This is a genomic window from Kitasatospora sp. NPDC057015 (assembly GCF_042673745.1).
Taxonomy (GTDB): Bacteria; Actinomycetota; Actinomycetes; order Streptomycetales; family Streptomycetaceae; genus Kitasatospora.
The window spans coordinates 1-49,447 of sequence record NZ_JBHUSG010000022.1 but is presented as its reverse complement, the minus strand read 5'-3'; the positions used below and the strand labels follow the sequence as shown (position 1 = coordinate 49,447).

General features: G+C 74.5%; 43 protein-coding genes, 1 tRNA gene and 1 pseudogene. 33 read left to right on the top strand and 12 right to left on the bottom strand.

Annotated features, from left to right (window positions below; genetic code table 11):
• The first annotated feature begins 170 nt into the window (after positions 1–170).
• From ACFTWP_RS21420 to ACFTWP_RS21400, 5 genes are all read left to right on the top strand, one after another.
• Positions 171–374 carry an aroma-sacti cluster domain-containing protein gene (locus ACFTWP_RS21420; RefSeq protein ID WP_380266221.1) on the top strand — a complete coding sequence of 68 codons (204 nt, stop codon included), beginning with the start codon at positions 171–173 and terminating at the stop codon, positions 372–374.
• 90 nt (positions 375–464) lie between these two features.
• Positions 465–3,725 (top strand): adenylate/guanylate cyclase domain-containing protein, encoded by a 3,261-nt coding sequence (locus tag ACFTWP_RS21415; protein WP_380266219.1) that lies wholly within the window; start codon positions 465–467, stop codon positions 3,723–3,725.
• Positions 3,722–4,570 (top strand): S8 family serine peptidase, encoded by an 849-nt coding sequence (locus tag ACFTWP_RS21410; protein WP_380266218.1) that lies wholly within the window; start codon positions 3,722–3,724, stop codon positions 4,568–4,570. The genes ACFTWP_RS21415 and ACFTWP_RS21410 overlap by 4 nt, the downstream gene beginning before the upstream one ends.
• Entirely contained in the window at positions 4,567–5,214 is a 648-nt protein-coding gene (locus tag ACFTWP_RS21405) for a GAF domain-containing protein (RefSeq protein ID WP_380266217.1), read from the top strand. The genes ACFTWP_RS21410 and ACFTWP_RS21405 overlap by 4 nt, the downstream gene beginning before the upstream one ends.
• Before the next feature lie 237 nt (positions 5,215–5,451).
• Complete coding sequence (locus tag ACFTWP_RS21400) at positions 5,452–7,320, top strand: BTAD domain-containing putative transcriptional regulator (protein WP_380266216.1); 1,869 nt, start codon at positions 5,452–5,454, stop codon at positions 7,318–7,320.
• A 78-nt stretch (positions 7,321–7,398) separates the two neighbouring features.
• Here ACFTWP_RS21400 and ACFTWP_RS21395 read toward each other — a convergent pair whose 3' ends face one another.
• Complete coding sequence (locus ACFTWP_RS21395; RefSeq protein ID WP_380266215.1) at positions 7,399–7,848, bottom strand: SRPBCC family protein; 450 nt, start codon at positions 7,846–7,848, stop codon at positions 7,399–7,401.
• A 139-nt stretch (positions 7,849–7,987) separates the two neighbouring features.
• On the opposite strand from ACFTWP_RS21395, the gene ACFTWP_RS21390 reads away from it, so the two are divergent.
• From ACFTWP_RS21390 to ACFTWP_RS21380, 3 genes are all read left to right on the top strand, one after another.
• Entirely contained in the window at positions 7,988–8,254 is a 267-nt protein-coding gene (locus tag ACFTWP_RS21390; protein WP_380266214.1) for a hypothetical protein, read from the top strand.
• A gap of 155 nt (positions 8,255–8,409) precedes the next feature.
• Positions 8,410–8,736: a hypothetical protein gene (locus tag ACFTWP_RS21385; protein ID WP_380266213.1), complete on the top strand. Its 327-nt coding sequence runs from the start codon at positions 8,410–8,412 to the stop codon at positions 8,734–8,736.
• A gap of 231 nt (positions 8,737–8,967) precedes the next feature.
• Positions 8,968–9,816 (top strand): SDR family NAD(P)-dependent oxidoreductase, encoded by an 849-nt coding sequence (locus ACFTWP_RS21380; protein WP_380266212.1) that lies wholly within the window; start codon positions 8,968–8,970, stop codon positions 9,814–9,816.
• A gap of 23 nt (positions 9,817–9,839) precedes the next feature.
• On the opposite strand, the gene ACFTWP_RS21375 is transcribed toward ACFTWP_RS21380, so the two are convergent.
• Positions 9,840–10,199, bottom strand: a complete 360-nt coding sequence (locus ACFTWP_RS21375) for a winged helix-turn-helix transcriptional regulator (protein WP_380266211.1) — start codon at positions 10,197–10,199, stop codon at positions 9,840–9,842.
• A gap of 175 nt (positions 10,200–10,374) precedes the next feature.
• On the opposite strand from ACFTWP_RS21375, the gene ACFTWP_RS21370 reads away from it, so the two are divergent.
• From ACFTWP_RS21370 to ACFTWP_RS21360, 3 genes are all read left to right on the top strand, one after another.
• Positions 10,375–11,328 carry an NADP-dependent oxidoreductase gene (locus ACFTWP_RS21370; protein WP_380266289.1) on the top strand — a complete coding sequence of 318 codons (954 nt, stop codon included), beginning with the start codon at positions 10,375–10,377 and terminating at the stop codon, positions 11,326–11,328.
• A gap of 353 nt (positions 11,329–11,681) precedes the next feature.
• Positions 11,682–13,289 carry a hypothetical protein gene (locus tag ACFTWP_RS21365; RefSeq protein ID WP_380266210.1) on the top strand — a complete coding sequence of 536 codons (1,608 nt, stop codon included), beginning with the start codon at positions 11,682–11,684 and terminating at the stop codon, positions 13,287–13,289.
• Between the two features lie 182 nt (positions 13,290–13,471).
• On the top strand, positions 13,472–13,771 hold the full coding sequence (locus ACFTWP_RS21360; RefSeq protein WP_380266209.1) for a hypothetical protein: 300 nt from the start codon (positions 13,472–13,474) through the stop codon (positions 13,769–13,771).
• Positions 13,772–13,904: 133 nt separating this feature from the next.
• Here the strand turns inward: ACFTWP_RS21360 and ACFTWP_RS21355 are convergent.
• Positions 13,905–13,989, bottom strand: a tRNA-Leu gene (locus tag ACFTWP_RS21355).
• A 255-nt stretch (positions 13,990–14,244) separates the two neighbouring features.
• Here ACFTWP_RS21355 and ACFTWP_RS21350 point away from each other — a divergent pair.
• From ACFTWP_RS21350 to ACFTWP_RS21340, 3 genes are all read left to right on the top strand, one after another.
• Positions 14,245–15,582 carry a M20/M25/M40 family metallo-hydrolase gene (locus ACFTWP_RS21350; protein WP_380266208.1) on the top strand — a complete coding sequence of 446 codons (1,338 nt, stop codon included), beginning with the start codon at positions 14,245–14,247 and terminating at the stop codon, positions 15,580–15,582.
• A 288-nt stretch (positions 15,583–15,870) separates the two neighbouring features.
• Positions 15,871–16,113 (top strand): chaplin, encoded by a 243-nt coding sequence (locus ACFTWP_RS21345; protein ID WP_380266207.1) that lies wholly within the window; start codon positions 15,871–15,873, stop codon positions 16,111–16,113.
• 276 nt (positions 16,114–16,389) lie between these two features.
• Positions 16,390–17,289, top strand: a complete 900-nt coding sequence (locus tag ACFTWP_RS21340) for a chaplin (RefSeq protein ID WP_380266206.1) — start codon at positions 16,390–16,392, stop codon at positions 17,287–17,289.
• Positions 17,290–17,468: 179 nt separating this feature from the next.
• Here the strand turns inward: ACFTWP_RS21340 and ACFTWP_RS21335 are convergent, their stop codons facing one another.
• Positions 17,469–17,678 (bottom strand): DUF5703 family protein, encoded by a 210-nt coding sequence (locus ACFTWP_RS21335; protein ID WP_073921614.1) that lies wholly within the window; start codon positions 17,676–17,678, stop codon positions 17,469–17,471.
• A gap of 341 nt (positions 17,679–18,019) precedes the next feature.
• Between ACFTWP_RS21335 and ACFTWP_RS21330 the strand changes: the two genes are divergently transcribed.
• Entirely contained in the window at positions 18,020–18,625 is a 606-nt protein-coding gene (locus ACFTWP_RS21330; protein ID WP_380266205.1) for a hypothetical protein, read from the top strand.
• Between the two features lie 159 nt (positions 18,626–18,784).
• On the opposite strand, the gene ACFTWP_RS21325 is transcribed toward ACFTWP_RS21330, so the two are convergent.
• Both ACFTWP_RS21325 and ACFTWP_RS21320 read right to left on the bottom strand, forming a co-directional pair.
• The gene (locus tag ACFTWP_RS21325) at positions 18,785–21,025 is read right to left on the bottom strand and encodes an ATP-binding domain-containing protein (protein ID WP_380266203.1); all 2,241 of its coding nucleotides are present in this window, start codon (positions 21,023–21,025) and stop codon (positions 18,785–18,787) included.
• A gap of 111 nt (positions 21,026–21,136) precedes the next feature.
• Complete coding sequence (locus ACFTWP_RS21320) at positions 21,137–22,117, bottom strand: aldo/keto reductase (RefSeq protein ID WP_380266202.1); 981 nt, start codon at positions 22,115–22,117, stop codon at positions 21,137–21,139.
• Between the two features lie 269 nt (positions 22,118–22,386).
• Here ACFTWP_RS21320 and ACFTWP_RS21315 point away from each other — a divergent pair, with 269 nt between their 5' ends.
• A complete protein-coding gene (locus ACFTWP_RS21315; RefSeq protein WP_380266201.1) occupies positions 22,387–23,436 on the top strand; it encodes an LLM class F420-dependent oxidoreductase in 1,050 nt (349 codons plus the stop codon).
• 78 nt (positions 23,437–23,514) lie between these two features.
• On the opposite strand, the gene corA is transcribed toward ACFTWP_RS21315, so the two are convergent.
• Positions 23,515–24,504, bottom strand: a complete 990-nt coding sequence (corA, locus tag ACFTWP_RS21310; protein WP_380266200.1) for a magnesium/cobalt transporter CorA — start codon at positions 24,502–24,504, stop codon at positions 23,515–23,517.
• A gap of 192 nt (positions 24,505–24,696) precedes the next feature.
• On the opposite strand from corA, the gene ACFTWP_RS21305 reads away from it, so the two are divergent.
• From ACFTWP_RS21305 to mshC, 6 genes are all read left to right on the top strand, one after another.
• A complete protein-coding gene (locus ACFTWP_RS21305; protein ID WP_380266199.1) occupies positions 24,697–25,395 on the top strand; it encodes a histidine phosphatase family protein in 699 nt (232 codons plus the stop codon).
• A 162-nt stretch (positions 25,396–25,557) separates the two neighbouring features.
• The gene (locus tag ACFTWP_RS21300) at positions 25,558–26,133 is read left to right on the top strand and encodes a DUF3090 domain-containing protein (protein WP_380266198.1); all 576 of its coding nucleotides are present in this window, start codon (positions 25,558–25,560) and stop codon (positions 26,131–26,133) included.
• A gap of 119 nt (positions 26,134–26,252) precedes the next feature.
• Positions 26,253–27,050, top strand: a complete 798-nt coding sequence (locus ACFTWP_RS21295) for an SCO1664 family protein (protein ID WP_380266288.1) — start codon at positions 26,253–26,255, stop codon at positions 27,048–27,050.
• Between the two features lie 55 nt (positions 27,051–27,105).
• Positions 27,106–28,053, top strand: coding sequence for an AraC family transcriptional regulator (locus tag ACFTWP_RS21290; protein WP_380266197.1), 948 nt, complete (start codon positions 27,106–27,108; stop codon positions 28,051–28,053).
• A 168-nt stretch (positions 28,054–28,221) separates the two neighbouring features.
• Positions 28,222–29,118 (top strand): carbohydrate-binding protein, encoded by an 897-nt coding sequence (locus ACFTWP_RS21285; RefSeq protein WP_380266196.1) that lies wholly within the window; start codon positions 28,222–28,224, stop codon positions 29,116–29,118.
• Positions 29,119–29,447: 329 nt separating this feature from the next.
• The gene (mshC, locus tag ACFTWP_RS21280) at positions 29,448–30,677 is read left to right on the top strand and encodes a cysteine--1-D-myo-inosityl 2-amino-2-deoxy-alpha-D-glucopyranoside ligase (RefSeq protein ID WP_380266195.1); all 1,230 of its coding nucleotides are present in this window, start codon (positions 29,448–29,450) and stop codon (positions 30,675–30,677) included.
• A 147-nt stretch (positions 30,678–30,824) separates the two neighbouring features.
• Here mshC and ACFTWP_RS21275 read toward each other — a convergent pair whose 3' ends face one another.
• The gene (locus ACFTWP_RS21275; RefSeq protein ID WP_380266194.1) at positions 30,825–31,790 is read right to left on the bottom strand and encodes a PAC2 family protein; all 966 of its coding nucleotides are present in this window, start codon (positions 31,788–31,790) and stop codon (positions 30,825–30,827) included.
• Positions 31,791–32,123: 333 nt separating this feature from the next.
• Between ACFTWP_RS21275 and ACFTWP_RS21270 the strand changes: the two genes are divergently transcribed.
• The 4 genes from ACFTWP_RS21270 (at position 32,124) to ACFTWP_RS21255 (ending at position 35,121) form a co-directional block, all read left to right on the top strand.
• Positions 32,124–33,137: a LacI family DNA-binding transcriptional regulator gene (locus ACFTWP_RS21270; protein ID WP_380266193.1), complete on the top strand. Its 1,014-nt coding sequence runs from the start codon at positions 32,124–32,126 to the stop codon at positions 33,135–33,137.
• Positions 33,138–33,534: 397 nt separating this feature from the next.
• Entirely contained in the window at positions 33,535–34,083 is a 549-nt protein-coding gene (locus tag ACFTWP_RS21265; protein WP_380266192.1) for an SRPBCC family protein, read from the top strand.
• Positions 34,084–34,189: 106 nt separating this feature from the next.
• Entirely contained in the window at positions 34,190–34,552 is a 363-nt protein-coding gene (locus tag ACFTWP_RS21260; RefSeq protein ID WP_380266191.1) for a DUF1304 domain-containing protein, read from the top strand.
• The gene (locus ACFTWP_RS21255; RefSeq protein WP_380266190.1) at positions 34,549–35,121 is read left to right on the top strand and encodes a TetR/AcrR family transcriptional regulator; all 573 of its coding nucleotides are present in this window, start codon (positions 34,549–34,551) and stop codon (positions 35,119–35,121) included. The genes ACFTWP_RS21260 and ACFTWP_RS21255 overlap by 4 nt, the downstream gene beginning before the upstream one ends.
• 16 nt (positions 35,122–35,137) lie before the next feature.
• Here ACFTWP_RS21255 and ACFTWP_RS21250 read toward each other — a convergent pair whose 3' ends face one another.
• Positions 35,138–36,205, bottom strand: coding sequence for a hypothetical protein (locus tag ACFTWP_RS21250; protein ID WP_380266189.1), 1,068 nt, complete (start codon positions 36,203–36,205; stop codon positions 35,138–35,140).
• Positions 36,206–36,346: 141 nt separating this feature from the next.
• Between ACFTWP_RS21250 and metH the strand changes: the two genes are divergently transcribed.
• The 3 genes from metH to ACFTWP_RS21235 all read left to right on the top strand — a co-directional run bounded on the left by metH (position 36,347) and on the right by ACFTWP_RS21235 (position 43,094).
• Complete coding sequence (metH, locus tag ACFTWP_RS21245) at positions 36,347–39,850, top strand: methionine synthase (RefSeq protein ID WP_380266188.1); 3,504 nt, start codon at positions 36,347–36,349, stop codon at positions 39,848–39,850.
• Between the two features lie 210 nt (positions 39,851–40,060).
• A complete protein-coding gene (locus tag ACFTWP_RS21240) occupies positions 40,061–40,765 on the top strand; it encodes an HAD family hydrolase (protein ID WP_380266187.1) in 705 nt (234 codons plus the stop codon).
• A 718-nt stretch (positions 40,766–41,483) separates the two neighbouring features.
• Positions 41,484–43,094 carry an ABC transporter substrate-binding protein gene (locus ACFTWP_RS21235; protein WP_380266186.1) on the top strand — a complete coding sequence of 537 codons (1,611 nt, stop codon included), beginning with the start codon at positions 41,484–41,486 and terminating at the stop codon, positions 43,092–43,094.
• Positions 43,095–43,276: 182 nt separating this feature from the next.
• Here the strand turns inward: ACFTWP_RS21235 and ACFTWP_RS21230 are convergent, their stop codons facing one another.
• Positions 43,277–43,948 carry a response regulator gene (locus ACFTWP_RS21230; RefSeq protein ID WP_380266185.1) on the bottom strand — a complete coding sequence of 224 codons (672 nt, stop codon included), beginning with the start codon at positions 43,946–43,948 and terminating at the stop codon, positions 43,277–43,279.
• Positions 43,949–44,938, bottom strand: a complete 990-nt coding sequence (locus ACFTWP_RS21225) for a RecB family exonuclease (RefSeq protein WP_380266184.1) — start codon at positions 44,936–44,938, stop codon at positions 43,949–43,951. It abuts the gene before it with no gap.
• 183 nt (positions 44,939–45,121) lie between these two features.
• On the opposite strand from ACFTWP_RS21225, the gene ACFTWP_RS21220 reads away from it, so the two are divergent.
• The 3 genes from ACFTWP_RS21220 (at position 45,122) to ACFTWP_RS21210 (ending at position 48,275) form a co-directional block, all read left to right on the top strand.
• Positions 45,122–46,333 (top strand): site-2 protease family protein, encoded by a 1,212-nt coding sequence (locus ACFTWP_RS21220; RefSeq protein WP_380266183.1) that lies wholly within the window; start codon positions 45,122–45,124, stop codon positions 46,331–46,333.
• A gap of 151 nt (positions 46,334–46,484) precedes the next feature.
• On the top strand, positions 46,485–47,453 hold the full coding sequence (locus ACFTWP_RS21215) for a tRNA (adenine-N1)-methyltransferase (RefSeq protein WP_380266182.1): 969 nt from the start codon (positions 46,485–46,487) through the stop codon (positions 47,451–47,453).
• Between the two features lie 222 nt (positions 47,454–47,675).
• On the top strand, positions 47,676–48,275 hold the full coding sequence (locus ACFTWP_RS21210; protein ID WP_380266181.1) for a hypothetical protein: 600 nt from the start codon (positions 47,676–47,678) through the stop codon (positions 48,273–48,275).
• A 212-nt stretch (positions 48,276–48,487) separates the two neighbouring features.
• On the opposite strand, the gene ACFTWP_RS21205 is transcribed toward ACFTWP_RS21210, so the two are convergent.
• Positions 48,488–48,793: a ferredoxin gene (locus ACFTWP_RS21205; protein WP_380266180.1), complete on the bottom strand. Its 306-nt coding sequence runs from the start codon at positions 48,791–48,793 to the stop codon at positions 48,488–48,490.
• A 283-nt stretch (positions 48,794–49,076) separates the two neighbouring features.
• Between ACFTWP_RS21205 and ACFTWP_RS21200 the strand changes: the two are divergent.
• Positions 49,077–49,447 (top strand): annotated as a pseudogene (locus ACFTWP_RS21200) (proteasome ATPase); the annotation flags it as partial.

The window sequence follows — 49,447 nt, the reverse complement described above, 5'->3', positions numbered from 1 at the left end:
GGTCCCGGCCTCCGAGCGTGACGACGAGGACGAGTAGTCATGGCCGGCGAGCCGGCGGAGCCGGACTCCGTGGTGCGTGCGGCGGCGGTCGGGGCGGGGGGGGCCGGCGGGGGGGCGCGGCCCGCGCCGCCACGGCACCACTGGAGCGAGGAAGGGAACGGGCCGCCGTCATGGAAGAGCAAGCCCCCGATGCCCCGCTCGACGTGCTGGCCGCGTCGGGCTTCCCGATCGACGAGCTGACGGACGGTCAGCGTGCGGTGCTGGCGGCACTGTCGGCCGACGAGGTCGCGGTACTCGCCGGTGTCGGACGCCGGTTGGCCGAGGCCGGCCCGGAGGTGCAGGCGCACCTGATGGTGGGCGGCCTGTTCTTCTGAGGCCGCCCACCATGTGGCGGTCCGGCCGAGGGCCGGCCGTACCGGTTCGTCGCGTGCGGCCGTGGGGCCGCGACCCTGAGGAGGGCGACCATGGAGTGCCCGTCGTGCACCGGGCAGAACGCGCCGGGCGCCCGCTTCTGCATGTCCTGCGGCCGTCCGCTGGAGGCGGTGGCGGAGTCCGTCCGCGCCCGGCGAACCGTCACCGTGGTCTTCGCCGACCTGGCCGGCTCCACCGCCCTGGCCGAGCGGCTGGATCCGGAGGCGCTGCGCGAGGTGATGCTGCGCTACTACACCCTGATGCGGGACTGCCTGGAGCAACACGGCGGCACGGTGGAGAAGTTCATCGGTGACGCGGTGATGGCGGTCTTCGGCGTGCCCCGGGTGCGCGAGGACGACGTCCTGCGGGGGGTGCGGGCCGCCTGGGACATGCAGCAGGCCATGGAGGTGCTCAACGCCGGCCTGGATCCGGCGCTGCGGGTACGACTGCGGCTGCGGATCGGCGTGAACACCGGAGAGGTGCTCTACTCCAGGGAGTTCGGCGACGGCCACGCGATGGTCTCCGGTGACACGGTCAACGTCGCGGCCCGGCTGGAACAGCACGCCCCGGACGGCGGGATCCTGCTCGGCGCGGTGAGCCACCGGGTGGCGGCACCCGAGATCACCGCCGAGCCGGTCGAGCCGATCTCGGTGAAGGGCAAGTCGCTGCCGCTGTCCGTCTGGCGCCTGACCGGCGTCCACCCGGACCCCGGCGGAGCCGCACGCCCGGGCAGCCCCCGGCTGATCGGCCGGCGCGAGGAACTGCAGCAGCTGGAGCTGGCCGCCGAGCGGTCCGTGGTGCAGCGCGGCTGCCACCTCTTCACCCTGCTCGGCGACCCGGGGGTGGGAAAGACCCGGCTCGCCGCGGAGTTCCTCACCGGGCTGCGCGAGCACGGCGGCGCCGTGGCGGTCAGCCGCTGCCAGCCGTACGGGGGTGCGGGCACCCTCCAGACGCTGGCGGAGCTGCTGCGGCAGGTGATCGGCGGACCGGTCGGATCGGTCGCCGACGCCGTGCCCGCCGCCGATCCGGCCACCGCACCCGCGGCCGAGCGTGCGGCCCTGCGCGCCCTGCTGGACGGCCAGGAGGGCGCCCCGGCCGCCGCGGCCCTGCTGGACGCCGTGCTGGACGGGACGGGCGCCGCCACCGAGGACACCTTCTGGGCCGCCGGCCTGCTCCTCCAGGCGGTCGGCGAGGGACGGCCCGTGGCCCTGGTCTTCGACGACCTGCAGTGGGCGCAGCCGACCCTGCTCGACCTGATCGACCACCTCGCCGACTGGACGGCCGGGGCGCCGCTGCTGCTGCTCTGCCTCGCCCGGCTCGACCTGCTGGACGTCCGCCCCGGCTGGGGCGGGGCCAAGCTCTCGGCGACCTCCCTGGTGCTGGGCCCGCTGTCGCCGGCGGACTGCGAGGAACTGGTCGGGTCCTGCGTCGAGGTGACGGCGCACGGGGCGACCGACACCGTCCGCCGGGTGGCGGCGGCGGCCGAGGGGAACCCGCTGTTCGCCGAGCAGTTGGTGGCCGTACTGACCGACGGCGGCGCCGCCGACGAGCTGCCGCCCACCGTCCAGGCCCTGCTGGAGGCCCGGCTCGACCGGCTGCCCCGGGCGGAGCGCGAGGTGCTGGAGCACGCCTCGGTGATCGGACGCGAGTTCACCGTCGCCGGCCTGCGCGACATCGGCCTGCCCGGCGCCGGCGCGGGTACGGGCGCCGGCACGGGTGAGATCCGGGAGCACCGGGCGCACCCGCCGCAGGAGCAGCGGGACCAGCTGGCCCCCGTCCTGCAGTCGCTGCTGCGCCGCCGCCTGGTCGAGCCCGCCGGCCGGCGCCCCGGCGGCGCCGGGTACCGCTTCGTCCACCTGCTGGTCCGCGAGGTCTGCTACGCCGGCCTGCCCAAGCGCCGCCGGGCGGCCCTGCACGAGGCCTACGCCGGCCGGCTGGCCGCCGAGCAGCCGCTGCGCCACGAGCTCGTCGGTCGTCACCTGGCGGAGGCCCACCGCCACCACCGCGACCTCGGAGCCGACCAGCCGGGGCTGGCCCGGCTCGGCGCGGGCGCGGCCCGCCACCTGCGGGCCGCCGGCGAGCAGGCGCTGGCCCGCGGGGAGTGCTCCTGGGCGGCCGAACTGCTCGCCCAGGCCGCGGACCTCGCCGGGCCCGCCGGCGCGGACCGGAACGCGGCCCGGCTCCGGCTGGCCGAGGCGCTGATCGCCACCGGCGCGGCGGAGCAGGCCCGGGAGCTGCTGCTCGGGCTGCTCGCCGACGCCCCCGCCGGGCCCCCGGCAGCCGGCTCGGGCCCGCCGGTGCCCGAGACCGCCCAGGCCGCCCACGTCCGGCTGCACCTCGCCTACCTGGCGGTGCCCATCGGCGGGCTGGAACCCCTGGTGGCCGCCGCCCACGAGCTGCTGCCGGTCTTCACGGCGGCGGCCGACGACCTCGGCGAGGCCAGGGCCCGGCTCTACGTGGCGCACGGCCGGCAGGCGCACGGCCGCTACGTCGAGGCCGCCGGGCACTTCGAGGCCGCGCTGGCCAGCGGCGGCCGGGCCGGAGCGGTCCTGGAGCAGGCCACCGCGCTCGGCGGGCTCGCCGTCACCCTCTGGCTGGGCCCCGAGCCGGTGCCCGCCGCCGTCGCCCGCTGCCGGGAGTTGCTGGCCGCGCACGCGGCCGGCCGCCGGGCCGTCCGGGCCGCGCTGTGCTGCCCGCTGGCGGTCCTGCTCGCCATGGGCGGCGACTTCACGCAGGCCCGGGCCCTGGTCACCGAGGCCGAACGGATCGCCGAGGACCTGGGGGTGGCCGTCGCCCAGGCGGCGATCCAGACCTTCGGCGGGCTGGTCGAGTCACTGGCCGGAGCCCCCGGCGCCGCGGAGGCGCAGCTGCGCCGGGCCTGCGCGCTGGCCCTGCGCTCGGGCGACCCGGACACCCACGGCACCGCCACCGACGCCCTGGCCGCGCTGCTGCTCGACCAGGGCCGGGACACCGAGGCCGAGTCCCTGCTGGAGGCCGTCCGGGGCGGCGCCGGCGGTGACTCGCCGCTCCAGCGCGCCGAGCACGAGGCCGTCCTGGCCCGGCTGGCGGCGGCCAAGGGCCGTCCGGCGCGGGCCGTGCGCCTGGCCGCGGGCGCCGTGCGCCTCGCCGAGCGCACCGACTCCCCGGTGGGCCGCGCCCAGGCCCTGCTGAGCCAGGCCACCGTCCTGCTCGCGGTGGGTGACACCGCGCAGGCGAGGGCGGTGGCCGGCCGGGCCGAACGGGCCTTCGCCGGCAAGGGTCACCTGCTCGGGGCCGACCGCGCCGCGCGGCTGCGGGACGGTGGTCCGCGATGACGACCCCGCACTGGAAGAGCTCCGGCGGCGAACCGCTCATCTGGCGGCTCACCGACCTCGCCGACGTCCCGCTGACGCTGGAGACCCGCTGGCCCGGCCCGGCCCTGCCGCCGGATCCGGCCGCCGGCGTCACCGGCACCGGTGCCGGGGTCCGGGTCTGCGTCCTGGACAGCGGCGTGGCCGCGGACCACCCCGAGGTCGGCCGGCTGGACGGCGCGTTCAGCGTCCGCACCGGCCCGGACGGGCAGCAGGTGGTGGAACCGGACGAGATCGGCGACACCTGCGGCCACGGCACCGCCTGCGCCGGCATCATCCGCTCTCTCGCGCCGGACTGCGAGCTGGTGAGCCTGCGGGTGCTCGGCTCCGGCCTCTCCGGCACCGGGGAGGCGCTGTTGGCCGGGTTGCGCTGGGCGGTCGAGCAGCGCTTCGACGTGATCAACATGAGCCTCTCCACGACCAAGCGGGACTTCGTCCTGCGGCTGCACCAACTGGCCGACTCCGCCTACTTCGCGGGCTCGCTGCTGGTCGCGTCCGCGCACAACCTGCGGGTGGAGAGCTTCCCGTGGCGGTTCTCCTCGGTGATCTCGGTGGGCAGCCACGACCTCCCCGACCCGCTGCACCTGCTCTACAACCCGGTGCCCCCGGTCGAGTTCTTCGCCCGGGGCGTCGAAGTCCCGGTCGCCTGGCTGGACGGCGGCACCCGCCGCTGTACCGGCAACAGCTTCGCGACCCCGCACGTGGCCGGCCTCTGCGCCCGGATCCTGGGCAACCACCCGGGTCTGACGCCGTTTCAGGTCAAGAGCCTGCTCCACCTCACCGCGGCGAACGTCAGGAGAGCCCCATGAACCGTCAGGACGTGCTCGCCACCGCCCTCGCCGTCACCGACTCCGATACCGGGCACCGGGAGCTGCTGCAGAGCGTGGTGGAGGCCGCCCGCGGCGTCTTCGGCGCCCGGGCCGCCTCGATCATCGGCCTCGACCCCGACACCGAGGAGCTCGTCTTCGAGGCCGTCTCGGGGGAGGGCGAGGACTTCCTGGTCGGCAACCGGTTCCCGGCCGCCCGCGGCATCGCCGGCTGGGTCCTGGTGTCGGGCGAGCCGGTCATCGTCGACGACCTCTCGCAGAGCCCGGTCTTCGACCGCGACATCGCCGAGTCCACCCGGTACGTGCCGGACGCCCTGATGGCGGCGCCGCTGCTGCACGGGGAGCAGGTCCTCGGGGTGCTGGAGGTGCTGGACCGCGACGTCCGGCGACAGTCGGCGCTGCGCGACCTGGACTGGCTCGGCCTGTTCGCGGCCCAGGCCGCGGCCGCCCTCTCGACGGTCCGGCGCGCCCGCAGCGCCCGCCAGGTGCTGCACGGCGAGGGCGCGGCCGAACTGACCGAGGTGGTCGCCCTCGTCCAGGCCTTCACCGCCCTGCCCGCCGAGCGCCGGGACGCCGGGCGCAGGCTGCTCCAGGCCCTCACCGAGGCGCTGGCGGCCCACCCCTGAACCGGCGGCTCCGGCGACCCCGCCCGGGGCCGTCGGAGCCCGTTCGGGCCGCCCGGGGAGCTCCGCGCGGGGCGGGTGGGGCGGGCGGCGGCTGCCGTTCCCGCCGAGGTCGGGCCGCCGGGGGCCACGCTGTGCGTCCCGTTGACGACGGTCAGTCAGGCCGCAATGATGACAGGCCGGTTGACGCGCCCAGGGGTGGAGCGCGCACGGCCGTTCCATGCCCGGGGAGGGATCGACATGGAGTTCAGTGTGCTGGGCCCGCTAGAGGTGCACGCCGGAAACACGCTCGTGGACCTGGGATCGGGCAAGCTTCGCTTCCTGCTCGCGGCCCTGCTCTGCCGGGCCAACACGACGGTCTCCACGCTGCGGCTGACCGAGGCCCTGTGGTGGGGCAATCCGCCGCGCACGGCGGCGAAGAACCTGCAGGTGAACGTGCACTACCTGCGCAAGGCCCTGCTCAGTCCGGGGGACGGGCCCCGGGTGCTCAGCCGCCCCGGCGGCTACCTGCTCGCCACCGCCCCCGAGGAGGTCGACCTGGCCCGCTTCGAGGCCCTCGCCGCGGAGGGGGCGGCCGCGGCCCGCCGGGGCGAACCCGAGCAGGCCGACCGGCTGTTCCGCCGCGCGCTGGCGCTCTGGCGCGGGCGGCCGTTCGACGGCATGGAGCGCTCCCCGCTGGTCCAGCAGGAGAGCGTCCGGCTGGCCGAACGCCGCCTGGCGGTGGCCGAGATGGCGATCGACGTCCGGCTCGGCCTCGGCCAGCACGTCGAGGCGCTCGCCGACCTCGACGCCCTGGTGCAGGCCCACCCGTACCGGGAGCGGCTGCGGGCCCAGCAGATGATCGCGCTCTACCGCACCGGCCGCCAGGTCGAGGCGCTGATGGTCTTCGACGCCGTCCGCCGGCTGCTGGCCGAGGAGCTCGGGCTCCAGCCGGGCGCCGTCCTCCAGCGGATCCAGCAGGCCGTCATCGAGGGCCGTGGCGAGGTCGCCCTGCCGGGGCTCGGGGGCCGCCCGCAGCCGGCCCAGATCCGCGGCAGCACCTGCCAGTTACCCCCCGGCCTGGCCGACTTCGTCGGGCGGCGGGAGGCCGCCGCGCGGCTGCGCGAGATCCTGCACCCGGAGGAGGACGGCCCGGCCCAGAGACCCGCCGACTGGACTCTCGCGGTCGTCTCCGGCCCGGGGGGCGCGGGCAAGTCGACCCTGCTCAACAGCGTGGCCAGGGCGGTCGAGGACCACTACTCCGGCGGCCTGCTCTACCTCGACCTGCGCAGACCCGACGGCTCCCCGCGTGACGCCGCCGACGCGCTGGGCGGCCTGCTGCGCGCCACCGGACTCCCGCGCGAGGAGGTGCCCGAGGCCCTGGCCGACCGGATCCGGCTCTACCGCGAACGGCTGCACGGCCGGCGGATCCTGGTACTGCTCGACAACGCCCTCGACGAGGCCCAGATCCGTCCGCTGCTGCCCACCACCGGCTCCTGCGCCACCCTGGTCACCAGCTGCTCGCGGCTCTCGGGGCTCACCGGCGCGCAGCTCGTCGAGATCGGCGGATTCAGCCCCGAGGAGGGCATCGAGCTGCTCGGGCGGATCGCCGGCCGCGGCCGGGTGGCCGCCGACCCGGACTCCGCCGACCGGATCCTGCGGGCCTGCGGGTTCCTGCCGCTGGCCGTCCGGATCGCCGGCGCCCGGCTGGCGGCCCGCCCGCACTGGAGCCTCGCCCGGCTCGCCGACCTGCTGGACGGCCCGCGCTGCCTGGACGAACTCTCGGTCGGCGATCTGGACCTGCGGACCTGCCTGGCCCGCAGCCACTACGGCGCCCGGCCGGACGACCTGCGGCTCACCGCCCTGCTCGGCACCCTGCCCGCCGTCGGCTTCACCCTGAACCAGGCCGCCGACCTGCTCGACCTCGGGCCGCGCCAGGCGGACGACCTGCTCGACCGGCTCTGTGACCGTCGGCTGGTCGTCCGCGACCAGCCGGGGTACGGCGCCGCCGCGCGGTACCGGGTGCCGCCGGTGGTGGGCCGGTTCGCGGTGGAGCAGGGCCCGGACGCGGGCACCCCCGGGCCCCGGGTGTCCCTGGCCGGCCTGGTCCACGACCTGTCCGGCCGCTGACCGCGCGCCCGGGTGTACGGGTGTCCGTGCGTCCCGGCCCGCCACCGGGGACCGGGCGCCGGTGGCGGGCCCGGCGGATCAGATCCGGCCCCGCCAGGCGCCGGTCTCCGCCCCGCGCGACTCGATGAAGTCCTTGAAGTGCCGCAGGTCGTCGATGGTCTGACGGTGGACGAAGCCGAGCCGGTCGCCCACCGTCTCGACCAGGCCGTGCGGATCGTGCGCGAGCTGCAGCATGACCTTCGTCCTCGCCTCGTCCAACCGGTGGAAGGTCACCACGCCGGCCTGGTGCAGGTCACCGGCGACGGTCGTCCAGGCGACCCGCTCGTCCGGGATCTGCTCGGTGATCCGGGCGTCGAACTCCCGGGTGGTGCCGCCGACCCTGACCACCCAGTGGGTCAGGTCCGGCGATCGCTGCTCGATCCGCTCGACGCCCGCCATGAACAGCGGGAAGTCCTCGAACTGCGTCCACTGGTTGTAGGCCACCGAGACGGGGACGGCGACCTCGATCGATTCCTCGACCTGTGTCATCGGGCTCACTCCGATCGGGAGGGGAAGGGGCTGCGCCGCGCCTTCCCGCTCGGCCCCGAATCAATCCGCCGACCGGGCGAGCGACACCGGCGAGATGGTCGAGATGTTTGCAACTCCCTTTCGGTGCAAGGCGTAGGGCATGAGAGGACTATTCGTCGCCATCAGAGTGCTCGCCAACGCCGCCGTCGCCGTCCTGGTCGTCTGGATCGTGCTGCGCCTGCTCGGCGCCAACACCGGAAACCCCGTGGTGCACTGGATCCAGCAGGCCGCCGACTGGCTCGCCGCCTGGTCGCGCGGCATCTTCCAGGTCGCCAGTACCACGCTTCAGATCGTGCTCGACTACGGGCTGGCCGCGCTCCTCTACGGAGTGGTCGGCAACCTCGGCGCCCGCCGCGAGTGGACCTGACGGCCCAACCCGGGGCCGCCGCCGGTGCGTACCCCGGCGTTTCGGCGCGATGATCGAGGGGAGACGCGGGCCAGCCGCACCCGTACGCAACAGCATCCCGTACGCCATCGCGGCCCGCCGCCGAGAGCGGGCCGCCCCGACGTTAGGCCGCAGTCATGACCCACTTCGTCATCTCGTTGCCCGGCACCTTCAAGCAGGAGCTCACCGAGGCCGCCAAGGCGCAGCTGCTCGGCGCGTTGCGGGGCAGCGACCCCCAGGAGGTCGGCTCGGACCCGCAGGACCTCGACATGCTGACCCTGAACGACGGCGGGCCGACCTTCACCCTGCGCCTGGAGGTGACGGCGGAGGACAGCCGGGGCGCCGAACGCGAGGCGCTCGCGCTCGCCTCCCGCGCCCTGGCCGCGGCGGGCTTCCACGGGGACGCCGCCCTGCTGGGGCAGCCCGCGATCACGTCCATCGACATCGCGGCCGACTCGGACTGACCGTCGGCGCGGACCCGGCGCCCCCGGGGCCGTGCGGGTCGGCGCCGACTCGGATTCGGTGCCCCCGGGGCCGTGCGGGTCGACCGGGCGCGAGGCCGGCCGCGGCTTGCCTTCGAGTGCACTCCAACCGGAATGATGCGCAGTGGCCCGAGCCGTACGACCCCGGGCCGGATTCCCCCCGCGCCGCTGCCCCCTCGCGTCGCGCGCCACTCCTCGAAGGCGGAAACCCTCATGACCACCAGCACCGTTCTGATCACCGGCACCTCCTCGGGCATCGGCCTGGAGTCGGCCGTCGCCGCGGCCCGGGCCGGCTGGCGGGCCGTCGCCACGATGCGCGACACCGGCAAGGCGGACGCCCTGCGGGCCGCCGTCCGGGCCGCCGGCGTGGCGGACCTGGTCGAGATCCGGCGACTGGACGTGACCGACCCCGACTCCGTGGCCCGGTGCGTGGCCGCCGTCGTGGCCGAGCACGGCTCGCTGGAGGCCGTGATCAACAACGCCGGCGCGGGCCACGTCGGCACGCTGGAGGCGGACGGGGTGGAGACGGCCCGCCGGGTGATGGAGGTCAACTTCTTCGGGGTGCTCAACGTGACCGCCGCGACCCTCCCGCACCTGCGGGCGGCCGGCGGCCGGCTGATCGCCGTCACGAGCGTCGGCGGCGTGATCGGGCAGCCGTTCAACGAGGCCTACTGCGCGGCGAAGTTCGCGGTCGAGGGCTACCTGGAGTCGCTGACGCCGGTGGCCGCCACCGTCGGGGTGAGCGTCACCCTGGTGGAGCCGGCCGCCGTGGCGAGCGAGTTCGTCGCCAACGTCGGGGTGCCCGACGACCGCACCGAGCTGCTGGAGCGGATGGGCCCGTACACCCCGGCGCTGGAGTCCTACCTCGCGCGTACCGCCGGAGCCTTCGCCAACGCGCAGTCCGCCGCCGACGCGGCCGCGGCGGTCGTCGCGGTGCTCGACGCCGAGCGGCCCGCGCCGCGGGTCCAGACCTCCGACGCGGCCCGTGCCTTCGTCGCGGCCAAGCTGGCCGACCCGGACGGCACCCGGGTGGCTGCGGTGACGGGCGCCTGGGTCGCCTGACCGCTGCCGGGCGGGGCGGCCGCTCAGGCCGGGAACCGGTCGAGGTTCCGCTCCGCCCAGGCGCGCATGCCGGCGAGCGGCTCGGCGGCGCTCAGGCCGAGCTCGGTGAGGGCGTACTCGACGTGCAGCGGCACCGCCGGGTAGACCGTGCGGGTCAGCAGGGCGGAGTCCTCCAGGCGTCGCAGCGTCTGGGTGAGCACCTTCGGGCTGATCCCCTCCAGCCGTCGCTGGAGTTCGCCGAAGCGCAGCGGCCCGTCCTCCAGGGCGCCGATGGCCAGGGCGCTCCACTTGTTGGCCAGCAGGTCGAGGATGCCGCGACAGGGGCACAGCGCGGCGTAGACGTCGTGCTCGTCGTGGTCCCCGCTGGCGCAGTCGATCGGCATGGACGCTCCTTCATCGCTCTGACGTGCATTGCTTCCCAAAGGATAGTAGTACCCCTTGTGGGTTACCACTACCCCGGGGATAGCGTCGGCACCGGATCGACGAGGCCGGTGAACGAATCCGGCCCACCAGTACCGAGGAGCAATCGTGGACGCATCCGCCGCCGACACCCCGACCATGCGGGCCGTCACCCAGGACGCCTTCGGCGGCCCCGACGTGCTGCGGGTCACCGACCTGCCGCGCCCGGTGCCGCTGCCGACCGAGGTCCTGGTCCGGGTGGTGTCCGCCGGGGTCAACCCGGTCGACCTGAAGACCCGAGCGGGCGCCGGCATGGCCGGGGTGCTCGGCGAGCCGCCGTTCGTCCTCGGCTGGGACGTCTCCGGCGTGGTCGAGGCGGTCGGCTTCGGCGTGCACACCCTCGCCGTCGGCGACGAGGTCTACGGCATGCCCTGGTTCCCGCGCGCGGCGGGCGCGTACGCCGAGTACGTGACCGCCCCCGCCCGCCAGTTCGCCCGCAAGCCCGCCGGTGTCGGCCACGACCGGGCCGCCGCCCTCCCGCTCGCCGCCCTCACCGCCTGGCAGGTCCTGGTCGACGCGGCGGCGGTGCGGCCGGGGCAGCGCGTCCTCGTGCACGCCGCCGCCGGCGGGGTCGGGCACCTCGCCGTCCAGATCGCCAAGCACCTGGGCGCCCACGTGACCGCCACGGCGAGCGCGGCCAAGCACGCCTGGCTGCGCGAGCTGGGCGCCGACGAGGTGGTCGACTACACCGGTACCCGGTTCGAGAAGGAGATCTCCGACATCGACGTCGTGGTCGACCTCGTCGGCGACGAGCACGACGCCACCAGCACCCGCTCGCTCTCGGTGCTGCGCCCCGGCGGCCTGCTCGTCGCCGTCCCCTCCGGCGTCTCGCCGACCCTGGCGGAGCAGGCGCGGGCCCGTGGTCTGCGCGCCGTGCCCTTCCTGGTGGAGCCGGACGGCGCGGCCCTCACCACCCTGGCCGCCCTGGTCGACCGGGGCCGGCTCGTGGTGGAGCTGGCCGCGGTGCACCCGCTGGCCGAGGCCGCCCGGGCGCACCGCGAACTGGCCGAGGGGCGTACCCGCGGCAAGATCGTCCTGCGGGTGGCGGACTGACACCGGGGCCGGCGGATCGCGGCTGACCAGCGCGCGGCACCGGGCCCCTGCCCCGGCGCTCAGCCGGACCGGCCACGCCCTCCCCGCACGCTGCCGCACGCCTCCCCGCACCTCGGCCGGCCCGCCGCCCCGAACGCCCGGCTCCCCGGTGCGGCGGGGGCGCCCGCCGCACCGGGGCCGACGGCGGGCGCCGGTGCCGTCGCCGCGGCGGATCATGCGCGCAGCGGCCGTGGACCAGCCTTTCGAGTGGTCCTGCCGGGCATCTCGCCCTACCCGCGGCTACGACTCGCATGCTGTGACGGCCGCGGTGCCCGCAGGGGCGCCACGGCCGTCTGCGAGGGGGAGGGCGTGGGATGGCTGGGACGAGATCCAGGAGCGGAGCGGGCCGCCGGCGTCGGTGGGCCACCGTCGTCGCGGTCGGTTGCGCCCTGCTCGCCGCGCCGGGCGGCGTGGCGCACGCCGCCGACCCGGCGGGCTGCTCGCGCACCGTCCGTACGGACGGCGACACCGTCGTCTGCGAGCAGGGCATCCCGCGGGGGGCCACCCTGTACGGGACGGACAAGGGGAGGGACACCATCACCGTGCGCGGCGGCGTGGCAGGCGCCCTGCTGCTGGGCGGCAGCGACACCGTGCTGGTGATCACCGGCACACCCGGAACCCGCGGCACGGACGGGCCCGGTGGCCGAGCCGCCGGCGGCCTCCTCGACTTCGACGGCGCCGGTGACGGCGCGGACGGCAGCCCCGGCGGCGCCGGCGGCGCGGGCGTGACGGCCACCGGCCTCGTCCGGCTGGGGGCGGGCGTCAACACCGTCACCGTCACCGGCGGGAGCGGCGGCGCCGGGGGAGCGGGCGGAGGCGGCGGCCACGCCGGCAGCCTGTGGAACACCCGCGGTGGCGACGGCGGCGCGGGAGGCGACGGGGGTGACGGCGCCCCGGGGAACGCCGGCGAGCTGGTGCACGGCGCCGGGCAGGACACCGTCACCCTCACCGGGGGCGGCGGCGGCCGGGGCGGGGACGCCGGCGCCGGCGGCGGCGCGCACCACGCGGGCGGACGCCCCGGCCACGACGGCGGGGGAGGCGACGGCGGCGACGCGGCCCCCGGCAACAGCAGGACCGTCCACCAGACGGGGGACGCGAACACCAGACTCCCCGGCAGCGTCACGCTCAAGGTCACCGGCGGCCCGCCCGGAGCAGGTGGAGCAGGTGAGCCAGGTAAAGCAGGCGGGGCGGGGGCCCGGGCCCCCCACGCCCTCGGCGGCCCGGGCGCCGGCGGATCGCCGGCCGGCGGCAACGCCGGGCCGATCACCGTCGGGCGGGGCTCGGTGAGCGCGCGCGGGCTCTCCGGCGGCGCCGGGAACACCAGCACCATCACGATGATCGGCACGGGCGAGCACACCGTGCGGATCGTCGGGGCGAGCGGGAACACCGGCAACGTCATCGGTTCCGACAGCGGTACCACCGCCATCGAGGCGACCGGCGAGTCCGGCGCCGCGAACACCGGCCGGATCAAGGGCGCCTCGGGAACCGGGACGGCCACCGTGACGCTCACCGGCGGCGCCGCCCGCACCGCCGCGGGCGAGGTCGGCGCGACCGGCAACACCGGAACCGTGGCCGGCGGCCCCGGCCCGGACTCCGTCACGATCAGGGGCGGCGACGGCTCCACGGGCGGCGCCGCCAACGCCGGCACGGTCCGGGGCGACGCCGGCCGGGACACCGTCCGACTGATCGGCGGCGCCGGCACCTCGGCCGGCGGGGCCGCCAACGCCGCCACCGGCGCGGTGGACGGCGGCGAGGGCACCGACAACCTCGGCGCCTCCGGCGGCGTCACGGGCGCTGGCGGCCCGCCGGGCGCCGCCAACCTCGGCCGGATCGACGGCGGCGGTGGTCCGGACGACACCTGCACCCTGACGGGCGGCGGCGGGGGCGGGGTGGTCGACTGCGCGGTGACCCGCACGCCCTGACGCACCGCTGGTCCGCACCCGGGAGGACCGGGCAGGGGGACCGGGCCCGTCTGGCAGCAGGGTCACCCGTACGGCAGCATGGGGAGAGGGGATCACCCTGCGGTTCGGGCGTCGGGACGCCCGCCGCCGGCCAGGCGCCGGGTCGTGCCGCGGCCGGTCCGCCCGAGGACCGGGAGCTTCCCATGACGACACGCCACCAGGTCTACTCCCTGGACGACATCGCCTTCTTCAACGCGGTCAAGGCCGCCTTCGACCAGTACCCCGACGCGAGGGGCCGCTACGCCGTGGCCAGCCTCGCACTGGAGCACGAGATGGGGATCGACTTCGCCAGAAAGACCGCCCACTCCCGGGCGGAGGACGGCCGGATCATCACCGAGTTCGTGGACCGCGACGGTCCGGTGCTCCACTCCACCAGTCACCGGACCTGCCGCAAGTGGGACTGGAACGGTGACTGCCTCGACTGGTGGGAGCCGCCGGTCTGAGCCGGCCGGGCCGGCCGCCCGTCCACAGGCGGCGCCCGTCCGAACCGGCCTGGCGCCGCACAACGCGAGGTGCGGACCGAGATGATCTCGATCCGCACCTGATGCTGCTCCGCCTCCCGAAGAAGACGCTCTGTGTCCGAGGGGGGACTTGAACCCCCACGCCCGATAAAGGGCACTAGCACCTCAAGCTAGCGCGTCTGCCATTCCGCCACCCGGACCGGGTGTCACTGCTCGTTCGTCCTCGTGGCTCAGTGCCGCGCTGACATGGATAACTGTAGCAAAGATCGGCTTGCGGTCCCAAAAACGGCCGGTCCGGAGGTTTGGACCGGCTCCGAGCCTTGAGATACGGGGGTTCTCCTTGGGGTGGGGCGATGGCTGGGAGAGGATGGGCGGACCGTGCTCGCACGGCCCCGGGCGTGGCTCCGGGGTGGCGCGGACCGCGCCGGGCGGGCAAGAGACGACGAGGAGTGACCGTGAGCGACTCGAAGGCGGAGCAGGTGGCCGGCCCGAAGGTGACCGGCGAGTCGGAGGTCGCGGAGATCTGTCGCGACCTGATCCGGATCGACACCAGCAACTACGGCGACGGCTCCGGCCCCGGGGAGCGCAAGGCCGCCGAGTACGTGGCGGAACAGCTGGCGGAGTTCGGGCTGGAGCCGCAGATCTTCGAGTCCGCCAAGGGGCGGGCCTCGACGGTCGTCCGGATCGAGGGCGAGGACCGCTCCCGGCCCGGCCTGCTGATCCACGGCCACACCGACGTGGTGCCGGCCAACGCGGCGGACTGGACGTACGACCCGTTCGCCGGTGAGATCGCCGACGGCTGCGTCTGGGGGCGCGGCGCGGTCGACATGAAGGACATGGACGCCATGACCCTCGCGGTCGTCCGCGACCGCCTGCGGACCGGCCGCAAGCCCCCGCGCGACCTGGTGCTGGCCTTCGTCGCCGACGAGGAGGCGGGCGGCACCTACGGCGCGCGCTACCTGGTGGACAAGCACCCGGGCCTGTTCGAGGGCGTCACCGAGGCCATCGGTGAGGTGGGCGGCTTCTCCTTCACCGTCAACGACCAGGTGCGGCTGTACCTGGTGGAGACGGCCGAGAAGGGCATGCACTGGATGCGCCTCACGGTCGAGGGGCGGGCCGGGCACGGCTCGATGGAGAACGACGACAACGCCATCACCGAGCTCTGCGAGGCGGTGGCGCGGCTGGGGCGGCACAAGTTCCCGCTGCGGATCACCAAGACGGTGCGGGCGTTCCTCGACGAGCTCTCCGACGCGCTGGGCGTCGAGCTCGACCCGGAGAACATGGACGAGACGCTGCGGGTGCTCGGCGGCATCGCCAAGATGATCGGCACCACGCTGCGCAACACCGCGCAGCCGACCATGCTGGGCGCCGGGTACAAGGTCAACGTGATCCCCGGCCAGGCGACGGCCCACGTGGACGGCCGCTTCCTGCCCGGTTACGAGGAAGAGTTCCTGGCCGATCTGGACCGGGTGCTCGGCCCGCGGGTGAAGCGCGAGAGCCTGCACTCCGACAAGGCGATCGAGACCGGCTTCGACGGGGCGCTGGTGGAGGCCATGCAGTTGGCGCTGAAGGCCGAGGACCCGATCGCGCGGGCGGTGCCGTACTGCCTCTCCGGCGGCACCGACGCGAAGTCGTTCCAGGACCTCGGGATCCGCTGCTTCGGCTTCGCGCCGCTGCAGCTGCCGCCGGACCTGGACTTCGCCGGCATGTTCCACGGCGTGGACGAGCGGGTCCCGGTCGACGGGCTGAAGTTCGGCGTCCGGGTGCTGGACCGGTTCATCGACGCCTGCTGACCCGATCCGGTCGGTCGGCCGCGGGTGGGTCGGCCGCCGGTCGCCGGGTGAGCCGCGGCCCGCTCCCGCAGTCCGGGGGCGGGCCGTGCGCATTGTCCGAGCTAATGATTTGCGCCGGACCCGCGGAGATCAAGAGAAACGGTTATTCAGGGAGAACCGCAGTCGCTCGTCCGTGCGAGATCTCACCGTTGCGGGTGAATGGCGACCCCTGTCCGTACCTCGTCCGCCGGACCCTCGTTCATCCCTGTGCAACCCGCTGAAAGGGTTGTGACATCAACAGGAGGAACGATGAACGTCAAGAAGCTCGCCGCTGTCGCCGCCGCCACTGGTGGCCTGGTCCTCGCCGGTGCGGGCATGGCCGCCGCGCACGGCGGCGCCAGCGCGCAGGGTGTCGCCGCCGGCTCCCCGGGCGTGCTGTCGGGCAACCTGATCCAGGTGCCGGTCCACGTGCCCGTCAACGTGTGCGGCAACACCGTCAGCGTCATCGGCCTGCTCAACCCGGCGTTCGGCAACAGCTGCGCCAACCTCTGAGCGCGCGGCGCCGGGGCGCGGGCGGTCGAGGCCGTCCCCGCCCCGGCGTTCGGACGATCAACGTGCCCCCGGGCTGCGGACGAGCCGCGCCCGGGGGCACGTCCTGCGTCCGATCCAGGTCACCGTCCAGAGCGCCATCGCCCGATCGGGTGAAGCGTCGCCGTTCGGCTCAACCTTTGGCACGGCCCCTCGTTGTCCCCTGTGCAGCCGAAGGTGCAGTCGGCAATTCGGTAATTCCGACTTCCAACACGTCTTTTCAACACGTCAGGGGAAAGTATGAGGAATGTAGCCAAGAAGGGGCTCCTCACGGCCGTGGCCACCGGCAGCGTGCTGGCCTCGACCGCCGGCTACGCCTACGCGAGCGCCGAGGCCCACGGGGGCGCGGTCAACTCGCCGGGGGTGGGATCCGGGAACTCCGTCCAGGTCCCGGTCGACGTCCCGGTCAACGCCTGCGGCAACACCGTGGACGTGATCGGCCTGCTCAACCCGGCGTACGGAAACCGGTGCGCCAACGCCGACGCCGGCTCCCGCGGAAACGCCGCCCCGGGCAAGCACGCCGCGGGTGACTCCGAGGCGGGCCGCTCGACGACCGGTGGCGGAGCCCCCGCCCACTCGGCCCCGTCCCAGACCGTCCCCGCCCAGTCCGCGCCGGCCCACTCGGAGCCGGCCCGGCAGGCCGACCAGCGCCCCGGCGGGGACCGGTGGGACGCCTCGGGCATCTCCGGTTCCGGCGCCTCGGCCTCGGGCACCACGGCCGGCTCGCCCGGTGTGCTCTCGGGCAACAGCGCGGCCGTCCCGGTGCACATCCCGGTGAACGCCTGCGGCAACTCGGTGGACGTGATCGGCGCCGGTAACCCGGCCTTCGGCAACTCCTGCGCCAACGTCTCCGTCCCGACGCCGCCGCCCACCACGGAGGAGGAGTGCCCGCCGGAGGAGACGGGCCCGACCCCGCCGCCGGAGACCCCGGGCACCCCGCGGGCCGGTGGCCCGGCCGAGGCCCCCGCCGTCACGCAGGCCGTCGCGCAGACCCCCGCGGTCGTCCCGGCCCAGTCCACCGGGCCGCAGCAGCTGGCCTCCACCGGTGCGGGCGGCGTCGAGATGCTCGGTGCAGCCGGTCTCGCGGCCCTGCTCGGCGGCGGCGTGCTCTACCGCCGGGCCCGGGCCGGAGCCCGCTGACCCTGCCGCCGTGCCGCGCGCCCGGAGCCGTCCTCGACGGCTCCGGGCGCGCGCACGTGCATCGGCTTGGGGCGGTCAGGAGTCCGGCGCCGGGAGGTCGGGCCGCGAGCCGAGGTGGTCGGCCCCACGGGGCGTGATCGACTCCGTGGGGCGCCGGCCGGGTCGGCGGCTCCGGTGGTTCACCAGCTCCGGACCTGCCGGATGATCTTTCGGCGCAGCAGCACGGTGCGACTCCCGTCGGGGAAGAGCCGCAGCCGGTCCAGCTCCCAGTGCCCGTACTCGGCGTGCTCGGTGAGCAACTGCCTGGCGGCGTTTCGGGTCGTGCCGCGCGGCATGCGCAGCGACTGGTACTCGTACTCCGGCTGCCGGACCAGCTTCGGTGGGGTCAAGACTCTCCTCCTGGGGACGCCTGCAGGCAAGCCTAAGGCCTGCCTCCGACAACCGGACCCGGCTTTTTCGGCCGCACTCGGCTCCGGTCACCTGCCGTCACGGTGGCAGCGGCCCCGCCGTCGGCTGACTGCTCCTCAGTTCCGCTGCTCCCGTTGAACGAATACCCCGATCCCGGCATCCGGAAGCGGCCGGCCCGGGGCGGTGGTCGCGGTTCCGCCGGCCCGGTCGGACGGTACAGAAGCATACGGATCGGACATCAGGGGGGAAGTTGCGGTGAAAACGCGGGTGTAGGTGACAACCGCTGTGCGTGGCGGCACCGGAGGGAGATAGCGTCTGCACCATGTCTGATGCCGCGCAGCCAACCATTGCCGAGGTACGCGCCGCCGCCGAGGCGGTCAAGGCCGCCATCGACCGTCATCTGGAAGCGGTGTCCAGCCCCACCGCAGCGGACGATCCCGCCGTGTTCGCCGCCTACGAGCAGCTCGCGTCGGCGGCCATCGTGTACGACCAGCTCCTCTACGAGGTCTACGACGAGGTGACGCCCTTCGAGGTTCCCGGGGACGAGGGCCCGGGCGCGTACCACGGTCCGGACCAGCCGGAGGCGATCAGCGTGCTGATCCGCCGCGACTACCAGATCGCCGACCCGGAGCGGCTGCGGGCCCAGGCCGAGCGGCTCGACGGTTCGCTCACGCCGGGAGGCGGCGGCGCCGGTGGCGTGAACGCGGCGATCGGCGTCCTGTTCGGCGAGTACGAGCCCGACGAGATCGCCGCCCGGAGCGAGGAGTTCGGCCTGGAGGAGGGCGACTCCACGCTCTGGGTCTCGGCGGCCGACCCGGCGGACCCGGGGGAGTGGCTCCCCGAGCCCTTCGAGGGCGCGGACCCGCAGCTGCTGATCTGCCGGTTCGACGTCAGCGAGGTCTACGACGACGAGGAGTCCGAGGAGTGACGGCACGGACGAGAACCACGGGCTGACCGGCCCGCCGACCCCCCGGGGGCTCGCGGGCCCGTCCGGACCGGAACCGGGCGGCGACGGAGCAGATCGCTCCGGCGCCGCCCGGTTCCGTTGCGTCCCGGGTCCGGGACGGGCGCCGCGTCCGGGGCCGACCTAGTAGGCCGGCTCGGCGTTCTCGGCCAGGACCGTGCGCAGCCGGGTCGTCCGCGGCTGGGCCGGGCGTTCGGCGACGGCCTGCGGCAGGGCGGGGCCCGCGGCGTGCACCACCGACAGGTGCCGTTCGGCCCGGCCGAAGGCGGTGTAGACCCACTGCCTGGTGAGCCCGGCGGCCGCGTCGGGCGGCAGGACCACGACCACCCCCGGCCAGCGCCGGCCGACCGCCTGGTGGACGGTCAGGGCCCAGCCGTGCCGCAGCTTGGCCGCCTCGGCGGGGGTGACCGTGGCGCGGGTGCCGTCGGCGAGCTCCAGGTGCAGGCCGGACGCGTCGCCGTCCAGGACTCGGCCGGGCCGCACGACACCCGGAGCGGGGGAGTGGACCACCCGGTCGCCCGGGTCGAACCCGCCGAACCTGCCCGGGCCCGGGTTGAGCCGCGCCTTGGCCGCCGTGTTGAGCGCGCGGGTCCCCGCGGCGCCGCCGTGGCCGGGCGTGAGCAGCACGACCTGCTCGGCGGGGATGCCCAGCGCACGCGGGATGGAGTCGGTGAGCAGCTGGACCGCGCGGTGGACGGCCTCCCCGCCGTCCTGGGCGGTGAGGATCACCACCTCCTTCTCCGGTGCGTCGACCGGCTGCAGTTCGCCGATGCCGACGGCCGAGACCAGCTCGCCGATCGGCCCGAAGTCGGGCGTCCGCGAGGCGACCGCGGGGCAGACCCGGGCGGCCAGCAGGTCGGCGAAGAACCGGCCCGGCCCGGCGGACCAGAGCTGGCCCGGGTCGCCGCTGAGCACCAGGCGGGTGCCGTCGGCCAGTGACTCCAGCAGGGTGGCGGCCAGCTCGGCGTCCAGCAGCGGGGCGTCCAGCACGACCAGCAGGTCGAGGGCGAGCGTGCCGTCGGCCGCCCGGCCGGGGCCGGCGGTGCCCGAGAGCAGGTCGCCGAGGGTGGCGACGTCGGCGGTGGCGCCCGCGGGGAGGAGGCCGGCGAAGGCGTCCCGGCCCTGGTCGGTCCAGGTGGCGGCCCAGGCACGGAGTCCGAGCCGGTGCGCGGCGTCGAGCAGGGCGGCCGGCTCCGCGCGGGAGGCGTCACCGCCGGTGTGGGTCACCAGCGCGCTGTCGGCGACGGCCCTGATCAGCGCGGTCGCCGAGGAGGACGGCGCCGCCGCGGCGGCGGCCTCCCAAGCGGCCGGCCCGGCGGACCGTGCTTCGGACGCGGACGCGGACGCGGACGCGGGGGCGGTCGGTGCGTCGGCCTCGGCGGCGTCGGGCGCTGCCGCGGCCCCGGCATCGCCCTCGCCCTCGGGCTCCTCGGCGCTCTCGGCCACGGCCTCGACTCCGGTCTCCTCCCCAGCCGCGGCCGGGGCATCGCCCTCGCCCGCGCCCTCGGACTCGGCCTCCCCGCTCTCCCCGTCCTCGCCGGGTACGAAGGTGGACATCACCCGGACCAGCCCGTCCGCGAGACTCTCCTCCGCGAGCGCCAGCCGTTCCAGGGCGAGCAGGGTGCGGGTCGGCGGCTCGTCGTCCTCCTCGGAACCGGCGGCGGTGCGCGCCTCGGGGCCGGTGATCTCGTCCTGGAAGGGCATCACCAGGCCGTCGACCACGACCTCCTGGAGGGCGGCGGCGGGCTCCGGCAGGCCGAGCCGTTCGAGGCCGGCGGCCACCTCGCCGATCTCCACCGCGGAGTGCCCGCGCAGGGCGGCCTGCTCCAGCAGCCACGGCACCAGTGCCCGCGCCCGGCGCTGGTCGCCGGGGCCCGCCTCGGCGCCGAGCAGGCCGCGGGCGAAGCCGTCCGCCTGCTCGGGGCGGACGCCGGGCAGGGCGAGCACGGCCCACGGGTCGGCGCGCAGCAGCTCGCCGGCTCCCTCGCCGAACTCGGCCACGGCCGCGCCGGCGAGGTCGGCGGGGGCGCCGCCCGCGGTCAGCACCTCGGCCGCGGCCCGCAGGGCCTGGGCGCGTTGCTCGTCGAGCCGGGCGGCCGGCGGTGCGGCGCGGTCGGGGGCCCCGGCGGCGGTGGCCGGGTCGCCGGTCGCGCCGGCCGGCGGGGTTTCGGAGCGGCCGGCGGGCTGCTGCCCGATCACCCGGATCGCCTCCGCGAGCGCGGCGACCGTGTCCGGGCGGCTGCCCGCCGCGGGCCCGCCCTCCGCCCGGTGGCCGGCCGCGGGCCCCTCGGCGGGCGTGCCGCCGCCCGTCCGGGTGCCGGGGGCGGCGCCGTCCGGAGCGCTGTTCTCTGTGTCGCTCACCATTCGCTCCAAAGGGGTACACCCACTGCTCGGCAGTGGGGCGGCCGCCCCCCCGGGGGGGCGGCCGCGGCCGGGCGTCGTCGGGCGGGGGCGGGTGCCGGGCCCGGACGGACCCTAGAGCTCGCTCCACTCGTGGTCGGGGTAGCGGTGGATCGGCGCCGAGATGTCGTCGAGCGCACCGCGGATCTCATCGGGAAGCGTAAGGGCCTCCACCGACAGCGCCGACTGCAGCTGGGTGACCGTCCGCGCCCCGACCAGCGCGCTCGCCACCCCGGGGCGGTCCCGGACCCAGGCGAGGGCCACCGCGAGCGGGCTGCTGGCGAGACCGTCGGCGGCGGTGGAGACCGCGTCCACGATCCGGCGGCAGCGGTCGTCGAGGTAGGGCTGGACGAAGCCGGAGAGGTACGGGGAGGCGGCGCGGGAGTCCTGCGGCACCGCGTGCCGGTACTTGCCGGTGAGGACGCCGCGTCCGAGCGGGGAGGAGGCCAGCACCCCGACGCCGGCGTCCAGCGCGGCCGGCAGCACTTCGCGCTCGATGCCGCGCTGGAGCAGCGAGTACTCCATCTGCGTCCCCGCGAGCGGGACCCTGGCGGGGTCGGTGCTCTGCCGGGCGGCGGCCTTGGCGAGCTGCCAGCCGCTGTAGTTGGAGACGCCGACGTAGCGCGCGCGTCCGGAGGTGACGGCGATGTCGAGGGCGTGCAGGGTCTCCTCGGTGGGGGTGTCCGGGTCGAAGGCGTGGACCTGCCAGAGGTCGACGTGGTCGGTGCCGAGCCGGCGCAGCGAACCGTCCAGCGCGGCCAGCAGGTAGCCGCGCGAGGTGTCGAAGCGGCGGTCGGAGTCGGGCACGCTGCCGGCCTTGGTGGCGATCACGAGCTCGGAGCGCGGGATCAGGCTGTCGGTCAGGCGGGACAGCAGGTACTCGGCGCCGCCGTCCGCGTACACGTCGGCGGTGTCCACCAGGTTGCCGCCGGCGTCGACGAACTCCTTGAGCTGCTCGGCGGCCTCCTGCTCGTCGGTGTCGCGGCCCCAGGTCATGGTGCCGAGGCCGAGCCTGGAGACCCGCAGCCCGGTGCGGCCGAGGTGTCGCTTTTCCATCGGTCAGGCCCTCCGCTGGCTGGTAAACGCGCTGGTGGGGCGAGCAGTCCCCGCCTCGGCTGAGCGTAGCGGCCACCGCCCGGGCAGGTGCGCAGACCCGCAGAACGGCAGGTCGGGCGACCGACACGCCGATGTGACGCGCGCCACAGCTACCCGCCGGTAGCACTGGGCCGCGCGGCGCGGCTAGTCTCGACGGCGCGCGCCCGTCGCCCACCATCACCGGGACGCCGTGCCGCGCGCGGCTCCTCAACGGAAGGCTTGGCATCCACATGCGACTCGGCATCAACCTCGGCTACTGGGGACTCGGCATGGACGCCGACAACATCGCGGTCGCCCAGGAGGCCGACCGCCTGGGCTACTCGGTCTGCTGGGCCGCCGAGGCGTACGGCTCCGACGCCGCGACCGTCCTCAGCTACGTCGCCGCGAAGACCGAGCGGATCGACGTGGGCTCGGCGATCTTCCAGATCCCCGCGCGCACCCCCGCCATGACGGCGATGACCGCCGCCACCCTGGACACCCTGTCGGGCGGCCGCTTCCGCCTCGGTCTCGGAGTCTCGGGCCCGCAGGTCTCCGAGGGCTGGTACGGCGTGAAGTTCGACAAGCCGCTGGCCCGGACCCGCGAGTACGTCGAGATCATCCGCAAGGCGATGTCGCGCGAGCGGCTCGTCCACGAGGGCGCGAACTGGACGCTGCCGCTGCCCGGCGGCCCCGGCAAGCCGCTGAAGCTGACCGTCCACCCCGTGCGGGAGCACATCCCGCTGTACATCGCCGCGATCGGTCCGAAGAACCTGGAGCAGACCGGCGAGATCGCCGACGGCTGGCTCGGCATCTTCTTCGCCCCCGAGCACGCCGCCCTGTCCCTGGAACCGCTGAAGGCCGGCCGCGCCAAGGTCGGGCAGACCCTGGAGGGCTTCGACCTCTGCCCGACGGTCACCATCTCCGTCGGCGAGGACATCAAGGCCGCCGCGGACTCCCAGCGCTCCTACGCCGCGCTCTACATCGGCGGCATGGGCAGCAAGGACAAGAACTTCTACAACCAGCTCACCCGGCGGATGGGCTACGAGCAGGCCGCCGACGAGATCCAGGAGAAGTACCTCGCGAAGGACTACGCCGGAGCTGCCGCCGCCGTCCCGCACGAGCTGATCGACGCCACCTCGCTGCTCGGCGACACCGCCCGGATCGCCGACCGCATGCAGGCCTACGCGGACGCCGGCGTCACCACGCTGACCCTGGCCCCGGCGGGCTTCACGCTGGAGGAGCGCGTCCAGGCGCTGCGGACGGGCGTGGCGGCACTGGAGCGGGCCGGCCTCGCCGAGTGACCGCCCGCGGCGGCCGGCGGGGACTCCCATCGGCCGCCGCACCCGGCCGCCGCTCCGGCCCCGGCCGGGCGCCCGGCGCTACAGCCAGTTGCTCCGTTTGAACACCCGGTGCAGCACCAGGCAGACGGTGGCCATCAGCACCAGCACCCCGGGGTACCCCCAGGACTGCCGCAGCTCCGGCATGTAGTCGAAGTTCATCCCGTACACGCCGGCGATCAGGGTCGGGACGGCGGCCAGCGCGGCCCAGGCCGAGATCTTCCGCATGTCGCAGTTCTGCTGCACGCTGACCTGCGCCAGGCTGGCGTTCAGGATGTCGGTGAGCAGCCGGTCCATGCCCTCGACCTGGTCGTTGACCCGGCTGAGGTGGTCCGCGACGTCCCGCAGGTACGGCAGGGCGTCGGCCTGCACGACCGGCTCCCCGCCCTGGGCGAGGCGCAGCATCGGCTCCTGCAGCGGGCCGGTGGCCCGGCGCACGGTCACCAGCTGCCGCTTGAACCCGTAGATCCGCTCGGCGATGCCGCCGGCCGGGCGGCCGGGCGCGAACACGTCGGCCTCCAGCTCGTCCAGGTCCGACTCCAGCGCGGTGACGACCTCCAGGTAGCGGTCCACCACGGCGTCGCAGACCGAGTGCAGGACGGCGTCGGGGCCGTGGCGCAGGATCTCCGGCTGCTTCTCCAGGTGCGCCCGCAGCCCGCTCAGGGGGCTGTCCGTACCGTGCCGGACGGTCATCACGAAGGCGTCCCCGGCGAAGATCATGATCTCGCCGGTGCTGACCGCCTGGGTCCCCTCCAGGTGGCCGATCGTCTTGAGCGCCATGAAGAGCGAGTCCTGGTAGGCCTCCAGCTTGGGCCGCTGGTGGGCGGTCACCGCGTCCTCGATGGCCAGCGGGTGCAGCCCGAACTCCTCGCTGACCAGGTCCAGCTCGCCGGTGGTCGGCTCGTAGAGCCCTATCCAGACGAAGCTGTCGCCGGATGCCCGGGCCGCGGCGAGGGCGTCCGAGTAGTCCTCGGGCCCGTCGACACGGTGGCCGTCGCGGTAGGTGGCGCAATCGACGATCATGCCGGACATTCTCCCGTCTCCCCGGCCGGACCGGTATCGGATCCGCTGAAAGCGCACCGTGCCGTTACACGCCCGCCCCGACGGCGGCAGCCCGGGCCGCCCGCGCGTTCCCGCCCGTCACACCCGTCCCGCCCTCACCCCGCCCGGGCCCCCGCCGCACCCTGTGCCGGCTCGCCGGGGGCAGGCCGTAGGCTTGGCCCCATGCCCACCCTGTTGCTCGTGCGCCATGGCCGCTCCACCGCGAACACGGCCGGAATCCTGGCCGGTTGGACCCCCGGTGTGGCCCTCGACGACACCGGACGCGTCCAGGCCGCCGCGCTGGCCGGGCGCCTGACCGGGCTGCCGATCGCCCACGCGGTCAGCAGCCCGCTGGAGCGCTGCCGGCAGACCCTGGAGCCGTTGCTGGCCGGCCGCCCCGAGCTGGCCGCACCGGCACTGGACGAGCGGCTCGGCGAGTGCCACTACGGCGAGTGGACCGGCCGCCCGCTCTCCGAACTGGCCACCGAACCCCTCTGGCGCACCGTGCAGGACCACGCGGCGGCCGCCGCCTTCCCCGGCGGGGAGTCGCTGCGCGAGCTCAGCCACCGGACGGTCACCGCCGTCCGGGAGTGGAACGAGAAGATCGCCGTCGAGCACGGCGAGGACGCCGTCTGGATCGCCTGCTCGCACGGCGACGTGATCAAGGCGGTGGTCGCCGACGCGCTCGGCCTGCACCTGGACCACTTCCAGCGGATCAACGTCGAGCCCTGCTCGGTCACCGCGATCCGCTACACCCCGCAGCGTCCGTTCGTGCTGCGGATGGGGGACACCGGCGACCTCTCCTCGCTGGCCCCGAGGCAGGGCCACCCGGGCGCCCCGGCGGGCGACGCCGTGGTCGGCGGCGACACCGGCGCGCGCTGACCGGGCCCACCGGGTCACGGGCTCCCGCCCCGAGCCCGGCGCCCAGGCCGTAGGGTGACAGTCGGGCCCCGTCCGCACGACGGCCCGGCGGGTACCGCGGCGAGTACCACGCGGTGCCGGCAGCCGAATGATGACGACGCCAGAACGATCCGGAGCGAGAGCGTGCCCCGTCAGGTCTTCTTCTACGACCAGCCCGAACGGTTCGTGGCCGGCACCGTCGGCCAGCCCGGCGCCCGGGCGTTCTACCTGCAGGCCAGCGCCCGAGGCCGGATCACCAGCGTGCTGCTGGAGAAGACCCAGGTCGCGGCGCTCGCCGAGCGCATCGAGGAGGTCCTCGACGAGGCCCTGCGGCGCAGTGGCGGCGATGCCGCCATCCCCGCCGGCGCCCCGGTGGACCTGATCGACACCGCGCCGCTGGACCTCCCGCTGGAGCAGGAGTTCCGGGTCGGCACCATGGCCCTGGCCTGGGACAGTACCGACTCCTGTCTGGTGGTCGAGGCCCAGGCGGTCGTCGAGGGCGACGAGGAGGCCGACGAGGACGGCACCGAGCAGGTCTTCGAGGACGAGGAGAACGGCCCCGACATGCTGCGGGTGCGGCTCAGCGGCGCGATGGCCCGGGTGTTCGCCAAGCGGGCGCTCGACCTGGTCGCCGCGGGCCGCAGGCCCTGCCCGTTCTGCAACCTGCCGCTCGACCCCGAGGGCCACCTGTGCCCGCGCGCGAACGGGTACCGGCGCTGAACGCCGACGCTCCGGCCGGGGCGGACCAGGAGGCACCCGTGGACGATCCCTCGCAGGCGTCCGGGAGCGACCCCGAGCCCGGGTCCGTCCCCGAGGCCGACCCGGTGGCGGGCGCCGCCCTGGCCGCCGACGCCCCGGCCGCCCTGCGGCTGCTGCGCCACGGCGAGCTCACCGTCCACGGCCGGCTCACCGACGCCTCCAACGCGGCCCTGTACTGCTCCGCGACGCTGGACGGCGTCACGGCCCAGTGCGTCTACAAGCCGGTCGCCGGCGAGCGCCCGCTCTGGGACTTCCCCGACGGCACGCTGGCCGGCCGCGAAGTCGCGGCGTACGAGGTGTCGGCCGCCAGCGGCTGGGCGTTGATCCCGCCCACCCTGCTGCGCGACGGGCCGCACGGGCCCGGCATGGTCCAGCTCTGGGTCGAGCCCGATCCGGCCGCCGCCCCGCTGCTAGCCCTGCAGGACCCGGCCGGTCCCGAGGAGGGCTGGCTGCCGATCGTCCGGGCCGAGGTCGGCGGCGGCCGTACCGCGCTGCTGGTGCACCCCGACGACGCCCGGCTGCGCCGGCTCGCCGTGCTGGACGCCGTCCTGAACAACGCCGACCGCAAGGGCGGGCACCTGATCCCCGCCGCCGACGGCCGCGTCTACGGCATCGACCACGGGGTCACCTTCGCCGTCCCGGGCAAGCTCAGGACGCTGCTCTGGGGCTGGGCGGGCACCGCGCTGCCGGCCGAGGCCCTGGAGGTCCTCGGCGGGCTCGCCGCGGCGCTCGACGGGGAGCTCGGCGAGCGCCTGGCCCCGCACCTGACCCGGGCCGAGATCGCCGCCGCCGCCGACCGGACGGCCGCGCTGATCCGCACCGCGACGCACCCGCTGCCCTCCGAGGACTGGCCTTCCATCCCCTGGCCACCGGTCTAGACCTCATCGCCCCCGCACCCTGGACGCCCGCCCGGGCGGGGCACAGACTGCAGCGGTGGACTGTTCAGGGGGCGGCGACGGCGACGAGCGGGAGGCGGCGGGCCGCCGCAGGCGGGAGGCGGTGCCGCGGCACGACCTGGAGGTGCCCGCCCCGCACGTCCTCCCGTTCGCCATCGGCTCCTTCGACACCATCGGGCCGCTCTCCCGGGCCGGGTTCCCGCACCGGCACTCGTTCTACGAGCTGGTCTACGTCACCGGCGGCCGGGGCGCCCACGTCCTGGACCTCGTGCACCGGCCGCTGCGGCCCCCGCACCTGTGCGTGATCACGCCGGGCCAGGTGCACTACTGGGACGGCGCCGAGGGGCTCACCGGGTGGGTCGCGCTGTTCAACGAGGACTTCCTGCTCGACCACCCGGAGGACGCCGCCGCCCTGCGGCTGCTCGCCGGCAGCCCGTGGCTGCACCCCGGGGTCGAGGCCGACGCCCTGGCGGCCCTCTTCGCCGAACTGGAGCGGGAGTACGGCTCCGCGTTGCCCGGGCACGCCGGCGTGCTGCGCGCCTACCTGCACATCCTGGTGGTCCGCGCGGCCCGGGCGCTCGCCCAGGAGCCGCCGCAGCCGGCCGGCCGGGCGGCCGAGCTGGCCGCCCGGTTCACCCTGCTGGTCGCGGCCGAGGGCCCGGTGGAGCGGCAGGTGGCCTGGTACGCGCGGGAGCTGGGGGTGTCGGTCGGGCACCTGCACAGCCTGCTCAAGGAAGCGACCGGCCGGACACCGGGTCAGCTGATCCGCAACCGGCAGACGCTGGAGGCCAAGCGGCTGCTGCTGAGCACCGACCTGACGGTGCGCCAGGTCGCCCGCGAGGCGGGCTTCGCGGACCCGGCGTACTTCTGCCGCTTCTTCCGGCGGGAGACCGGCGTGACGCCGGGTGAGTTCCGCACGGGGGGCGCAGAAAAGCACCACGATCCCAGGATCCCGTCCATCGCGACCCCGCCGGCCCGCCCGTAGGTTGGCTGCAGCTCCCCACCACGGTCCCGCCGGGGGTGGCACCGTGGCGCTCGGGAGGCGCCGCGGTCCATCCCGGCGCACGGCCGGCGCCGGGCTCCTTGCCTGTCATGCGCATGCCTTATCCGGGGCGTGCGACCCACCATCCCCACCACCCGAAGGAGTCGGTGCATGTCCCCCACAGACGCCCGCGACCCCCGAGACACCGCGGACGGGCGCGAGGCCCCCGACCGCCTGATCAGTCGCAAGACCGTGCTCAAGGCGGCCGTGCTGGCCGGTGCCACGCCGCTCCTGATCGGCGGCGGAGTCGCCCTCGCCCGGGACCTCGGCCCCGGCGGCGGCCCGCTCGCCCTCACCCCCAGCTGCGACGACGGCGACCACCCCACCATCGAGCAGACCGAGGGCCCGTACTTCAAGCCGAACTCCCCGCTGCGCACCTCACTGGTGACCGCGGGCACCCCGGGGACGCCGCTGACGGTCAGCGGGTACGTCTTCGGACGGGCCTGCCTGCCGATCGCCGGTGTCCTGCTCGACTTCTGGCAGGCCGACGTGAACGGGGCCTACGACAACGTCGGATTCACCTTCCGCGGCCACCAGTTCACCGACGCCCGGGGCGCGTTCAGCCTGACCACCATCGTCCCCGGCCTGTACCCGGGCCGGACCAGGCACATCCACGTCAAGGTGCAGGCCCCGGGCCGGCCCGTCCTGACCACCCAGCTGTACTTCCCCGGCGAGCCGCGCAACAGCACCGACACGATCTACGATCCGGCGCTGCTGATGACCGTGCAGCAGGTCGGCTCGGGGCGTCAGGGCACCTTCGACTTCGTCCTCAACGTGCCGCAGACGCCGTCCCCGTCCGGCAGCCCCAGCAGCAGCCCGACCAGTGCGTCGCCGCGGCCCACCCAGAGCCCCACCGCCCAGCCGTCCGGGACCTGGCAGGCGGGCACCGTCTACGCGGCCGGTGACCGCGTCACCTACGGCGGGGTCGCCTACCGCTGCCTCCAGGGGCACACCGCGATGACCGGGTGGGAGCCGCCGAACGTCCCCGCGCTCTGGCAGCGCGGCTGACGGCCGGGAGCTGACGGCCGGGGGTCGACGGCCGGGCGCGACGGTGCCTCGATCGGTCCAACCGTCCGTCCGCCCGCCCGGCAGTCGGCCGGCCCGCCCGGCGGCCCCGCCCCCCCGCGGGCCCGCCGGGCGGGCCGGCGCGCTCCGGGTGGGCCCCGGGTGCCCCGCCCCACGGACAGCCCGGCGGTGGCCGGACGGCAGGGCCCCACACCCCGCCGGCCGGCCCGCCGTCGGGCCCCGTACCGTCCGGTCGGTCGGTGCGAACGGATTCCGGCCGATCTCGCACACTGGTTAGGCTTTCAAATGATCGCAAGGTTAGAGTCGGTTCCATGCATGCCTGGCCCGCCTCCGAGGTTCCCGCCCTGCCTGGTCAGGGGCTCCCCCTTCGTATCCACGACACCGCCGCGGGCTGTATCCGGGAGGTCGTGCCGCAGGACGGCACCGCCCGGATCTACGTCTGCGGAATCACCCCCTACGACGCGACCCACATCGGCCACGCCGCCACCTACAACACCTTCGATCTCGTGCAGCGCGTCTGGAAGGACGCCGGCCATGAGGTCCTGTACGTGCAGAACGTCACCGACGTGGACGACCCGCTGCTCGCCCGTGCCGTCGAGACCGGCCAGGACTGGGTGGCCCTCGCCGAGCGTGAGACCGCGCTCTTCCGCGAGGACATGACGGCGCTGCGGATGCTCCCGCCGGCCCACTACATCGGCGCCGTCGAGTCGATCCCGTGGATCGTCCCGCTGGTGCAGAAGCTCCTGGCGAGCGGCGCCGCGTACGACCTGGACGGCGACATCTACTTCTCGGTCGAGTCGGACCCGCGCTTCGGCGAGGTCTCCGGACTCACCCGCGAGGAGATGCGTCCGGTCTTCGCCGAGCGCGGCGGCGACCCGGAGCGCCCCGGCAAGAAGCACCCGCTGGACGCGCTGCTCTGGCTCGCGGCCCGACCCGGCGAGCCCGCCTGGGACACCGAGCTCGGCCACGGCCGGCCCGGCTGGCACATCGAGTGCGTCGCGATCGCCCTGAAGTACCTGGGCATGTCGTTCGACATCCAGGGCGGCGGCAGCGACCTCTCCTTCCCGCACCACGAGATGGGCGCCGCGCACGCCCAGATCGCCACCGGCGAGCACCCCTACGCCCAGGCGTACGTGCATGCCGGTCTGGTCGGGCTGGACGGGCACAAGATGTCCAAGTCCCGGGGCAACCTGGTCTTCGTCTCCACCCTGCGCCGTGAGGGCGTGGACCCGGCGGCGATCCGCCTGGCCCTGCTCGGCCACCACTACCGGACCGACTGGGAGTGGACCAAGGCCACCCTGGACGAGGCCCAGGAGCGGCTGGCCCGCTGGCGTGCGGCCGTCTCCCGCCCTGACGGTCCGTCCGCGGACGCCCTGCTCGCGGACGTCCGCGCGGCGCTGGCCGAGGACCTGGACACGCCCACCGCGCTGGCCGCGGTGGACCGTTGGGCCGAGGCGCAGGCCGCGACCGGCGGTGACGACATCGGCGCGCCCGGCCTGGTCTCGCGGACGGTGGACGCGCTGCTCGGCGTCGCACTGTAGGGCCGGCGCGCTGCTCGGCGTCGCACGGTAGGGCCGGCGCGCTTCCCGGCGTCGGCCTGTCGGGCCGGCCCGCTGCCCGTGGAACGCCGAAGGGGCGTCAGGAGATCCTGACGCCCCTTCGGCGTGTCCGGTGTGCCGGTGCGCGGCTCAGTCCTCGGTGCCCGCCTCGGGCTCGTCCTCGCCGGTCTTGGTGTCGGTGGCGCCGGGCTCCGGCTCGGCCGGCCGCTCGGCGGTGGCGTGGCCGGCGACCGGCTTCTCGCCGGTCGGGCCCAGGTTCTCCCGGCGGCGCAGGTAGCGCTCGAACTCGCGGGCGATGGCGTCGCCGGACGCCTCCGGGAGCTCGGCGGTGTCCTGGGCCTCCTCCAGCTGCTGCACGTACTCGGCCACCTCGCTGTCCTCGGCGGCCAGCTGGTCCACCCCGAGCTGCCAGGCCCGGGAGTCCTCGCCGAGCTCGCCCGGCGGGATCCGCAGGTCGAGCAGGTCCTCCAGCTTGTTGAGCAGCGCGAGGGTCGCCTTGGGGTTCGGCGGCTGCGCGACGTAGTGCGGCACGGCCGCCCACAGCGTCACGGCCGGCACCCCGGCGTGGGTGCAGGCCTCCTGGAGCACGCCGACGATGCCGGTCGGGCCCTCGTAGCGGCTCTCCTCCAGGTCCAGGGTGCGGGCCAGGTCGGGGTCGGAGGTGACCCCGCTGACGGGCACCGGGCGGCTGTGCGGGGTGTCGCCCAGCAGCGCGCCGAGGATCACCACCAGCTCGACGCCCAGCTCGTGGGCGAAACCGAGCAGCTCGTTGCAGTAGGAGCGCCAGCGCATGCTGGGCTCGATGCCGCGCACCAGCACCAGGTCCCTGGTCTTCGGCTCGGTGACCCGGACCACCGAAAGCCGGGTGGTCGGCCAGGTGATCCGGCGGATGCCGCCGTCCAGCCAGACGGTCGGCCGGTTCACCTGGAAGTCGTAGTAGTCCTCCGCGTCCAGGGCGGCGAAGACCTTGCCGCTCCAGGTCTCGTCCAGATGGGCCACGGCCGCCGAGGCCGCGTCACCGGCGTCGTTCCAGCCCTCGAAGGCGCACACCATCACCGGGTCGATCAACTCGGGAACATCTTCCAGCTCGATCACCCAGCGTCTCCCTCCGGTCGGCCGGCGGCCGTGCGCCCGGCCCTCCCGGGCCTGCAAGGGCGCCGTTGGCCGGCTGCCGACTGTCGAACCTCTCCACCCATGGAGCCGCTCGCCCCATGGTCCCTACCTGCCCAGCCTACGGGCTTTGATGCCTGCGGCAGGTGCCGGACGGCAGGCCCGGAGGGTCATTTTGCGGGAGTGCCGGGTGTCGATCCAACGGTTAAAGGGGCAGCTCCGCGGGCAGGCGTGCCCGGTTGCCCCGCTGGTCCGGGCCGGATGGAGGTTTGCAATTTTTCGCAAGGAAATTGCGCTTTCCGTCGTATACTCGCAAACATGACACGACGACTTGCTCAGGTGGCCCAGAAGGTCGGGGTGAGCGAAGCCACGGTCAGCCGTGTGCTGAACGAGAAGCCCGGCGTCTCGGAGGCGACCAGGGCCGCGGTGCTGACGGCGCTCGACGTCCTGGGGTACGAGCGGCCCACCCAGTTGCGCGGCGAGCGGGCCCGGCTGGTCGGCCTGGTGCTGCCCGAGCTGCAGAACCCGATCTTCCCGGCCTTCGCCGAGGTGGTCGGCGGGGCGCTCGCGGGCCAGGGCTTCACGCCCGTGCTCTGCACCCAGACGGCCGGCGGCGTGTCCGAGGCGGACTACGTCGACCTGCTGCTGGAGCAGCACGTCTCCGGGGTGGTCTTCTTCGGTGGCCTCTACGCCCAGCAGGACGCCCCGCACGAGCACTACGACCGGCTCGCGGAGCGCAGCCTGCCCACGGTCCTGCTGAACGCGGCGATCGACGACCTGGACTTCCCCCGGGTCTCCTGCGACGACGCGGTGGCGGTCGAGCAGGCGATCGGCCACCTCAAGCAGCTCGGCCACCGGCGGATCGGCATGGTGCTCGGCCCGGCCGACCACATGCCCTCCCGCCGCAAGCTGGCGGCGGCCCGGGCCGCCGCCGAGCGGGCCGGCCTGGAGCTGCCGGACGAGCTCGTCGAGCGCGCCCTGTTCAGCCTGGAGGGCGGCCAGGCCGCGACCACCCGGTTGCTGCGGCGCGACGTCACCGGCATTGTCTGCGCGAGTGACCCGCTGGCGCTCGGCGCGGTGCGGGCCGTGCGCCGCGCCGGCCTCTCCGTGCCGGACGACGTGTCGGTGATCGGGTACGACGACTCCGCGTTCATGACCTGCACGGACCCGCCGCTGACCACCGTCCGGCAGCCGATCGAGGCGATGGGCCGGGCGGCCGTCGAACTGCTCGCGGGGGAGATCGCGGGCGTCAAGGTCACCCACGACGAGCTGCTCTTCGAGCCCGAGCTGGTGGTCCGCGGCTCCACGGCGCCGGTCCGGGTGCGGGTCTGACGTCCGAAGGCAACGGCGGCCCGGTAGTGCGAGCGGGTCCGTGAGGGAGGGCGGGTGCTTCGGCGCCCGCCCTCACTGACGTCTACGGGCTGACGTCTACGGGCTGACGTCTACGGCGCTGACGTGTACGGGGCTCACGCGTACGGCCTCACGACCACGGGTCTCACCGACCGCCGCCCCGGTCGTCCGGGATCCGGCGCTCCGCGATCGGCCGGTTGCGTGATCCGGTGGCGCTCGTGCGGCCGGCCGTCGGTGCCCGCGCCCGGCCCGCTACGGCACTCCGCCCCCGCCGGCGCCCGGCTCCGACCCGTGCCCGTCGCCATCCGCGCCCGGGTCGGCGCGGGGCCGGAGTCACGCGATGATGGAGTCAGGGGGCCGGACGGCAGAGGAGGAAGCCGTGCCGACGAGATGGCCGCTGATCGTCCTCGGGGTGCCGGTTGCGATCGGCGCGACGGTGTTCGCGCTCGGCCGCCGCCTGCCGCTGGAGCACCGGGCCCGCAGGTCGCTGGAGGTGCACCGGCCGCCCGCGGTGGTCTGGGACGCCCTCACCGACATCGACCGCTACCCGCTCTGGCGGCCCGGTGTGCACCGGGTGGAGCGCCTGCCGGACGACGCCGGCCGGGTCTGCTGGCGCGAGTACGCGAGCCACGGTGACATCGCCTACGAGCTGGTGGACGCGACCGAGCCGCTGCGGCTGGTCACCGCGATCGCCGATCCGCGGCTGCCGTTCGGCGGCACCTGGACGTACGAGATCACTCCGTGGCCGGGCGGCTGCACCGTCTGCATCGTCGAGCGGGGCGAGATCCGGAACCCCTTCTACCGCTTCGTCGCGCGCTACCTGACCGGGTACACCGCGGCGCTGGAGCGCTACCTCGCCGCACTGGCGGTGCACCTCGGCGCGGAGCGCCGGGACACCGCGGAGCGCCGCCGCGACGCCCGTACGTGACCCGGGACACCCGCCGGGGCATGGCATTCCTGGACACCTGTCCATAAACTGTGGACAGGTGTCCATCAGGATGCCCCGACGCTGTCCCGAAAGGCGGTGAGTGGTCGTGCAGACCACCGCGAACGTGCTGGTCGGCCTGGTGGCCGCGCTCCACGGCTACATCCTGGTGCTGGAGATGTTCCTGTGGCAGCGCCGGCCCGGCCGCGAGCTGTCCGGCTTCGACGCCGAGACCGCCCGCCTCACCGCGCCGCTCGCCGCCAACCAGGGTCTGTACAACGGCTTCCTCGCGGCGGGACTGCTCTGGGGCCTGATCGCCGCCGACCCCACCGGCTACCGTGTGCAGGTGTTCTTCCTGAGCTGCGTCCTGGTCGCGGGCCTCTACGGCGGCGCCACCGCCAACCGGCGGATCCTCCTCGCCCAGGCACTGCCCGGCGCCGTCGCCCTGGGCGCCGTCCTGGTGGCCGGATGACCGAGGCCCGTCCGCCGGCAGCCGACCCCCGGGCCGAACGCACCCGGGAGCGGCTGCGGCTGGCCCTGCTCGCGGAGTGCGCCGAGCGCCCGCTCGCCGCGGTCAGCGTCTCCGCCGTGGTCCGCCGGGCGGGGCTCGGCCGGGCCACCTTCTACCTGCACTACGAGGACCTCCAGGCCCTCGCGGTGGACGCCTGCGCCGAGGTGGTCCGGCAGGCCGTGGACGCCCTGCACGCCTGGCGCGGGCTGCCGGACCCGGCCGCGCCGCCGCCGGCCCTGGCCGCGTTCTTCACCGACGCGGCGCTACACGGCACGCTCTACCGCAGCCTGCTGGGCCCCGGCGGCAGCGGCCCGCTGGGGGAGCTGCTCCACCGGGAGCTGCGCGAGCGCAGCCGCACCGAGCGCGAACTCGCCGGCGCCCGGCACGCCGACCTGGTCGCCACCGCGGTGGCGGCCACCTTCACCGGCGTCCTGGCCGACTGGCTGCACGAGCGGGTCGAGGCCGAGCCCGGCACGATCGCCGCCGACGTCTGGCGGCTGCTGATCGCGCTGCACCGGGCGGTGCCCTGAGGCTCCCGCCGGCCGGTCAGCCGACCCAGCCGTCGCGGTAGGCCGACCAGTGCTCGGGGGTGGAGGCGAAGTCCACGTACAAGGCGAGGCCGAAGGCCTGCCGGGTCGGGTCGTTGCGGCCGAGCGAGAGCCGGGCCCCTCGCACCGCGGCCCGGACGGTCTCCGCCGAGCCGTAGTGGCCCCACTTGTCCTCCCAGAAGGCGGGCAGCCCCATCAGCAGGTCGACCCCGGGCGGGGTCACCTCCAGCGCGAGCGTGGTCTGCTGGGCGACGTACCCGCCGTAGAGCGACTCCAGCACCATGCTGGTGTCGTACGACATCACCGCGATCTGGTCCACCCGGCGGGCGGTCTCGGCGAAGTACGCCTGGGACCACCACTTGCCGTGGCCGCTGAGGCCGGTGGTCAGCACGTGCAGGCCGGGCAGCGGGTCGATCTGCGGGGCGGCCACCGACAGCGGCACGCCGCGGCCGGAGGTGACGGCCCGCACCTGGTCGAGCAGGGCCAGCCAGCCCCGCGAGCCCGGGCGGATCGGCTCCATGTCGAAGTGGACGCCCTCGAAGCCGAGGTCCAGCACCTGCCGGGCCGAGGCGGTGACCCGGTCGCGCGAGGCGGCGTCCTCCAGGTCCAGCCCGGTCTTCTCCGGCTCCACCACGTCGCCCAGCCAGGACTGCACCCGCACGCCGGGCATCGCCCGGTGCACGGCCCCGACGAACCAGGCGGCCCGCGGGTGGAGGGCGGCCGGCAGGCTGCCGTCGTGCTCCAGCGGGCCGGTGTGCACGTACAGGTCGCGGATCCCGGTGCCGGCGAGGCGCCGCGCCAGCGCGGTGACGTCCTCCTCACCCTTTCGGCCGTCGACCCAGGCGTGGCCCAGCCAGACGGCGTCCCGGCCCCGGGTGCGGGCCCCGTCGGCCGGGTCGCCCGCGTACTGCAGCCGCAGGGCGACGGCGGCCGAACCCACCGGGAGCACCAGCACACCCAGTGCCACCAGCACGGCGAGCAGGCTCCGGCGGGTGCGCGACAGCCTCCGCCAGCGGGCCCGCGCGGCCCCCGCCGCGCGCCTCGGCCGTCCCAGGATCGACGTCATTTCCAGTCCCCCGTCTTGATCGAACGCTCAGGATACGAAACGGTCCGCCGGTCTCCGGGCGCGGACGGATACCCTGGCCAGGTGCGTCCCCGACTCAGCGGGGCGCAAAGCCGACAGCCGTCGCACCCAGGGAGAAGCCCCATGGCCACTGCAGCCACCCCGTCCACCGTCCAGCAGGAGCGCGCGAGCGCCCTGCGTGAAGCCCTCGTCACCCGGGTCGTGGTGGCGGACGGCGCGATGGGCACCATGCTCCAGGCGCAGGACCCGACCCTGGAGGACTTCCAGGACCTGGAGGGCTGCAACGAGGTCCTCAACATCACCCGCCCCGACATCGTGCGCTCCGTCCACGAGGCGTACTTCGCGGTGGGCGTGGACTGCGTGGAGACCAACACCTTCGGTGCCAACCTTTCGGCGCTGGGTGAGTACGACATCCCGGAGCGGATCTTCGAGCTCTCCGAGGCGGGCGCCCGGATCGCCCGCGAGGTGGCCGACTCCTACGAGGACGGACGCACCCGCTGGGTGCTCGGTTCGATCGGGCCGGGCACCAAGCTGCCGACGCTCGGCCACATCCCTTACGCGACCGTGCGGGAGGGGTTCCGGCAGAACGCGGCCGGCCTGATCGCGGGCGGCGCCGACGCGCTGCTGGTGGAGACCAGCCAGGACCTGCTGCAGACCAAGGCGGCCGTCCTGGGCAGCAAGCAGGCGCTGGCCGACGCCGGGCTGGACCTGCCGCTGATCGTCCAGGTCACCGTGGAGACCACCGGGACCATGCTGCTGGGCTCCGAGATCGGCGCCGCGCTGACCGCGCTGGAGCCGCTGGGCGTCGACTACATCGGGCTGAACTGCGCCACCGGCCCCGCCGAGATGAGCGAGCACCTGCGCTACCTGGCGAAGAACGCCCGGGTCGGCCTCTCCTGCATGCCGAACGCCGGTCTGCCGGTGCTGGGCAAGGACGGCGCGCACTACCCGCTGACCCCCGCCGAGCTGGCCGACGCGCACGACGTCTTCACCCGCGAGTACGGCCTCTCGCTGGTCGGCGGCTGCTGCGGCACCACCCCCGAGCACCTGCGCCAGGTGGTCGAGCGGGTGCGCGGGCGCGAGATCGCCCCGCGGGACCCGCAGCCCGAGCCGTCCGCCTCCTCGCTCTACCAGTCGGTGCCGTTCCGCCAGGACACCTCCTACCTGGCGATCGGCGAGCGGACCAACGCCAACGGCTCCAAGAAGTTCCGCGACTCGATGCTGGCCGGCGACTGGCAGGCCTGCGTGGAGATCGCCCGCGAGCAGATCCGCGACGGCTCCCACCTGCTGGACCTCTGCGTCGACTACGTCGGCCGCGACGGCGTCGCCGACATGAAGGAGATCGCCGGCCGGCTGGCGACCGCCTCCACCCTGCCGATCGTGCTGGACTCCACCGAGACGGACGTGCTCCGGGCCGGACTGGAGATGCTGGGCGGCCGCGCGCTGCTGAACTCGGTGAACTACGAGGACGGCGACGGCCCGGACACCCGCTTCGGCAAGGTCGCCGCCCTCGCCCGGGAGCACGGCGCCGGCCTGGTCGCGCTGACCATCGACGAGGAGGGCCAGGCCCGGACCGCCGAGAAGAAGGTGGCGATCGCCGAGCGGCTGATCGAGCAGCTGGGCCGCGAGTACGGCGTCGCCGAGTACGACATCCTGGTCGACTGCCTGGCCTTCACCCTGGGCACCGGGCAGGAGGAGTCGCGCCGCGACGGCGTGGAGACCATCGAGGCGATCCGCGAGCTCAAGCGCCGCCACCCGGCCGTGCAGACCACGCTGGGCCTGTCCAACATCTCCTTCGGCCTCTCCCCGGCGGCCCGCCAGGTGATCAACTCGGTGTTCCTGCACGAGTGCGTCGAGGCCGGACTGGACTCGGCGATCGTGCACGCCTCCAAGATCCTGCCGATGGCCCGGATCCCCGAGGAGCAGCGCAAGGTCGCCCTCGACCTGGTCTACGACCGCAGGTCCGAGGGCTACGACCCGCTGCAGCGGCTGCTGGAGCTGTTCGAGGGCGTCTCGGCGGCCTCCAGCGCGGCGTCCAAGGCGGAGGAACTGGCGGCGCTGCCGCTGGAGGAGCGCCTGCAGCGGCGGATCATCGACGGCGAGCGCAAGGGCCTGGAGGCGGACCTCGACGAGGCGCTGACCGAGCGTCCGGCGCTGGAGATCGTCAACAGCACGCTGCTGGCCGGCATGAAGGTGGTCGGCGAGCTGTTCGGCTCGGGCCAGATGCAGTTGCCGTTCGTGCTCCAGTCGGCGGAGGTCATGAAGACCGCCGTCGCCCACCTGGAGCCGCACATGGAGAAGTCCGACGACGAGGGCAAGGGCACCATCGTGCTGGCCACCGTCAAGGGCGACGTCCACGACATCGGCAAGAACCTGGTCGACATCATCCTGTCGAACAACGGCTACACCGTCGTGAACCTGGGCATCAAGCAGCCGGTCTCGGCGATCCTGGACGCCGCGCAGGAGCACCGGGCCGACGTGATCGGCATGTCCGGCCTGCTGGTGAAGTCCACCGTGATCATGAAGGAGAACCTCCAGGAGCTCAACCAGCGGGGGCTCTCGGCGGACTTCCCGGTGATCCTCGGCGGCGCCGCCCTGACCCGGGCCTACGTCGAGCAGGACCTGCACGAGATCTACGAGGGCGAGGTCCGCTACGCCCGGGACGCCTTCGAGGGACTGCGCCTGATGGACGCGCTGATCGCGGTCAAGCGCGGGGTGCCCGGCGCGAGCCTGCCGGAGCTGAAGCAGCGCCGGCACGCCCGGGTCGAGGTCGTGGAGGAGCAGGAGGAGAACCTCGGCCAGATCCGCTCGGACGTCGCGGTCGACAACCGGGTGCCCGAGCCGCCGTTCTGGGGCGACCGGATCGTCAAGGGCATCCCGTTCGCCGACTACGCCTCCTGGCTGGACGAGGACGCGCTGTTCAAGGGCCAGTGGGGCCTGAAGGCGGCGCGCAGCGGCGAGGGCCCCTCGTACGAGGAGCTGGTGGAGACCGAGGGCCGGCCGCGGCTGCGGATGTGGCTGGACCGGCTGCAGACCGAGGGCTGGCTGGAGGCGGCCGTGGTCTACGGCTACTACCCGGCCGCGTCCAAGGGCGACGACCTGCTGGTCTACAACGAGGACGGCAGCGAGCACACCCGGTTCACCTTCCCGCGCCAGCGGCGCGGGCGCCGGCTCTGCCTGGCGGACTTCTTCCGCCCGGAGGAGTCGGGCGAGAAGGACGTGCTGGGCCTGCAGGTGGTCACCATGGGCAACCGGATCTCGGAGGCCGCCAACGAGCTCTTCAAGGCCGACGCCTACCGCGACTACCTGGAGCTGCACGGCCTGTCCGTCCAGCTGGCGGAGGCGCTCGCCGAGTTCTGGCACGCCCGGGTCCGCTTCGAGCTGGGCTTCTCCGGCGAGGACCCGCAGGACGTCAAGGACATGTTCGCGCTGAAGTACCGCGGCGCCCGGTTCTCGCTCGGCTACGGGGCCTGCCCCGAGCTGGAGGACCGCGCCAAGATCGCCGAGCTGCTGAAGCCGGAGCGGATCGGCGTGGTGCTCTCCGAGGAGTTCCAGCTCCACCCGGAGCAGTCCACCGACGCGATCGTCATCCACCACCCGGAGGCGAAGTACTTCAACGCGCGCTGACCCGCCGACGCCGGGGGCGGCCCGAACCGCCCGCCCCCGGTGCGTGGGTGTCAACGCGCGGTAACCCGGGTGTCGCACAGCGTTCGCCGCATTTCGACGAACCGGGCGTATCCTGGATCATCCTGAACGGGCCGGTCCGCTCACCAGCGGGCCGGCCCGTGCCATCCCCGGAGGCAGATCCGGGTGTGCGCGAACGGAAGGACTCCCACCATGACGACCATCTCCACCGCCACCCGCGTCCTCGACCACGGCGACGGGCCAGGCCTGCAGGCGGTGCTGCTGGACATGGACGGGACCCTGGTCGACACCGAGGACTTCTGGTGGCAGGCGGAGGTGTCGCTGTTCGCCGAGCTGGGCCACGCGCTGGACGAGAACGACCGGGCGCACGTGGTGGGCGGTCCGATGACACGGGTGATCGACTACCTGCTCTCCAGCACCGGGGTGGACCTCGCGCCGGCCGACCTCACCACGCTGATCAACCAGCGGTTCGTGGACCTGCTGGCCGGCGGGGTGCCGCTGATGCCGGGTGCCGAGCGGCTGCTCAACACGCTGGCCGCGCACGGGGTCCCGGCGGCGCTGGTGTCGGCCTCGCACCGGCACATCATCGACATCGTGCTGGCCACCCTCGGCACCCACCACTTCGCCTTCTCGCTCGCGGGCGACGAGGTGCCGCGCACCAAGCCGCACCCGGACCCGTACCTGGAGGCGGTCCGCCGCTTCGGGGCCGAGCCCGCCCGCTGCGTGGTGGTGGAGGACGCCCCGACCGGGGTGGCGTCGGCCGAGGCGGCCGGCTGCCCGGTGATCGCGGTGCCCTCGGTGGCGGTGATCGAGCCCGCTCCCGGCCGGCTGGTGCTGCCCTCGCTGGAGCTGGTCGACCTGGACGTCCTGCGGTCGCTGGTGGCCTCGCGGGTGTGACGCACGCCTGACGGTGTGACGGGCCCGGCGTCCGGCCGTCCTGGTGCCCGACGGCCTGGAAGGGTGACGGTCCGGGGGCAGCGGCGCCCGTGACGGCCGGTCGGCCCCGGGCCGGCCGCCGCGTGACGGCCGGTCGACGTGCCGGTCGACGTGCGGGTCCGGCCGGGCGGTGGCGGGCTGACGGGCCGACGGGTGCGGGTCTCGCGGACGGCGTCGCGGGCCGACGTCACCGGGACCGTCCCGGGCGGTGCCCGGGTGCGAGGGCCTGATCCGACCGGCCGCGTCCTATCCCTCGCACTTGTGTGATTGTCGTCTCATTGTCAACCTCCCCTACTGGTCGGTAGCCCCCGGTTGTTGACGGGACGTGCCCCTCGTCCGGGGAGAAATCGGGCATTGGCTGACAACTCGTCGGTTCGAGTGCGCCCTCGCCCCTCGGAGGGTCTCGATCCGGCCCCGCACGGGTGGGGGCGATCCGTGGCCGATGTGGCACGCTACTTCCGATCGATTCCCCTCAGCGGTCGCCACCAGCCGAGCCACCACGCCCGGCCGGCAGATCGCTGTGGCCCCACACCCTCACGCCGTGCCACCACCGAAGACGGGCAACCCCGTCCGGTCCGTGGTCGCGCGGCATCCGGCCACACCGCACTCCCGATCGGGAGAGCCTGCGCGGAGGCCACCGGCAGACACCGCCGGCCGCACCGAGAAGGACGCCACCCCCATGACTTCAGCTCAACGACTGGCAGCGCTCACCTGTGCCGGACTGGTCGCCACCACGGTCGCGGGCTGCGGCTCGGTCACCAAGGCCGTCACCGGCTCCGACCCGGGTGGGGCGATCGTGATGGGGACGACCAGCGTCACCAACGTGCTGGACCCGGCGGGTGCCTACGACAACGGCTCCTGGCTGCTGCTGCACAACACCTTCCAGTCCCTGCTGAAGTTCCCGGCCGGCAGCTCCGCGCCGAGCCCGGACGCCGCGCAGTCCTGTGAGTTCACCGGGAGCGACGCCACCACCTACCACTGCACCCTGCGGGCCGGCCTGAAGTTCTCCAACGGCCACCCGCTGACCGCCCAGGACGTGGTCTTCTCCATCGAGCGGATGAAGAAGATCAAGGACGACAACGGCCCGTCCTCGCTGCTCGACTCCATCACGTCGGTGCAGGCCAAGGGCGACACCGAGGTCACCTTCCAGCTCAGCCAGCCGGACGCGGTGCTGCCCGCCAAGCTGGCCAGCTCGGCCGGGGCGATCGTCGACCACCAGGTGTTCCCGGCCGACAAGCTGCTGCCCAACGACAAGCTGGTCGGCTCCGGTCCGTACAAGATCGACAGCGTCGAGACGATGGCCGCCGAGGGCGGCACCAAGGTGCCGGGCAAGGTCACGCTGGTCGCCAACGAGCAGTACAACGGCGACGAGAAGCTGCGGAACAAGAAGTTCACGCTGCGGTACTTCCTCAAGGGCGCCGACCTCAAGACCGCGCTGGACACCGGTGAGGTCGACCTCACCGACAACAGCCTCGACCCGGGTGCCGGCGCGCAGTACCTGGCGGACCAGCAGGCCGGCAAGACGGCGGTCCAGGTCGCCGACGGCGACAGCTCCGAGACCCGCTACCTGGCCTTCAACACCAAGGACGCCGTCACCGGCAACCCGGCCGTGCGCCAGGCGGTGGCCCAGCTGCTCGACCGCAAGGTGCTCGCCCGCGACGTCTACGCCCGCACCGTCCAGCCGCTGTACTCGGTGGTGCCCGCCGGGGTGGCCGGCCACAACACGGCCTTCTTCGACAAGTACGGCGACCCGGACGTCGCGAAGGCGAAGCAGATCCTCACCGCGGCCAAGGTCTCGCTGCCGGTCAAGATGAGCCTCACCTGGTCGCGGGCCCGGGCCGAGGGCGCCGAGGCCGCGGAGATCAAGAAGCAGCTGGAGGCCAGCGGCCTGTTCCAGGTCGCGGTCACCCAGGAGGCCGACTGGGACAAGTTCAAGAAGGGCTGGAAGGCCGGCACCTACCAGGCCTACACGATCGGCTGGACGGCCGACTACCCGGACGCGGACAACTTCGTCGCACCGCTGGTCGTCGACGGCGGCGCCTACCACACCGGCTGGAACGACGCCCGGATCAGCGACAAGCTGCTGCCGGAGAGCCTGAAGCAGGCCGACCGGGCCGCGGCCGGCGCCATCTTCGCGCAGATGCAGAACATCACCGCCGAGGGCGTGCCGCTGATCCCGATCTTCCAGGCGAAGTCCTTCTACGCCTCCCGCTCCAACATCACCGGCGTGGAGTCCACCGTCGACACCACCGGCGTGTTCCGGTTCTGGGAGATCGGCCGCAGCAAGTAGCCGCAGCGGCGCCGCGCAGACCGGTGGCCCGTCCGCTCCTCCTGGTGCAAGGGAGCGGACGGGCCACCCTCGTGTCCGCGCCCGGGCAGGACGCCCGCGGGCCGGCCCCGGGCGTCCTGCCCCGGGCCGGCCCGCGCGTGCTCCTGCGCACGTCCTGCCGCGAACGTCCTGCCGCGCACGTCCTACTGCGAGCCGGGGCGCACCAGCCCGCTCTCGTACGCGTACACCGCGGCCTGCACCCGGTCGCGCAGCTGAAGCTTGGTCAGCACGTGGCCGACGTGCGTCTTCACCGTCGTCTCGCTGACGAACAGTTCGGCCGCGATCTCGGCGTTCGACAGGCCGCGGGCGACCAGCCGCAGCACCTCCAGCTCACGCTCCGTCAGCGCGGTCAGGGCCTGCGGCGGCGCCTCGTCCCCGGAGGGGAGCTTGGTGGCGTACATGTCCAGCAGCCGCCGGGTGATGCTCGGGGCGAGCATCGCGGCGCCGTCGGCGACCACCCGGATCGCCTGCACCAGCTCCTCCGCCGGCACGTCCTTGAGCAGGAACCCGCTCGCCCCGGCGCGCAGCGCCTCGACCACGTACTCGTCCAGGTCGAAGGTGGTCAGCACCAGCACCTTGGCCGGGCCGTCCCGGCCCGGTCCGGCGATCCGGCGGGTGGCCTCGACGCCGTCCATCCGGGGCATCCGGATGTCCATCAGCACCACGTCGGGCTGCAGCGCCCGGACCTGGTCCAGCGCCTGCTGCCCGTCCCCGGCCTCGCCGACCACCACCAGGTCGGACTCGGCCTCCAGGATCATCCGGAAGCCGGTACGCAGCAGCGGCTGGTCGTCCACCAGCAGCACTCGGATCGTCACCTAGGACTCCTTGCTCGGGTGCTCGTCCGACCCCTGCGGCGCGGGCGCGGCGGGGTCGGCGGGGTCGGTTCGGGGGGTGTCGGCGGCCCGCGCGGCCGGGACGGCGCCGGCCGGCGGGCCGGTCAGCGGCAGCGGGTACGGCGGGGTGGTGCCGCCGAACTCCGGGCAGCTCGCCTTGTGGTCGCACCAGTCGCAGAGCCGGTTCCGGGTGGCCGGGAACTCCCCGGTCGCCACCGCCTGCGAGATGGTCTCCCAGAGCGCCGTCAGCTTGCGCTCGACGGCCCGCAGGTCCGCCTCGTCGGGGTCGTACGACACCACGTCGCCGCCCCCGCCCAGGTAGACGAGCTGGAGGCGCTTGGGGATCACGCCCTTCCAGCGCCACACCACCAGGGCGTAGAACTTCATCTGGAACATCGCCTTGCCCTCGAAGTCCCGCGAGGGCGCCCGGCCGGTCTTGTAGTCGACCAGCCGGACCTCACCGGTCGGCGCGACGTCCACCCGGTCGATGTAGCCGCGGAGCAGCAGCCCGGACTCCAGCGCCGTCTCCACGTACAGCTCGCGCTCGACGGGGTGCAGCCGGGTCGGGTCCTCCAGCCTGAACCACTGGCCGATCAGCTTCTCGGCGTCCGCCAGCCAGCGGGTCAGCGCGGCGCCGTCCGGCTCGCCGCCGCCCTCGCCGCCGGCGAACAGGCCGGCCAGCTCGGGGCGCTCGCCGAGCAGCCGCTCCCACTGCGGGCGCAGCAGCCCGAGCGCGCGCTCGGGCGTCCGCTCGGCGGCCGGGCTGTCGAAGAGCCGTTCCAGGACGGCGTGCACGAGGGTGCCGCGGGTGGCGGCGGAGCTCGGCGGCTCGGGCAGCTTGTCGATCACCCGGAGCCGGTAGAGCAGCGGACAGGTCAGGAAGTCCCCCGCACGCGACGGGGACAGCCCGGTCGGGGGCGCGGGCCGGCGGGCCGGCGCCTCGACGATCGGGCCGTGGTCGGTCTGGTGCATGCCCCGACCCTATGGCCCAGCGGTGTCATTCCGCTGCCACGGCGCTGACACCGGCGGCTCTGGAGCGGCCCCGGAACGGGTAGGAGTACCCCTGGGAGGGGCGGGCGCCGGATTCCGCCGGAGATCACGTAGCGTGGGCGGACGGCGCGGACACGACGGGGACGACGAGCTGAGGGGACACCGGTGAGCGACACCAGGGGGCAGCAGACCTCCGACCAGCCACCACCCGGCGGCGGCACACCGCGGCCCGGGGGCTCCGGCCCGCGCGGGGGCATCCTGATGGGCCGGCCCTTCGGCGTGCCGGTCTACGTCACCCCGTCCTGGTTCGTCATCGCCGCGCTGATCACCTGGATCTTCGGCGGCCAGCTCGCCCGGGTGCTGCCCGAGCTGGGCGGCACCCGCTACCTGGTCGCGCTCTCCTTCGCGATCGCCTTCTACGCCTCCGTACTGGTGCACGAGCTGGCGCACACGCTGGTCGCGCTGCGCTACAAGCTGGGCGTGCGCCGGATCCAGCTGCAGTTCCTCGGCGGCATCTCGGAGATCGAGAACGAGGCGCAGAGCCCGGCCCGGGAGTTCTGGCTGGCCTTCGTCGGGCCGCTGCTCTCGCTGGTGCTCGGCGGCGTCTTCCTGGCGGCCGGCCGGCTGGTGGACCTGTCCAGCGTCCCCGGCGTGCTGCTGGCCGGGCTGATGCTCAGCAACTTCGTGGTCGCCGCCTTCAACCTGCTGCCGGGCCTGCCGCTGGACGGCGGCCGGATGCTGCGCGCCGTCGTCTGGGGCCTGACCGGCCGCCCGATGGCCGGCACCGTGGCCGCCTCCTGGGCCGGGCGGGTGCTAGCCGTCGCCGTGCTGGTCGGCCTGCCCCTCTTCAGCGCCTCGCGGGACGGCGGCCAGCGCACCGGCACGGACACGCTCATCGACGCGGCGCTGGCCGCCGTGCTGGCCGCGATCATCTGGAACGGCGCGGTCGGCGGCCTGCGGGGCGCCCGGCTGAAGGAGGCCCTGCCCGGACTGCGGGTACGGGACCTCGCCCGCCGGGTGGTGCCGGTCACCGCCGACACCCCGCTCGGCGAGGCGCTGCGCCGGGCGCGCGAGGCCGAGGCCGGCGCGGTGCTGGTGGTCGACGGGCTGGGCGAGCCGCTCGCACTGGTCCGCGAGTCCGCGGTGCGCGCGGTGCCCGAGCACCGGCGCCCCTGGATCGCGGTCGGCGCCCTCGCCCGCGACCTGGAGCCGGGCCTGCGGCTGCCGGCCGACCTGGCCGGCGAGGACCTGCTCAGGGCCGTCCGGGCCACCCCCGCCAGCGAGTACCTGGTGGTCGAGGCGGACGGCTCCCCGTACGGGGTGCTGGCGCTGACCGACGTCGAGCAGCGGCTCACCAGGGCGGTCTCCGGCCACTGAGCGGCCGCGGCGCCCGGGTGGCGTCGGCAGCCGTGCCGGCGGCGGCGGCGGGCGGCTGCGGGGCGGCTGGCAGGGCCCCGCGGGGGCAGCGGCGTGGTCCGAGTGATCACTGTGGTCGGTGGGACGGCCGCCAGCCCTTAGAATTGTCCGCATGTCCGAACCGACCGGTGCCACCCGCCGACGCGGGCCCTTCCAGGTCGGGGACCAGGTCCAGCTGACCGACCCCAAGGGCCGCCACTACACGTTCACGCTCCAGGCCGGGAACCAGTTCCACACCCACAAGGGTGCGTTCCCCCACGACGAGCTGATCGGCGCCCCCGAGGGCACGGTCGTGCGCACCACGGGTAACGTCCCGTACCTCGCGCTGCGCCCCCTGCTCCCCGACTACGTCCTGTCCATGCCCCGCGGCGCCGCCGTGATCTACCCCAAGGACGCGGGGCAGATCCTAGCGATGGCCGACATCTTCGCCGGCGCCCGCGTGGTCGAGGCCGGCGTCGGCTCCGGCGCCCTCAGCACGTACCTGCTGCGCGCCGTCGGCGACACCGGCCTGCTGGCCTCCTACGAGCGCCGCCAGGACTTCGCGGACATCGCCAAGGGCAACGTCGAGCGCTACTTCGGCGGGCCGCACCCGGCCTGGAAGCTCACCGTCGGCGACCTCCAGGACAACCTGGTGGAGGCCGACGTCGACCGCGTCATCCTCGACATGCTGGCCCCCTGGGAGTGCCTGGACGTCGCCTCCAAGGCGCTCGTCCCCGGCGGTCTGATCTGCTGCTACGTGGCCACCACCACGCAGATGTCGCGGACCGTCGAGGCACTGCGCGACCACGGCACCTTCACCGAGCCGCAGGCCTGGGAGACCATGGTCCGCACCTGGCACCTGGAGGGGCTGGCCGTCCGCCCGGACCACCGCATGATCGGGCACACCGGCTTCCTGCTCACCTCCCGCCGCCTCGCCGACGGCGTCGAGCCGCCGCTGCGCCGCCGCCGCCCGGCCAAGGGCGCGTACGGCGAGGAGTACGACAACGGGTCGCCCGAGCAGAGCCTGCAGGAGCGGGCCGCGGCCCGTGCCGCGGCCAAGGCCGCGAACCCCGGGGCGACCGAGGCGCCGGACCTCGGCTGACCGCAGTGACGACACCGCGCGAGGGGCGGTACGACGGGCCGGAGCCCGCCGTACCGCCCCTCGCGTCCGTGCTGGTGGGGGACGCCGACGCGGCGTCCGACCCCCTGTCCGCGACGCCGTCGGCGTGTGGGACGATGCTCGCTCACGGACACCCACCGTGCCCGGACAGGGCACCGTACCGGTGGAGGGGAACGCCTGGTGGATGCAGCGGTCGGGACGGCGATGGCTGAGGGGACGACCGGGGGAGGGGCGCCGCCGCAGGCCGTGCCCGGACACGCCCGCCCGCGCATCGGGCACTGGGCGGTGGTGGCCGCCGGCTGCGCCGCCGTGGTGGCCGGCGGGCTCGCGGCGAACCCGGCGAACGGCACGCCGGGACCGGTGCGCCCGACCCTCGCCCCGAGGGCCCTGCCGGCCGCCGAGGCGCCGGATCCGGCCAAGGCCGAACTGCCCCTCGACTGCGGACCCTTCCCGGTGAAGATATCGGTGCACTTCGGCGCCGACCTGGGCGACGGGAAGCCGGGCACGGTGGCCGCCGCGCACTGCGACGCCGAGAACGGCACCCCGCCCGACGCGGTCTACCTGCTGGGACCGGGCCCGGCCGGTCGGCCGGTGGTGGTCGCGACCCTGCTCTCCGAGCAGGAGAACCTGACGGTCAGCCGACTGGCCCTGCGCAGCGACGGCGTCATCACCGGGCACGCCCAGGGCTATTCCTCCGACGACGTCCCGAGGTTCAGCCCGGACGTCTCACTCGACCTCACCTGGGCCCGCCAGAGCGGCCGCTGGACCCGCACCCAGACCCAGGCCCCGCCGGCCCAGGCCTGACACCCGCCGCACCCCCCGCAGGGCCGGCCCCGGCCCACTCGCACGGGCCCGCAGGGCGGTGACCTGCGGGCCGGTACAGAGCCGCGAGTGAGCCGAAGGGGCGCGCCGGTGCCGAGAGGAAGAGAGCGCGGGAGGGAGCGAAGCGACCGACGAAGCGACCGCCCGTTGGCACCGGATCAAAGCGGCCCGGAGGCGAACCGAGCCCCGATCAGTCAGCCGGCATCCGGCCCGTACACCTCGACCCGGTCGGCCACCCGCCGCACGTGGATGCAGTCGCCCGGGCACTCCTTGGCCGAGTCCACCACGTCCTGAAGTAGGGTCAGCGGTACGGGGGCGGTGTCGCCCGGCTGCTGGCGCAGTTCGTCGTCCGAGCCCTTCACGTACGCCAGCCCGTCGATGTCGAGCTCGAAGACCTCCGGTGCGTACTGCACACAGATGCCGTCACCGGTGCAGAGATCCTGGTCGATCCACACCTCCAGCGGCTCGCCCGCTGCCGTTGCCTCACCGGTCACCGACATGTCTCCTGCCGTTCTGTCCCGAGTCACCCCGTATTGAGGGGTAATCCCGCCGTTCGTACAACGATCCGACCGGTAGTCCTGGTCGCGATCGGATATCGACTCGCTCGACGATACATCTGGTCCGCTTTGGCCGGTGCGCGGTGGGTATCTCTTAAGCAGAGGGGAAGCACGCGAGGGCGAAGATCGGACACGCCCGTTCCATCTTTCTTGATCTAGGGGTTTACGGACCCCTGGTCCCAGGTAGGGTCTGGAAGCGTCCAGCTCCCCGGAGGAGGTGAGGACCGTGGCAGCCCACGATGACGACTACAACCGCAGCACCGGCAGGCCCGCTCGTGGTTCCGACGAGGCCGCTCAGGTCTCGTACCTCGAGCAGGAAATCGCTGTCCTGCGCCGCAAGCTCGCCGACTCGCCGCGCAATTCGAGAATCCTCGAAGAGCGGATCGTCGAGCTCCAGACCAACCTGGCCGGCGTGACCGCCCAGAACGAACGGCTCGCCTCCACCCTTCGGGAGGCCCGCGACCAGATCGTGGCCCTCAAGGAGGAAGTGGACAGGCTGGCTCAGCCCCCTGCCGGATTCGGGACCTTCCTCGACCAGAACGAGGACGGCACCGCAGACATCTTCACCGGCGGCCGCAAGCTGCGGGTCAACGTCAG

What these genes read in the sequence shown, in the direction of transcription:
- ACFTWP_RS21420 (WP_380266221.1), top strand. Translation starts at nt 171, where the DNA reads ATGGAAGAGCAAGCCCCCGATGCCCCGCTCGACGTGCTGGCCGCGTCG.
- ACFTWP_RS21415 (WP_380266219.1), top strand. Translation starts at nt 465, where the DNA reads ATGGAGTGCCCGTCGTGCACCGGGCAGAACGCGCCGGGCGCCCGCTTC.
- ACFTWP_RS21410 (WP_380266218.1), top strand. Translation starts at nt 3,722, where the DNA reads ATGACGACCCCGCACTGGAAGAGCTCCGGCGGCGAACCGCTCATCTGG.
- ACFTWP_RS21405 (WP_380266217.1), top strand. Translation starts at nt 4,567, where the DNA reads ATGAACCGTCAGGACGTGCTCGCCACCGCCCTCGCCGTCACCGACTCC.
- ACFTWP_RS21400 (WP_380266216.1), top strand. Translation starts at nt 5,452, where the DNA reads ATGGAGTTCAGTGTGCTGGGCCCGCTAGAGGTGCACGCCGGAAACACG.
- ACFTWP_RS21395 (WP_380266215.1), bottom strand. Translation starts at nt 7,848, where the DNA reads ATGACACAGGTCGAGGAATCGATCGAGGTCGCCGTCCCCGTCTCGGTG.
- ACFTWP_RS21390 (WP_380266214.1), top strand. Translation starts at nt 7,988, where the DNA reads ATGAGAGGACTATTCGTCGCCATCAGAGTGCTCGCCAACGCCGCCGTC.
- ACFTWP_RS21385 (WP_380266213.1), top strand. Translation starts at nt 8,410, where the DNA reads ATGACCCACTTCGTCATCTCGTTGCCCGGCACCTTCAAGCAGGAGCTC.
- ACFTWP_RS21380 (WP_380266212.1), top strand. Translation starts at nt 8,968, where the DNA reads ATGACCACCAGCACCGTTCTGATCACCGGCACCTCCTCGGGCATCGGC.
- ACFTWP_RS21375 (WP_380266211.1), bottom strand. Translation starts at nt 10,199, where the DNA reads ATGCCGATCGACTGCGCCAGCGGGGACCACGACGAGCACGACGTCTAC.
- ACFTWP_RS21370 (WP_380266289.1), top strand. Translation starts at nt 10,375, where the DNA reads ATGCGGGCCGTCACCCAGGACGCCTTCGGCGGCCCCGACGTGCTGCGG.
- ACFTWP_RS21365 (WP_380266210.1), top strand. Translation starts at nt 11,682, where the DNA reads ATGGCTGGGACGAGATCCAGGAGCGGAGCGGGCCGCCGGCGTCGGTGG.
- ACFTWP_RS21360 (WP_380266209.1), top strand. Translation starts at nt 13,472, where the DNA reads ATGACGACACGCCACCAGGTCTACTCCCTGGACGACATCGCCTTCTTC.
- ACFTWP_RS21345 (WP_380266207.1), top strand. Translation starts at nt 15,871, where the DNA reads ATGAACGTCAAGAAGCTCGCCGCTGTCGCCGCCGCCACTGGTGGCCTG.
- ACFTWP_RS21340 (WP_380266206.1), top strand. Translation starts at nt 16,390, where the DNA reads ATGAGGAATGTAGCCAAGAAGGGGCTCCTCACGGCCGTGGCCACCGGC.
- ACFTWP_RS21330 (WP_380266205.1), top strand. Translation starts at nt 18,020, where the DNA reads ATGTCTGATGCCGCGCAGCCAACCATTGCCGAGGTACGCGCCGCCGCC.
- ACFTWP_RS21325 (WP_380266203.1), bottom strand. Translation starts at nt 21,025, where the DNA reads ATGGTGAGCGACACAGAGAACAGCGCTCCGGACGGCGCCGCCCCCGGC.
- ACFTWP_RS21320 (WP_380266202.1), bottom strand. Translation starts at nt 22,117, where the DNA reads ATGGAAAAGCGACACCTCGGCCGCACCGGGCTGCGGGTCTCCAGGCTC.
- ACFTWP_RS21315 (WP_380266201.1), top strand. Translation starts at nt 22,387, where the DNA reads ATGCGACTCGGCATCAACCTCGGCTACTGGGGACTCGGCATGGACGCC.
- corA (WP_380266200.1), bottom strand. Translation starts at nt 24,504, where the DNA reads ATGTCCGGCATGATCGTCGATTGCGCCACCTACCGCGACGGCCACCGT.
- ACFTWP_RS21305 (WP_380266199.1), top strand. Translation starts at nt 24,697, where the DNA reads ATGCCCACCCTGTTGCTCGTGCGCCATGGCCGCTCCACCGCGAACACG.
- ACFTWP_RS21285 (WP_380266196.1), top strand. Translation starts at nt 28,222, where the DNA reads ATGTCCCCCACAGACGCCCGCGACCCCCGAGACACCGCGGACGGGCGC.
- mshC (WP_380266195.1), top strand. Translation starts at nt 29,448, where the DNA reads ATGCATGCCTGGCCCGCCTCCGAGGTTCCCGCCCTGCCTGGTCAGGGG.
- ACFTWP_RS21270 (WP_380266193.1), top strand. Translation starts at nt 32,124, where the DNA reads ATGACACGACGACTTGCTCAGGTGGCCCAGAAGGTCGGGGTGAGCGAA.
- ACFTWP_RS21255 (WP_380266190.1), top strand. Translation starts at nt 34,549, where the DNA reads ATGACCGAGGCCCGTCCGCCGGCAGCCGACCCCCGGGCCGAACGCACC.
- ACFTWP_RS21250 (WP_380266189.1), bottom strand. Translation starts at nt 36,205, where the DNA reads ATGACGTCGATCCTGGGACGGCCGAGGCGCGCGGCGGGGGCCGCGCGG.
- metH (WP_380266188.1), top strand. Translation starts at nt 36,347, where the DNA reads ATGGCCACTGCAGCCACCCCGTCCACCGTCCAGCAGGAGCGCGCGAGC.
- ACFTWP_RS21240 (WP_380266187.1), top strand. Translation starts at nt 40,061, where the DNA reads ATGACGACCATCTCCACCGCCACCCGCGTCCTCGACCACGGCGACGGG.
- ACFTWP_RS21235 (WP_380266186.1), top strand. Translation starts at nt 41,484, where the DNA reads ATGACTTCAGCTCAACGACTGGCAGCGCTCACCTGTGCCGGACTGGTC.
- ACFTWP_RS21225 (WP_380266184.1), bottom strand. Translation starts at nt 44,938, where the DNA reads ATGCACCAGACCGACCACGGCCCGATCGTCGAGGCGCCGGCCCGCCGG.
- ACFTWP_RS21215 (WP_380266182.1), top strand. Translation starts at nt 46,485, where the DNA reads ATGTCCGAACCGACCGGTGCCACCCGCCGACGCGGGCCCTTCCAGGTC.
- ACFTWP_RS21210 (WP_380266181.1), top strand. Translation starts at nt 47,676, where the DNA reads ATGGCTGAGGGGACGACCGGGGGAGGGGCGCCGCCGCAGGCCGTGCCC.
- ACFTWP_RS21205 (WP_380266180.1), bottom strand. Translation starts at nt 48,793, where the DNA reads ATGTCGGTGACCGGTGAGGCAACGGCAGCGGGCGAGCCGCTGGAGGTG.